The sequence below is a fragment of the Salmonella sp. SAL00653 genome, from assembly GCF_046552515.1.
GTDB lineage: Bacteria > Pseudomonadota > Gammaproteobacteria > Enterobacterales > Enterobacteriaceae > Salmonella > Salmonella enterica.
This window is the reverse complement of sequence record NZ_JBGDTY010000022.1, coordinates 1-57,671: the sequence shown is the minus strand read 5'-3', so window position 1 is coordinate 57,671 and position 57,671 is coordinate 1. Positions and strand designations below refer to the sequence as shown.

The 57,671-nt window shown below is 53.5% G+C and carries 47 protein-coding genes and 5 pseudogenes (1 of these 52 running past the window's edge); 36 read left to right on the top strand and 16 right to left on the bottom strand.

Translation table 11 applies throughout. From position 1 onward, the window contains the following. The 11 genes from atpB to glmS form a co-directional block, all read left to right on the top strand. Positions 1-781, top strand: the 3' portion of a protein-coding gene (gene atpB, locus ACLJRU_RS21345) for a F0F1 ATP synthase subunit A (RefSeq protein ID WP_000135632.1). It extends 35 nt beyond the left edge of the window; 781 of the gene's 816 nt are visible here — the last part of the coding sequence; its start codon lies beyond the left edge, outside the window; the stop codon is at positions 779-781. Between the two features lie 46 nt (positions 782-827). After that, entirely contained in the window at positions 828-1,067 is a 240-nt protein-coding gene (gene atpE / locus ACLJRU_RS21340) for a F0F1 ATP synthase subunit C (protein WP_000429386.1), read from the top strand. Positions 1,068-1,126: 59 nt separating this feature from the next. Next, positions 1,127-1,597 carry a F0F1 ATP synthase subunit B gene (gene atpF, locus ACLJRU_RS21335; protein WP_001052212.1) on the top strand — a complete coding sequence of 157 codons (471 nt, stop codon included), beginning with the start codon at positions 1,127-1,129 and terminating at the stop codon, positions 1,595-1,597. Positions 1,598-1,611: 14 nt separating this feature from the next. Further along, positions 1,612-2,145, top strand: coding sequence for a F0F1 ATP synthase subunit delta (gene atpH, locus ACLJRU_RS21330; RefSeq protein WP_001288957.1), 534 nt, complete (start codon positions 1,612-1,614; stop codon positions 2,143-2,145). A gap of 12 nt (positions 2,146-2,157) precedes the next feature. Then, positions 2,158-3,699 carry a F0F1 ATP synthase subunit alpha gene (gene atpA, locus ACLJRU_RS21325; protein ID WP_001176753.1) on the top strand — a complete coding sequence of 514 codons (1,542 nt, stop codon included), beginning with the start codon at positions 2,158-2,160 and terminating at the stop codon, positions 3,697-3,699. Between the two features lie 50 nt (positions 3,700-3,749). After that, positions 3,750-4,613 (top strand): F0F1 ATP synthase subunit gamma, encoded by an 864-nt coding sequence (atpG, locus tag ACLJRU_RS21320; protein WP_000896506.1) that lies wholly within the window; start codon positions 3,750-3,752, stop codon positions 4,611-4,613. 26 nt (positions 4,614-4,639) lie between these two features. Further along, entirely contained in the window at positions 4,640-6,022 is a 1,383-nt protein-coding gene (atpD, locus tag ACLJRU_RS21315; RefSeq protein ID WP_000190499.1) for a F0F1 ATP synthase subunit beta, read from the top strand. 20 nt (positions 6,023-6,042) lie between these two features. After that, positions 6,043-6,462: a F0F1 ATP synthase subunit epsilon gene (locus tag ACLJRU_RS21310; RefSeq protein ID WP_001251971.1), complete on the top strand. Its 420-nt coding sequence runs from the start codon at positions 6,043-6,045 to the stop codon at positions 6,460-6,462. Positions 6,463-6,691: 229 nt separating this feature from the next. Beyond that, entirely contained in the window at positions 6,692-7,390 is a 699-nt protein-coding gene (locus ACLJRU_RS21305) for a Bax inhibitor-1 family protein (RefSeq protein WP_038394063.1), read from the top strand. A gap of 319 nt (positions 7,391-7,709) precedes the next feature. Then, positions 7,710-9,080 carry a bifunctional UDP-N-acetylglucosamine diphosphorylase/glucosamine-1-phosphate N-acetyltransferase GlmU gene (gene glmU, locus ACLJRU_RS21300; protein WP_000934851.1) on the top strand — a complete coding sequence of 457 codons (1,371 nt, stop codon included), beginning with the start codon at positions 7,710-7,712 and terminating at the stop codon, positions 9,078-9,080. 188 nt (positions 9,081-9,268) lie between these two features. Further along, positions 9,269-11,098 carry a glutamine--fructose-6-phosphate transaminase (isomerizing) gene (glmS, locus tag ACLJRU_RS21295; RefSeq protein WP_000334063.1) on the top strand — a complete coding sequence of 610 codons (1,830 nt, stop codon included), beginning with the start codon at positions 9,269-9,271 and terminating at the stop codon, positions 11,096-11,098. Positions 11,099-11,248: 150 nt separating this feature from the next. On the opposite strand, the pseudogene ACLJRU_RS21290 reads toward glmS, so the two are convergent. Then, positions 11,249-13,006: pseudogene (locus ACLJRU_RS21290) on the bottom strand (SgrR family transcriptional regulator). A 94-nt stretch (positions 13,007-13,100) separates the two neighbouring features. On the opposite strand from ACLJRU_RS21290, the gene ACLJRU_RS21285 reads away from it, so the two are divergent. The 7 genes and pseudogenes from ACLJRU_RS21285 to phoU all read left to right on the top strand — a co-directional run bounded on the left by ACLJRU_RS21285 (position 13,101) and on the right by phoU (position 20,111). After that, entirely contained in the window at positions 13,101-13,919 is an 819-nt protein-coding gene (locus tag ACLJRU_RS21285) for a shikimate 5-dehydrogenase (protein WP_000166712.1), read from the top strand. Between the two features lie 48 nt (positions 13,920-13,967). After that, positions 13,968-15,319: pseudogene (locus ACLJRU_RS21280) on the top strand (fructose-specific PTS transporter subunit EIIC). 166 nt (positions 15,320-15,485) lie between these two features. Beyond that, positions 15,486-16,526, top strand: a complete 1,041-nt coding sequence (pstS, locus tag ACLJRU_RS21275) for a phosphate ABC transporter substrate-binding protein PstS (RefSeq protein ID WP_000867127.1) — start codon at positions 15,486-15,488, stop codon at positions 16,524-16,526. Positions 16,527-16,661: 135 nt separating this feature from the next. Next, positions 16,662-17,621 (top strand): phosphate ABC transporter permease PstC, encoded by a 960-nt coding sequence (pstC, locus tag ACLJRU_RS21270; RefSeq protein ID WP_000741630.1) that lies wholly within the window; start codon positions 16,662-16,664, stop codon positions 17,619-17,621. Then, positions 17,621-18,511, top strand: a complete 891-nt coding sequence (gene pstA, locus ACLJRU_RS21265) for a phosphate ABC transporter permease PstA (RefSeq protein WP_000212192.1) — start codon at positions 17,621-17,623, stop codon at positions 18,509-18,511. The genes pstC and pstA overlap by 1 nt, the downstream gene beginning before the upstream one ends. An 86-nt stretch (positions 18,512-18,597) precedes the next feature. Next, positions 18,598-19,371 carry a phosphate ABC transporter ATP-binding protein PstB gene (gene pstB / locus ACLJRU_RS21260; RefSeq protein ID WP_001541170.1) on the top strand — a complete coding sequence of 258 codons (774 nt, stop codon included), beginning with the start codon at positions 18,598-18,600 and terminating at the stop codon, positions 19,369-19,371. Positions 19,372-19,385: 14 nt separating this feature from the next. Then, positions 19,386-20,111, top strand: a complete 726-nt coding sequence (phoU, locus tag ACLJRU_RS21255; protein WP_000377800.1) for a phosphate signaling complex protein PhoU — start codon at positions 19,386-19,388, stop codon at positions 20,109-20,111. A gap of 94 nt (positions 20,112-20,205) precedes the next feature. Here phoU and yieH read toward each other — a convergent pair whose 3' ends face one another. Further along, entirely contained in the window at positions 20,206-20,871 is a 666-nt protein-coding gene (gene yieH / locus ACLJRU_RS21250; protein WP_000078078.1) for a 6-phosphogluconate phosphatase, read from the bottom strand. Positions 20,872-21,039: 168 nt separating this feature from the next. Between yieH and adeP the strand changes: the two genes are divergently transcribed. Then, on the top strand, positions 21,040-22,377 hold the full coding sequence (adeP, locus tag ACLJRU_RS21245; protein WP_001747550.1) for an adenine permease AdeP: 1,338 nt from the start codon (positions 21,040-21,042) through the stop codon (positions 22,375-22,377). A gap of 150 nt (positions 22,378-22,527) precedes the next feature. Beyond that, positions 22,528-22,848: a hypothetical protein gene (locus ACLJRU_RS21240; protein WP_001541169.1), complete on the top strand. Its 321-nt coding sequence runs from the start codon at positions 22,528-22,530 to the stop codon at positions 22,846-22,848. A 6-nt stretch (positions 22,849-22,854) separates the two neighbouring features. Here the strand turns inward: ACLJRU_RS21240 and ACLJRU_RS21235 are convergent, their stop codons facing one another. From ACLJRU_RS21235 to rpmH, 9 genes and pseudogenes are all read right to left on the bottom strand, one after another. Further along, positions 22,855-23,439, bottom strand: a complete 585-nt coding sequence (locus ACLJRU_RS21235) for an NADPH-dependent FMN reductase (RefSeq protein WP_001541168.1) — start codon at positions 23,437-23,439, stop codon at positions 22,855-22,857. Beyond that, a complete protein-coding gene (locus tag ACLJRU_RS21230; protein ID WP_023235401.1) occupies positions 23,439-24,194 on the bottom strand; it encodes a 4'-phosphopantetheinyl transferase family protein in 756 nt (251 codons plus the stop codon). The genes ACLJRU_RS21235 and ACLJRU_RS21230 overlap by 1 nt, the downstream gene beginning before the upstream one ends. A 157-nt stretch (positions 24,195-24,351) precedes the next feature. Next, positions 24,352-25,283 (bottom strand): annotated as a pseudogene (yidZ, locus tag ACLJRU_RS21225) (HTH-type transcriptional regulator YidZ). Then, a complete protein-coding gene (locus tag ACLJRU_RS21220) occupies positions 25,252-26,439 on the bottom strand; it encodes an MFS transporter (RefSeq protein WP_000819627.1) in 1,188 nt (395 codons plus the stop codon). Before ACLJRU_RS21220 ends, yidZ begins: the two are co-directional and overlap by 32 nt. Positions 26,440-26,621: 182 nt before the next feature. Then, positions 26,622-27,986 (bottom strand): tRNA uridine-5-carboxymethylaminomethyl(34) synthesis GTPase MnmE, encoded by a 1,365-nt coding sequence (gene mnmE, locus ACLJRU_RS21215; protein ID WP_000019081.1) that lies wholly within the window; start codon positions 27,984-27,986, stop codon positions 26,622-26,624. A 141-nt stretch (positions 27,987-28,127) separates the two neighbouring features. Beyond that, positions 28,128-29,774 (bottom strand): membrane protein insertase YidC, encoded by a 1,647-nt coding sequence (gene yidC, locus ACLJRU_RS21210; protein WP_001541166.1) that lies wholly within the window; start codon positions 29,772-29,774, stop codon positions 28,128-28,130. 2 nt (positions 29,775-29,776) lie between these two features. After that, positions 29,777-30,034, bottom strand: a complete 258-nt coding sequence (gene yidD / locus ACLJRU_RS21205) for a membrane protein insertion efficiency factor YidD (RefSeq protein ID WP_001307474.1) — start codon at positions 30,032-30,034, stop codon at positions 29,777-29,779. Continuing rightward, positions 29,998-30,357 (bottom strand): ribonuclease P protein component, encoded by a 360-nt coding sequence (gene rnpA / locus ACLJRU_RS21200; protein WP_000239725.1) that lies wholly within the window; start codon positions 30,355-30,357, stop codon positions 29,998-30,000. The genes yidD and rnpA overlap by 37 nt, the downstream gene beginning before the upstream one ends. 16 nt (positions 30,358-30,373) lie before the next feature. Further along, complete coding sequence (gene rpmH / locus ACLJRU_RS21195) at positions 30,374-30,514, bottom strand: 50S ribosomal protein L34 (RefSeq protein ID WP_000831330.1); 141 nt, start codon at positions 30,512-30,514, stop codon at positions 30,374-30,376. 660 nt (positions 30,515-31,174) lie between these two features. Between rpmH and dnaA the strand changes: the two genes are divergently transcribed. From dnaA to gyrB, 4 genes are all read left to right on the top strand, one after another. Then, the gene (gene dnaA, locus ACLJRU_RS21190; RefSeq protein WP_187790681.1) at positions 31,175-32,575 is read left to right on the top strand and encodes a chromosomal replication initiator protein DnaA; all 1,401 of its coding nucleotides are present in this window, start codon (positions 31,175-31,177) and stop codon (positions 32,573-32,575) included. Positions 32,576-32,579: 4 nt separating this feature from the next. After that, on the top strand, positions 32,580-33,680 hold the full coding sequence (dnaN, locus tag ACLJRU_RS21185) for a DNA polymerase III subunit beta (protein WP_000673474.1): 1,101 nt from the start codon (positions 32,580-32,582) through the stop codon (positions 33,678-33,680). A gap of 147 nt (positions 33,681-33,827) precedes the next feature. After that, complete coding sequence (recF, locus tag ACLJRU_RS21180) at positions 33,828-34,901, top strand: DNA replication/repair protein RecF (protein ID WP_000060081.1); 1,074 nt, start codon at positions 33,828-33,830, stop codon at positions 34,899-34,901. Positions 34,902-34,929: 28 nt separating this feature from the next. After that, positions 34,930-37,344 (top strand): DNA topoisomerase (ATP-hydrolyzing) subunit B, encoded by a 2,415-nt coding sequence (gyrB, locus tag ACLJRU_RS21175; RefSeq protein WP_001541165.1) that lies wholly within the window; start codon positions 34,930-34,932, stop codon positions 37,342-37,344. Here gyrB and ACLJRU_RS21170 read toward each other — a convergent pair. From ACLJRU_RS21170 to ACLJRU_RS21160, 3 genes are all read right to left on the bottom strand, one after another. Then, positions 37,341-38,261 (bottom strand): LysR family transcriptional regulator, encoded by a 921-nt coding sequence (locus tag ACLJRU_RS21170; RefSeq protein ID WP_023235400.1) that lies wholly within the window; start codon positions 38,259-38,261, stop codon positions 37,341-37,343. The two genes, gyrB and ACLJRU_RS21170, sit on opposite strands and share 4 nt — an antisense overlap. 114 nt (positions 38,262-38,375) lie before the next feature. Beyond that, positions 38,376-39,569, bottom strand: a complete 1,194-nt coding sequence (locus tag ACLJRU_RS21165) for a mandelate racemase/muconate lactonizing enzyme family protein (RefSeq protein ID WP_000975828.1) — start codon at positions 39,567-39,569, stop codon at positions 38,376-38,378. A 13-nt stretch (positions 39,570-39,582) separates the two neighbouring features. Continuing rightward, a complete protein-coding gene (locus ACLJRU_RS21160; RefSeq protein WP_001541162.1) occupies positions 39,583-40,845 on the bottom strand; it encodes an MFS transporter in 1,263 nt (420 codons plus the stop codon). Between the two features lie 288 nt (positions 40,846-41,133). Between ACLJRU_RS21160 and yidA the strand changes: the two genes are divergently transcribed. The 6 genes from yidA (at position 41,134) to ACLJRU_RS21130 (ending at position 46,972) form a co-directional block, all read left to right on the top strand. Beyond that, positions 41,134-41,979: a sugar-phosphatase gene (gene yidA, locus ACLJRU_RS21155; protein WP_000985570.1), complete on the top strand. Its 846-nt coding sequence runs from the start codon at positions 41,134-41,136 to the stop codon at positions 41,977-41,979. 260 nt (positions 41,980-42,239) lie between these two features. After that, positions 42,240-42,929, top strand: coding sequence for a D-galactonate utilization transcriptional regulator DgoR (gene dgoR, locus ACLJRU_RS21150; protein WP_000174317.1), 690 nt, complete (start codon positions 42,240-42,242; stop codon positions 42,927-42,929). Beyond that, complete coding sequence (locus ACLJRU_RS21145; RefSeq protein WP_000127127.1) at positions 42,926-43,804, top strand: 2-dehydro-3-deoxygalactonokinase; 879 nt, start codon at positions 42,926-42,928, stop codon at positions 43,802-43,804. Before dgoR ends, ACLJRU_RS21145 begins: the two co-directional genes overlap by 4 nt. Continuing rightward, positions 43,788-44,405, top strand: coding sequence for a 2-dehydro-3-deoxy-6-phosphogalactonate aldolase (locus ACLJRU_RS21140; RefSeq protein ID WP_001198742.1), 618 nt, complete (start codon positions 43,788-43,790; stop codon positions 44,403-44,405). Before ACLJRU_RS21145 ends, ACLJRU_RS21140 begins: the two co-directional genes overlap by 17 nt. Beyond that, the gene (gene dgoD, locus ACLJRU_RS21135; protein ID WP_000704735.1) at positions 44,402-45,550 is read left to right on the top strand and encodes a galactonate dehydratase; all 1,149 of its coding nucleotides are present in this window, start codon (positions 44,402-44,404) and stop codon (positions 45,548-45,550) included. Before ACLJRU_RS21140 ends, dgoD begins: the two co-directional genes overlap by 4 nt. A gap of 84 nt (positions 45,551-45,634) precedes the next feature. Then, on the top strand, positions 45,635-46,972 hold the full coding sequence (locus ACLJRU_RS21130; RefSeq protein WP_000253524.1) for an MFS transporter: 1,338 nt from the start codon (positions 45,635-45,637) through the stop codon (positions 46,970-46,972). Positions 46,973-46,997: 25 nt separating this feature from the next. Here ACLJRU_RS21130 and torS read toward each other — a convergent pair whose 3' ends face one another. Next, positions 46,998-49,733 carry a TMAO reductase system sensor histidine kinase/response regulator TorS gene (torS, locus tag ACLJRU_RS21125; RefSeq protein ID WP_001541160.1) on the bottom strand — a complete coding sequence of 912 codons (2,736 nt, stop codon included), beginning with the start codon at positions 49,731-49,733 and terminating at the stop codon, positions 46,998-47,000. Positions 49,734-49,812: 79 nt separating this feature from the next. Here torS and torT point away from each other — a divergent pair. Next, positions 49,813-50,853 (top strand): annotated as a pseudogene (gene torT, locus ACLJRU_RS21120) (TMAO reductase system periplasmic protein TorT). Here torT and torR read toward each other — a convergent pair. Then, complete coding sequence (gene torR / locus ACLJRU_RS21115; RefSeq protein WP_011264421.1) at positions 50,826-51,518, bottom strand: two-component system response regulator TorR; 693 nt, start codon at positions 51,516-51,518, stop codon at positions 50,826-50,828. The pseudogene torT and the gene torR overlap by 28 nt on opposite strands. Before the next feature lie 129 nt (positions 51,519-51,647). Here torR and torC point away from each other — a divergent pair, with 129 nt between their 5' ends. The 5 genes and pseudogenes from torC to ACLJRU_RS21090 all read left to right on the top strand — a co-directional run. Further along, positions 51,648-52,832: a pentaheme c-type cytochrome TorC gene (torC, locus tag ACLJRU_RS21110; RefSeq protein ID WP_023235398.1), complete on the top strand. Its 1,185-nt coding sequence runs from the start codon at positions 51,648-51,650 to the stop codon at positions 52,830-52,832. Further along, positions 52,822-55,374, top strand: coding sequence for a trimethylamine-N-oxide reductase TorA (gene torA, locus ACLJRU_RS21105; RefSeq protein ID WP_023235397.1), 2,553 nt, complete (start codon positions 52,822-52,824; stop codon positions 55,372-55,374). The genes torC and torA overlap by 11 nt, the downstream gene beginning before the upstream one ends. Then, entirely contained in the window at positions 55,367-55,999 is a 633-nt protein-coding gene (gene torD / locus ACLJRU_RS21100) for a molecular chaperone TorD (RefSeq protein ID WP_023235396.1), read from the top strand. The genes torA and torD overlap by 8 nt, the downstream gene beginning before the upstream one ends. 189 nt (positions 56,000-56,188) lie before the next feature. Beyond that, the gene (locus ACLJRU_RS21095) at positions 56,189-57,589 is read left to right on the top strand and encodes a cytochrome-c peroxidase (protein WP_023235395.1); all 1,401 of its coding nucleotides are present in this window, start codon (positions 56,189-56,191) and stop codon (positions 57,587-57,589) included. A gap of 5 nt (positions 57,590-57,594) precedes the next feature. Further along, positions 57,595-57,671 (top strand): annotated as a pseudogene (locus ACLJRU_RS21090) (heme ABC transporter ATP-binding protein CcmA); the annotation flags it as partial.

Genomic DNA, 57,671 nt, shown 5'->3' with positions numbered 1-57,671 from the left:
AGGACACCATCTGAATAACCTTCAGCTGGACCTGCGTACTTTCTCGCTGGTGGATCCGCAGAACCCCCCAGCCACCTTCTGGACGCTCAATATTGACTCCATGTTCTTCTCGGTGGTGCTGGGTCTGTTGTTTCTGGTGATGTTCCGTAGCGTTGCTAAAAAAGCGACCAGCGGCGTGCCAGGCAAGTTTCAGACCGCGATTGAGCTGATAGTCGGCTTTGTGCATGGCAGCGTCAAAGACATGTACCATGGCAAAAGCAAGCTGATTGCGCCGCTGGCCCTGACGATTTTCGTCTGGGTATTCCTTATGAACCTGATGGACTTACTGCCTATCGACCTGCTGCCGTATATCGCTGAGCATTGGCTGGGTCTGCCGGCAACGCGCGTGGTGCCGTCTGCTGACGTGAACATCACCCTGTCGATGGCGCTGGGCGTATTCATCCTTATTCTGTTCTACAGCATCAAAATGAAAGGCATCGGCGGCTTCGCAAAAGAGTTGACGCTGCAGCCGTTCAATCACTGGGCGTTCATTCCTGTCAACTTAATCCTTGAAGGGGTAAGTCTGCTGTCCAAACCGGTTTCTCTCGGTCTGCGACTGTTCGGCAACATGTATGCCGGTGAGCTGATTTTCATTCTGATTGCTGGTCTGTTGCCGTGGTGGTCACAGTGGATTCTGAATGTGCCGTGGGCCATTTTCCACATCCTGATTATTACGCTGCAAGCCTTCATTTTCATGGTTCTGACGATTGTCTATCTGTCGATGGCGTCCGAAGAGCATTAATTTACCAACACGACTACGTTTTAACTGAAACAAACTGGAGACTGTCATGGAAAACCTGAATATGGATCTGCTGTACATGGCTGCCGCTGTGATGATGGGTCTGGCGGCAATCGGTGCTGCGATCGGTATCGGCATCCTCGGGGGTAAATTCCTGGAAGGCGCGGCGCGTCAACCTGATCTGATTCCTCTGCTGCGTACTCAGTTCTTTATCGTTATGGGTCTGGTGGATGCTATCCCGATGATCGCTGTAGGTCTGGGTCTGTACGTGATGTTCGCTGTCGCGTAGTAAGCGTTGCTTGAATTAAGAGCAATATCAGAAGGTTAACTAGATAGAGGCATTGTGCTGTGAATCTTAACGCAACAATCCTCGGCCAGGCCATCGCGTTTATTCTCTTTGTCTGGTTTTGCATGAAGTACGTATGGCCGCCGTTAATGGCAGCTATCGAGAAACGTCAGAAAGAAATTGCTGACGGTCTCGCTTCTGCTGAACGAGCACATAAGGATCTTGACCTTGCAAAGGCCAGCGCGACCGACCAGCTGAAAAAAGCGAAAGCGGAAGCTCAGGTAATCATCGAGCAGGCAAACAAACGCCGCGCTCAGATCCTGGACGAAGCCAAAACTGAAGCAGAGCAGGAACGTACTAAAATCGTGGCGCAGGCGCAGGCGGAAATTGAAGCCGAGCGTAAACGCGCCCGTGAAGAGCTGCGTAAGCAAGTTGCTATCCTGGCTGTTGCTGGCGCCGAGAAGATCATCGAACGTTCCGTGGATGAAGCTGCTAACAGCGACATCGTGGATAAACTTGTCGCTGAACTGTAAGGAGGGAGGGGCTGATGTCTGAATTTGTTACGGTAGCTCGCCCCTACGCCAAAGCAGCTTTTGACTTTGCCGTTGAACACCAAAGTGTAGAGCGCTGGCAGGATATGCTGGCGTTTGCCGCCGAGGTAACCAAGAACGAACAAATGGCAGAGCTTCTCTCTGGCGCGCTGGCGCCGGAAACGCTCGCTGAGTCGTTTATCGCAGTCTGCGGTGAGCAGTTAGACGAAAACGGTCAGAACCTGATTCGGGTGATGGCTGAAAATAATCGTCTGAACGCGCTCCCGGATGTTCTGGAGCAGTTTATTCATCTGCGTGCCGCCAGTGAAGCTACCTCCGAGGTAGAAGTTACGTCGGCAACCGCATTGAGTGAAGAGCAGCTTTCGAAAATCAGCGCCGCGATGGAAAAACGTCTGTCACGCAAAGTGAAGCTGAATTGCAAAATCGATAAGTCTGTAATGGCAGGCGTTATCATCCGGGCGGGTGATATGGTCATTGATGGCAGCGTACGCGGCCGTCTTGAGCGCCTTGCAGACGTCTTGCAGTCTTAAGGGGACTGGAGCATGCAACTGAATTCCACCGAAATCAGCGAACTGATCAAGCAGCGCATTGCTCAGTTCAATGTGGTGAGCGAAGCTCACAACGAAGGTACTATTGTTTCTGTCAGTGACGGTGTTATCCGCATTCACGGCCTGGCCGATTGTATGCAGGGTGAAATGATCTCCCTGCCGGGTAACCGTTACGCTATCGCACTGAACCTGGAGCGCGACTCCGTGGGTGCGGTAGTCATGGGTCCATACGCTGACCTTGCCGAAGGCATGAAGGTTAAATGTACGGGGCGTATCCTGGAAGTTCCGGTTGGCCGCGGCCTGCTGGGACGTGTGGTAAACACCCTGGGTGCGCCAATCGACGGTAAAGGTCCGGTTGATAATGACGGCTTCTCTGCCGTTGAAGCGATTGCGCCGGGCGTTATCGATCGTCAGTCTGTCGATCAGCCGGTGCAGACCGGTTATAAAGCCGTTGACTCCATGATCCCAATCGGTCGTGGTCAGCGTGAACTGATCATCGGTGACCGTCAGACCGGTAAAACCGCGCTGGCTATCGACGCCATCATCAACCAGCGCGACTCCGGCATCAAATGTATCTATGTCGCTATCGGCCAGAAAGCGTCCACCATCTCTAACGTGGTGCGTAAACTGGAAGAGCACGGCGCGCTGGCTAACACCATTGTTGTGGTGGCGACCGCGTCCGAATCCGCTGCGCTGCAATATCTGGCGCCGTATGCCGGTTGCGCAATGGGCGAATACTTCCGTGACCGCGGCGAAGATGCGCTGATCATTTACGATGACCTGTCTAAACAGGCTGTTGCTTACCGTCAGATCTCCCTGCTGCTCCGTCGTCCGCCAGGACGTGAAGCATTCCCGGGCGACGTATTCTACCTCCACTCTCGTCTGCTGGAGCGTGCTGCGCGTGTTAACGCCGACTACGTCGAAGCCTTCACTAAAGGTGAAGTGAAAGGGAGAACCGGTTCACTGACTGCGCTGCCGATTATCGAAACGCAGGCAGGTGACGTTTCCGCGTTCGTTCCGACCAACGTAATTTCCATTACCGATGGTCAGATCTTCCTGGAATCTAACCTGTTTAACGCCGGTATCCGTCCTGCGGTTAACCCGGGTATCTCGGTATCCCGTGTAGGTGGCGCAGCCCAGACCAAGATCATGAAAAAACTGTCCGGTGGTATTCGTACCGCGCTGGCGCAGTATCGTGAACTGGCGGCGTTCTCTCAGTTTGCATCCGACCTTGACGATGCCACCCGTAAACAGCTTGACCACGGTCAGAAAGTGACCGAACTGCTGAAACAGAAACAGTATGCGCCGATGTCCGTCGCGCAGCAGTCTCTGGTTCTGTTCGCAGCAGAACGTGGTTATCTGGCGGATGTCGAACTGGCGAAAATCGGTAGCTTCGAAGCCGCACTGCTGGCTTACGTCGACCGTGATCACGCTCCGCTGATGCAAGAGATCAACCAGTCCGGTGGCTATAACGACGAAATCGAAGGCAAGCTGAAAGGCATCCTCGATTCCTTCAAAGCAACCCAGTCCTGGTAACGTCTGGCGGCTTGCCTTAGGGCAGGCCGTAAGGCATTGAGGAGAAGCTCATGGCCGGCGCAAAAGAGATACGTAGTAAGATCGCAAGCGTCCAGAACACGCAAAAGATCACTAAAGCGATGGAGATGGTCGCCGCTTCCAAAATGCGTAAATCGCAGGATCGCATGGCGGCCAGCCGTCCTTATGCAGAGACCATGCGCAAAGTGATTGGTCACCTTGCGAACGGTAATCTGGAATATAAGCACCCCTACCTGGAAGAGCGCGACGTTAAACGCGTGGGCTACCTGGTAGTGTCGACCGACCGTGGTTTGTGCGGTGGCTTGAACATTAACCTGTTCAAAAAGCTGCTGGCGGATATGAAGGCATGGTCCGATAAAGGCGTTCAGTGCGAACTCGCAATGATCGGCTCTAAGGGCGTGTCATTCTTTAATTCCGTAGGCGGCAACGTTGTCGCTCAGGTGACAGGTATGGGGGATAACCCTTCTCTGTCCGAACTGATCGGTCCGGTTAAAGTGATGTTGCAGGCCTACGACGAAGGCCGTCTGGACAAGCTTTACATTGTCAGCAACAAATTTATTAACACCATGTCTCAGGTGCCGACGATCACTCAACTGCTGCCGCTGCCGGCGTCAGAAGATGATGATCTGAAGCGTAAAGCCTGGGATTACCTGTATGAACCAGACCCGAAAGCGCTGCTGGATACTCTCTTGCGTCGTTATGTGGAGTCTCAGGTTTATCAGGGCGTGGTAGAAAACCTGGCCAGCGAGCAGGCCGCACGAATGGTGGCGATGAAAGCCGCAACCGATAATGGCGGCAGCCTGATTAAAGAGCTGCAGTTGGTATACAACAAAGCTCGTCAGGCCAGCATTACTCAGGAACTCACCGAGATCGTCTCGGGGGCCGCCGCGGTTTAACCAGGTTATTTCGTAGAGGATTTAAGATGGCTACTGGAAAGATTGTCCAGGTAATCGGCGCCGTGGTCGACGTCGAGTTCCCTCAGGATGCCGTACCACGCGTGTACGATGCCCTTGAGGTGCAGAATGGTAATGAGAAGCTGGTGCTGGAAGTTCAGCAGCAGCTTGGCGGCGGTATCGTGCGTACCATCGCGATGGGGTCTTCTGACGGTCTGCGTCGCGGTCTGGATGTAAAAGATCTCGAACACCCGATCGAAGTCCCGGTAGGTAAAGCCACGCTGGGTCGTATCATGAACGTCCTGGGCGAACCGGTCGACATGAAAGGCGAGATCGGCGAAGAAGAGCGTTGGGCGATTCACCGCGCAGCACCTTCCTACGAAGAGTTGTCAAACTCTCAGGAACTGCTGGAAACCGGTATCAAAGTTATCGACCTGATGTGTCCGTTCGCGAAGGGCGGTAAAGTCGGTCTGTTCGGTGGTGCGGGTGTAGGTAAAACCGTAAACATGATGGAGCTTATTCGTAACATCGCGATCGAGCACTCCGGTTACTCAGTGTTTGCGGGCGTAGGGGAACGTACTCGTGAGGGTAACGACTTCTACCACGAAATGACCGACTCCAACGTTATCGATAAAGTATCCCTGGTGTATGGCCAGATGAACGAGCCGCCGGGAAACCGTCTGCGCGTTGCACTGACCGGCCTGACCATGGCGGAGAAATTCCGTGACGAAGGTCGTGATGTACTGCTGTTCGTCGATAACATCTATCGTTACACCCTGGCCGGTACGGAAGTATCCGCACTGCTGGGCCGTATGCCTTCCGCAGTAGGTTACCAGCCGACTCTGGCGGAAGAGATGGGCGTTCTGCAGGAACGTATCACCTCCACCAAAACCGGTTCTATCACCTCCGTACAGGCGGTATACGTACCGGCGGATGACTTGACTGACCCGTCTCCAGCCACCACCTTTGCGCACTTAGATGCAACCGTGGTACTGAGCCGTCAGATCGCATCCCTGGGTATCTACCCGGCCGTTGACCCGCTGGACTCCACCAGCCGTCAGCTGGATCCGCTGGTTGTTGGTCAGGAACACTACGACACCGCGCGTGGCGTTCAGTCCATCCTGCAGCGTTATCAGGAACTGAAAGACATCATCGCCATCCTCGGTATGGATGAACTGTCTGAAGAAGATAAACTGGTGGTAGCACGCGCGCGTAAAATTCAGCGCTTCCTGTCCCAGCCGTTCTTCGTGGCGGAAGTATTTACCGGTTCTCCGGGCAAATACGTTTCCCTGAAAGACACCATCCGTGGCTTTAAAGGCATCATGGAAGGCGAATACGATCACCTGCCGGAGCAGGCGTTCTACATGGTCGGTTCCATCGACGAAGCCGTGGAAAAAGCCAAAAAACTTTAACGCCTTAATCGGAGGGTGATATGGCAATGACTTACCACCTGGATGTCGTCAGCGCGGAGCAACAAATGTTCTCCGGTCTGGTCGAGAAAATCCAGGTTACGGGTAGCGAAGGCGAACTGGGGATTTACCCGGGGCACGCGCCGCTGCTCACCGCCATTAAGCCTGGTATGATTCGCATCGTTAAGCAGCACGGTCACGAAGAGTTTATCTATCTGTCCGGCGGCATTCTGGAAGTGCAGCCTGGCAGTGTGACCGTTCTGGCGGATACCGCGATTCGCGGTCAGGATCTCGACGAAGCGCGAGCCTTGGAAGCGAAGCGTAAAGCCGAAGAGCACATTAAGAGCTCGCACGGTGACGTGGATTACGCTCAGGCGTCTGCGGAACTGGCCAAAGCGATCGCTAAACTGCGCGTTATCGAGTTGACCAAAAAAGCGATGTAACACCGGCTTGAAAGCATAAAACCAGTCTGATTGCGGACTGGTTTTTTTTTATCCTCTCAATTTTTATTCGATAAACTAGCAACGACAAAAACAAGCGGCTGAAGGCGACGCGTTTTCAGCGACAGCGCTGTTTTCATTAAATCCTTCTTTCTGTCATTGGCATCTGCACATTGTGCGAAGAAGGGAGGAATGGATGCGTTTTTATTGCATAAAATGAGGGATTATTACTATGTCATTTCAGCCATCCTTTGCGGGTCCACAACCCGACTCAAGGATTGATCGTACTACCTTTATTCGTCGTGCTTATCTTCATCTCGCCGTCGCCATCGTCGGTTTTATCGTATTGAGCGCGGCGTGGAGTTTTATAGGGGTCGGGGAGTATGCGCTTGATGTGCTGCTGGCTGGTGGAAGATATAGCTGGTTGGTTGTTCTCGGCGCTTTTATGCTGGTGGGAATGCTGGCGACCCGTCTGGCGGATAATGCGGGGAATAATCAAACGCAACTTATCGGGCTGGGGATTTATGTGTTGGCAGAATCCCTGATTTTTGCCACCCTGTTAACGGTGGCGGCGTATATTAACCCGTCGAGCATTGGCGCGGCGGCAATAACGACTCTGTTGCTGGTCGGCGGCCTGACGTTTACCGCTTTTTCTATAAAAAAAGACTTTTCTTTTCTGCGCTCGTTTCTGACTATGGCTGGGTTCATTGCTTTTGGCGCGATTATTGCCAGCGTCATCTGCGGCTTCTCGCTGGGCGTCTGGTTTTCTGCGCTGATGGTACTGCTGTGCGCCGGGTTTATACTTTACGATACTTCTAACATTATTCACCATTACCCTACCGATCGCCCTGCTGGCGCGGCATTACATCTGTTTGCTTCTATCGCGACCATGTTCTGGTATATTTTGCGGATTTTTATGTCGCGTAATTAAGTAAAAAATACGCGCAACGGAAAACCAGCGGCCTCTGTCGCTGGTTTTTGCTTTTCTGACTCCCCTGCGCTTTATTACGTTATCTTCTTTATTTATGGAGTAAAAAAACAGCAAAAACATCGGACTACGTTGCCAATACGCGGGTGTTTTTACTTTTCAGGAGACAAGAGGCGCGGTAATGAACGAAAATGATTCATTAGCAGGCGGGGTTTTTATCCCGGTGAGCGTTTTATCCTTCTTCCATTTTACGATGAAAAAAATGTAGTATTTTCAACGTGAAACAGTATAAATTCGTTCTCAAATTACAGTCAGGACGCGTATGTTAAATAGTGCTATGAGCGTAGTGATCCTTGCCGCAGGTAAAGGCACGCGCATGTATTCCGATATTCCTAAAGTGCTGCACACGCTGGCGGGTAAACCCATGGTGCAGCATGTCATTGATGCAGCTACTAAATTAGGGGCCGCACAGGTTCATCTGGTCTATGGCCACGGTGGCGAGTTGTTAAAACAGACCCTGAAAGATGACAAGCTAAACTGGGTGCTTCAGGCGGAACAGTTGGGAACAGGTCACGCAATGCAGCAGGCCGCGCCCTTCTTTAGCGACGATGAAGATATTTTAATGCTTTACGGCGACGTGCCGCTGATTTCGGTTGAAACCTTACAGCGCCTGCGCGATGCCAAACCGCAGGGTGGTATTGGGTTATTAACCGTGAAGCTGGACGATCCGAGCGGCTATGGCCGTATTACGCGTGAAAACGGTAAAGTGACCGGCATCGTTGAACATAAAGACGCCACTGATGAACAGCGTCAGATCCAGGAAATTAACACCGGTATTCTGATCGCCAACGGCGCGGACCTGAAACGCTGGTTGTCTAAGCTGACTAACAATAATGCGCAGGGGGAATATTACATCACAGATATCATCGCGCTGGCTTATCAGGAAGGACGGGAAATCGCCGCGGTGCATCCGGCTCGCATCAGCGAAACGGACGGCGTGAATAACCGTCTACAGCTTTCTCGTCTGGAGCGTATTTACCAGGCCGAACAGGCGGAGAAACTGCTGTTATCCGGCGTTATGTTGCGCGATCCGGCACGTTTTGATCTTCGCGGCACCCTTCATTGTGGAATGGATGTGGAAATTGACGCTAACGTTATCATCGAAGGTTATGTAACGCTCGGTCACCGCGTGAAGATCGGCGCGGGCTGCATTATTAAAAACAGCGTTATTGGCGATGACTGCGAAATTAGCCCATACAGCGTGGTGGAAGATGCGCATCTGGAAGCGGCCTGCACCATCGGCCCGTTTGCTCGCCTGCGTCCCGGCGCGGAGCTGTTAGCGGGCGCTCACGTCGGCAATTTCGTTGAAATGAAAAAAGCGCGTCTCGGTAAAGGTTCTAAAGCCGGCCATCTGACCTACCTGGGCGATGCGGAAATTGGCGACAACGTGAATATCGGCGCGGGGACCATCACCTGTAACTATGATGGTGCGAACAAATTCAAAACGGTTATTGGCGACGATGTGTTTGTCGGCTCCGATACCCAACTGGTGGCGCCGGTTACTGTTGGTAAAGGGGCCACCATCGCCGCAGGGACTACCGTCACCCGTAATGTAGCCGACAATGAACTGGTATTAAGCCGCGTGCCGCAGGTGCATAAGCAAGGCTGGCAGCGTCCGGTGAAGAAAAAGTGATTTTGTAAGCCGGATAAGCGTCAGCGCCATCCGGCAGACCGGAGATGAGAGGATAAAATAATCCTCCGCTCCATGAGCAGTACTTATAAAAATAACCCCACTCTCTACAAGGCTCGGGGCGCCCGCAACGACGGGCATACAGGTCAGCGACAACGCATGGCGTAATGCCATAATCAGGAAATAAAACTATGTGTGGAATTGTTGGCGCTATCGCGCAGCGTGATGTAGCTGAAATCCTTCTCGAAGGTTTACGTCGTCTGGAATACCGCGGATATGACTCTGCCGGTCTGGCCGTGGTTGATGCAGAAGGTCATATGACCCGCCTGCGTCGCCTCGGTAAAGTCCAAATGCTGGCTCAGGCAGCGGAAGAACATCCTCTGCATGGCGGCACCGGTATTGCTCACACTCGTTGGGCGACGCACGGTGAACCTTCAGAAGCTAACGCGCATCCGCATGTTTCTGAACACATTGTGGTGGTGCATAACGGCATCATCGAAAACCATGAACCGCTGCGTGAAGCGTTAAAAGCGCGTGGCTATACCTTCGTTTCTGAAACCGACACCGAAGTGATTGCACACCTGGTAAACTGGGAACTGAAACAGGGCGGTACTCTGCGTGAGGCTGTTCTGCGTGCTATCCCGCAACTGCGTGGCGCATATGGTACGGTAATTATGGATACCCGTCACCCGGATACCCTACTGGCGGCACGTTCTGGTAGCCCGCTGGTGATTGGCCTGGGTATGGGCGAAAACTTTATCGCTTCTGACCAGCTGGCGCTGTTGCCAGTGACTCGTCGCTTTATCTTCCTTGAAGAGGGCGATATCGCTGAAATCACTCGCCGTTCGGTAAATATCTTCGATAACACCGGCGCGGAAGTAAAACGTCAGGATATCGAATCCAATCTGCAATATGACGCGGGCGATAAAGGTATTTACCGCCACTACATGCAGAAAGAGATCTACGAACAGCCGAACGCGATCAAAAACACCCTTACCGGGCGCATCAGCCACGGTCAGGTGGATTTAAGCGAGCTGGGACCGAACGCCGATGAACTGCTGTCGAAGGTTGAGCATATTCAGATCCTCGCCTGCGGTACGTCTTACAACTCCGGTATGGTTTCCCGTTACTGGTTTGAATCGCTGGCAGGTATTCCGTGCGACGTTGAAATCGCCTCTGAATTCCGCTATCGCAAATCTGCCGTGCGTCGTAACAGCCTGATGATTACCCTGTCACAGTCTGGCGAAACCGCAGATACCCTGGCTGGCCTGCGTCTGTCGAAAGAGCTGGGATATTTGGGCTCTCTGGCCATTTGTAACGTGCCGGGATCTTCGCTGGTGCGTGAATCCGATCTGGCGCTGATGACCAACGCGGGTACGGAAATTGGCGTAGCATCTACCAAAGCCTTCACCACCCAGTTAACCGTGCTGTTGATGCTGGTGGCGAAACTGGCGCGTCTGAAAGGTCTGGATACGTCCATTGAGCATGATATCGTGCATGGCCTACAGGCGCTGCCGAGCCGTATTGAGCAGATGCTGTCGCAGGACAAACGTATCGAAGCCCTGGCGGAAGATTTCTCTGACAAACACCATGCGCTGTTCCTGGGGCGTGGCGATCAATATCCGATTGCGCTCGAAGGCGCGCTGAAGCTGAAAGAGATCTCTTACATTCACGCGGAAGCCTATGCTGCAGGCGAGCTGAAACACGGGCCGTTGGCGCTGATTGACGCCGATATGCCGGTGATTGTGGTGGCGCCGAACAACGAACTGCTGGAGAAACTGAAATCCAACATCGAAGAAGTTCGCGCACGTGGCGGTCAGTTGTACGTCTTCGCCGATCAGGATGCGGGTTTCGTCAGCAACGACAACATGCACATCATCGAGATGCCGCATGTGGAAGAGGTCATTGCGCCTATCTTCTACACCGTTCCGCTGCAACTGCTGGCGTATCACGTGGCGCTGATTAAAGGCACCGACGTTGACCAGCCGCGTAACCTGGCGAAATCGGTTACCGTAGAGTAAGTACAAATGTAGTACCAGGCAGAAGGCCGTCGATAGACGGCCTTTTTTTGTGCGCCGTGACAGGCGCTGTTCTTTCTCTATGGTGGCTGAAGAGCGACTAAGAGGTGCTACGCCTGCCTGCGCTACGGGTACCCGGTCACATTCTCTTCTTTAAGGCCCTGGCTCAATCCAGGTGGATCGGAAATCAAACCATCCCAGGTTATTCAGGTGGATCCCCCTGGCCCGGTCGGGGCCTTTGAGTCGCATCCAGTGGTGAAAAAGCGGCTGTAGCCAGCCTGAACGGGTGGTTTCCCTGACCAGTTGTTCCGCGCTGATGGTTTCGGTATGCCACTGGGTTTCCCATTGGGCCAGCAGCGCATCATCCCCACCGCTGATGGCGTGGCGCAGTAAAGGGGAGCCCAGTAGCCATGTACCGACGTTCCACTCTTCGGGAATGGGGAAATTGACCGTCCCCAGCCAGAGATCCACATTGGTTTTGCCATTCGCCCAGTCATCATAATTCAGCTCAACGCCCTCAAGTAAAATGCCCTGCTGGCGCATGATCTCTTGCATAATATCCAGGAGCATTGGAAATTCAGGGTGCTGATCGTGATAGGCCAGACGCAGTTTTGCGTAGGGCGACGACGAGATAAAAGGTGAACAGGCCGGGCCCGCCTCAATAGTATGAAACCAGGAGGACAGCAGGCTGCCGCCCGGTACCCAGAAGGGGCGAATTGCCTCACTCAGATGCTGGAGTAAGGCGTAAGGGCTGAGAGTTTCCCGCAGCCAGCGGCGATGTTCGGCGGTATGCCAGTGCGGAGAGCGACTGTCGCATAATAAAAAATATCCTCCACGCTCAAGAAACATCTCGCGCAGGTTGTCAGAAGGTTTGCCCGCTACCTGGCTAAGCCGTCCGGAAACGTAATCCTCATCGCTCAGGCTGGAACTGAGCCAAGCTGCCGTGTCGTTATCCGACAGCGATTCCGCCAGGTTGTCTGTCTCCGTTAAATTCGGCCAGATAAAGACCTCCACTTCATCCAGCAGCCCGCGCAGACCGAAATAGTGGTCAAAGGCCTTCATTTGCAGATGAAAGCCATTGTTTTCCACCACCTCATAAGGGCCAGTCCCCACAGGATGTGCCGGGAAATCAGCGCGTTGTGTATGGTCAGGCGGTAGGATCATGGCATCAATATGGCTGAGCAGCAGCGGCAGTCGGTTATCCGGGTGCGCCAGCGTAATTTCAAGGCTCAGCGGCCCGGTGGCCTGAATGGTCTGCAAGTGCGAGAACAACGGCAGCTTAGCGCTGCGGGTCAGTGAAGCGATAACCGCGTCGATCGTCAGCTCCTGACCATCATGCCAGAGGACGGCGGGGCGCAGATAAAAACGCCAGCGCAGTGGATCAATCTGCCGCCAGTGGTGGGCAAGATCGGCTTCGACTTCACCTTTTTCCTCATTTATGCGCGTCAGGCCGCTAAAAATCTGCCTGACCAGATGCTGCTCAGAGCGACGCAACGGTATGCCGGGGCACAGCGACGGCATTGTCCGGTAATAGGGGATGCACAGCCGCTGATAGTCTGCCCGCACGCTATAGCCCAGCTTTGAACGCAACAGTTGCGCCACCTGGTGCTTATTTTTACCCAGCAGCTGAATGGCCTGATCAACATGACCAGACTCCAGCAACTGCTCCGCCTTTTCGCTTAACAGCTATTCTGGTTTATAGCGCAGGTGAAGCCGGGCGCGATGCCCACGTCCGGCCTGTGATTGCCAGATGAGCCACTTTGCCTCCTGCATCTGAAGCAACAGATTACGCATATGCCGCCGGGTGCAGAACAACATATCCGCCAGCTCCTGTAGCGTCACGCTAACAGGCTTGTCGCCATAGTGCTGGAGTAGCTTTAAGTATTTTTGTTCAGTGTGCCGGGTTGTCATAAAAGGTGAAATTTCCCGAACGGGAATGAGCAATTTTTAATATCCCCTTTTTAGCCGATGATTTTCTCTATCGCAACTTCTATGAGGATTCATCATGACAAAGCGCATTAATAAAGACACTCAGGTCTGCATGTCCCTGGCGGCACGCCCAAGTAACTTCGGTACACGCTTTCACAACTATCTGTACGAAGCGCTGGATCTCAATTATCTCTACAAAGCTTTTTCGCCGACCGATCTTACGCAGGCCATTAGCGGCGTGCGCGGGTTGGGGATCCGTGGGTGCGCGATCTCTATGCCGTTTAAAGAAGCCTGCATTCCGCTGGTGGATGAACTGGATGCTTCCGCTCAGGCCATTCACTCAGTTAATACCATTGTGAATACCAATGGCCATCTGAAGGCGTACAACACCGATTACATTGCAATAGCTCGCTTGCTGGCGAATTACAAGGTCTCTCCCGACCTGGTGTTTGCTTTGCGTGGCAGCGGTGGTATGGCAAAGGCGGTGGCCTGCGCGCTGAAGGATGCGGGGTTTACCCGTGGTTATATTGTCGCGATTGATGAAGCGTCAGGTAAACAACTGGCCGAACTCTATGGCTATGAATGGCGCCCGGATACCGACGGTATTGAAGCTGATTTGTTAATTAACGCCACGCCTATCGGAATGGCTGGCGGTAATGATGCCGACAAACTTTCTTATTCCGAACAGGAAGTGGATAAGGCGAGCGTTATCTTTGATGTGGTGGCGCTACCGCCCGTCACGCCGCTAATCCGCTACGCCCGTGAACGCGGTAAAACCGTGATTACCGGTTCCGAAGTGTTTGATATTCAGGCCGTGGAGCAATTTGTCCTTTATACCGGGATTCGCCCGGATGACGCGCTGTTCCAGAAAGCAGCGGCCTGGTCACGCCTGTAACATTTTTTCCCGCTTTTTCTTTAAATTAAAAGAACAGGGTACCCTACTATGACTAAAAAAATTGTTGCTGTGACGGCCTGTCCGACGGGCGTCGCCCATACCTTTATGGCGGCAGAAGCGTTGGAAATTGAAGCCCGCAAGCGTGGTGACTGGATCAAGGTTGAAACCCGCGGTTCCGTCGGGGCGAAGAACACGCTGACCGCGGAAGAGATAGCGCAGGCGGATGTGGTGATTATCGCGGCGGATATTGAGCTGGATCTGTCAGGCTTTGTTGGCAAAAGACTCTATCGCACCAGTACCGGCGCGGCGCTAAAAAAGAGTGCGCAGGAAATGGATAATGCTTTCAATAGCGCCGAGGTCTATCAGGGGAGTGCCGGGCGCTCTTCTTCAGCTGGTAAAACAGAGCTACCCGGCGTTTATAAGCATTTAATGACCGGCGTATCCCATATGCTTCCTTTGGTGGTGGCGGGAGGATTGTGTATCGCGCCTTCGGTATCCAGGCCTTCAACGAGCCGGGCACGCTGGCGGCTGCGCTATTTCAAATTGGTGGTAAGGCGGCCTTTGTGCTGATGGTGCCGGTACTGGCTGGGTTTATTGCCTTCTCAATTGCCGATCGTCCGGGTCTGGCCCCGGGGCTTATTGGCGGGATGTTGGCCAGCCTGTGCGGTGCTGGTTTCCTGGGAGGGATTGTGGCCGGTTACAGCGTACGGTTTCTGGCGCAAAATATTAAGCTGCCAGCGTCAATGGAAGCGCTTAAGCCTGTGCTGGTTCTGCCGCTACTGTCTACGCTGATTACCGGCCTAATCATGATTTACGTGGTGGGTGGCCCCGTTTCTGCGGTGATGGAAGGGCTGACGACGTTCCTGGGGAATATGACCTCTACGAATGCTATCTTGCTGGGAATGTTGCTGGGCGCAATGCAAGGTTTTGACCTTGGCGGGCCGGTGAATAAAGCTGCGTATACCTTCGGCGTCGGTTTACTGGCTTCTCATTCTTATACGCCAATGGCGGCTATTATGGCGGCAGGGATGGTACCGGCATTAGGAATGGGCGTCGCAACCTGGGCGGCAAGAGCGAAATTCAATGCCGCTGAGCATGAAGCGGGTAATGCATCTTTTATCCTGGGGCTGTGCTTTATCTCTGAAGGGGCGATTCCCTTCGCCGCGCGTGACCCGATGCGCGTCATCCCTTCTACGATGGTCGGTGGCGCAATCGCCGGGGGACTATCCATGTATTTCGGTTGTACACTGATGGCGCCACACGGCGGCCTCTTTGTCCTGGCGATCCCACATGCGGTAGAACATGTGATGCAGTACCTGCTCTCGATTGCCCTGGGCACTATTGCCTGCGGCCTGATGTACGCGCTGTTGAAACCGTCTGCGGTTGCGCAAACAGTCTAATTCATCTCCCCCTGCAGGCTGGTCTGGTGTCTCCCCGGGCCAGCTTTTTTTATTTCCATTGTCATCAAACCGTCATAATAAAGACATATAACTGTCATCAATTTGTCCTATTTTGCTCATCGTAGCAACTCAAACAACGATTTACCGAAACCGTGCAGGAGACATTATGAAAGTTATGCGTACCACTGTCGCAACTGTTGTCGCCGCGACCTTATCGATGAGCGCGTTCTCTGCCTTTGCAGCAGCAAGCCTGACAGGTGCCGGTGCAACGTTTCCTGCGCCGGTGTATGCCAAATGGGCGGATACCTACCAGAAAGAAACCGGTAACAAAGTCAATTACCAGGGGATAGGCTCTTCCGGCGGCGTGAAACAAATCACCGCGAATACCGTTGATTTTGGCGCTTCCGATGCGCCGCTGTCTGACGAAAAACTGAATCAGGAAGGCCTGTTCCAGTTTCCGACGGTGATCGGCGGCGTGGTGCTGGCGGTGAATATTCCAGGCCTCAAATCCGGTGAACTGGTGCTGGATGGTAAAACGCTGGGTGACATCTACCTCGGTAAAATCAAGAAGTGGGATGATGAAGCCATCACCAAACTGAACCCAGGCGTGAAGCTGCCTTCTCAGAACATCGCTGTGGTGCGTCGCGCTGACGGTTCCGGTACCTCCTTCGTGTTCACCAGTTACCTGGCGAAAGTCAACGACGAGTGGAAATCGAAAGTGGGCGCGGGTTCTACCGTGAACTGGCCAACCGGTCTGGGCGGTAAAGGTAACGACGGCATCGCGGCATTTGTACAGCGTCTGCCAGGCGCTATCGGCTACGTTGAATACGCTTACGCTAAGCAGAACAACCTGGCCTACACCAAACTGGTTTCTGCCGACGGCAAGCCGGTAAGCCCGACGGAAGATAGCTTCTCTAATGCGGCGAAAGGCGCAGACTGGAGCAAAACCTTCGCGCAGGATCTGACCAACCAGAAAGGTGACGATGTGTGGCCAATCACCTCCACCACCTTTATCTTGGTCCACAAAGCGCAGAAGAAACCTGAGCAGGGTGCTGAAGTGCTGAAGTTCTTCGACTGGGCCTACAAAAATGGCGCTAAACAGGCGAATGATCTGGACTACGCCAGCCTGCCGGATAACGTTGTTGAGCAGGTTCGTACCGCCTGGAAGACCAGTATAAAAGACAGCAACGGTAAGGCGCTGTATTAATTAACGAATTGGCGGATGGCGCTACGCTTATCCGGCCTACAACGTGGGCCTGCGGTCGAAACCGTAGGGCGGATAAGCGTAGCGCCATCCGGCAGGGGCAACGTCGTAAAACGCGTTTAATGGAAAGAGTAATTTATGGCTGCAACCAAGCCTGCTTTTAACCCGCCGGGTAAAAAAGGCGACATGATTTTCAGCGCGCTAGTAAAACTGGCTGCGCTGATTGTGCTATTGATGTTGGGCGGTATTATCGTCTCATTGATCATCTCCTCCTGGCCAAGTATTCAGAAATTTGGCTTCTCATTTCTTTGGACTAAGGAATGGGACGCGCCAAACGATATCTACGGCGCGCTGGTGCCCATTTATGGCACGCTGGTGACCTCCTTTATCGCACTGCTGATCGCCGTTCCGGTCAGTTTCGGCATTGCCCTGTTTTTAACCGAGCTGGCGCCAGGCTGGCTAAAGCGTCCGCTCGGCATCGCTATTGAACTGCTGGCGGCGATCCCCAGTATCGTGTACGGCATGTGGGGGCTGTTTATCTTCGCGCCGCTGTTTGCGACGTACTTCCAGGAGCCGGTCGGCAATATTCTTTCCAACATTCCGTTTGTCGGCGCGCTGTTCTCCGGCCCGGCGTTTGGTATCGGCATTCTGGCGGCGGGCGTCATCCTCGCCATCATGATCATCCCCTACATTGCGGCGGTTATGCGCGACGTCTTCGAGCAAACGCCGGTAATGATGAAAGAGTCCGCTTACGGTATCGGCTGCACTACTTGGGAAGTTATCTGGCGCATCGTGCTACCGTTCACCAAAAATGGCGTGATCGGCGGCATTATGCTGGGGCTGGGCCGTGCTCTGGGTGAAACGATGGCGGTCACTTTTATCATCGGTAATACCTACCAGCTCGACAGCGCGTCGCTGTATATGCCGGGCAACAGCATCACTTCCGCGCTGGCGAACGAATTCGCTGAGGCGGAATCGGGTCTGCACGTGGCAGCGTTGATGGAGCTGGGGCTGATTTTGTTTGTGATCACCTTTATCGTCCTGGCGGCGTCTAAGTTCATGATTATGCGTCTGGCGAAGAACGAGGGAGCACGTTAATGGCTACGCTTGATATGCAGAACACCGCGCAGCTCGCGGAATCCCGTCGCAAGATGCAGGCGCGTCGCCGCATGAAGAACCGTATCGCACTAACGCTCTCAATGGCGACGATGGCATTTGGCCTGTTCTGGCTGATCTGGATTTTGATGTCCACCATCACGCGCGGTATTGATGGTATGTCGCTGGCGCTGTTTACCGAAATTACGCCGCCGCCGAATACGGCGGGCGGCGGGCTGGCGAACGCCCTGGCGGGGAGTGGATTGTTGATTCTCTGGGCTACCGTATTGGGTACGCCGCTGGGGATTATGGCCGGGATCTATCTGGCGGAGTATGGCCGTAAATCCTGGCTGGCGGAAATCATTCGCTTTATTAACGACATTCTGCTTTCCGCGCCGTCAATTGTTGTGGGGCTGTTTGTTTACACCATCGTGGTGGCGCAGATGCAGCACTTCTCCGGTTGGGCAGGGGTGATTGCGCTGGCGCTGTTGCAGGTACCGATCGTTATCCGTACCACTGAAAACATGCTCAAGCTGGTGCCGGATAGCCTGCGTGAAGCCGCTTATGCGCTGGGTACGCCGAAGTGGAAGATGATCTCCGCGATTACGCTGAAAGCCTCTATCTCCGGCATTATGACCGGTATTCTGCTGGCAATTGCCCGTATCGCCGGCGAAACGGCGCCATTGTTGTTTACCGCGCTCTCGAACCAGTTCTGGAGCACCGACATGATGCAGCCGATCGCCAACCTGCCGGTGACCATCTTTAAATTCGCGATGAGCCCGTTTGCCGAATGGCAACAATTAGCCTGGGCGGGCGTGCTGATTATTACCCTGTGCGTACTGCTGCTGAATATTCTGGCGCGTGTTGTTTTCGCGAAGAAAAAACACGGTTAAAGACATTGTAGGCCTGATAAGCGTAGCGCCATCAGGCATTATTTTACGGCGTGGCGGATGCGGCGCTGGATGAGGAAAAGAGTGAAATGAGTATGGTTGAAACTGCCCCGAGTAAGATTCAGGTTCGTGATTTGAACTTCTACTACGGCAAATTCCATGCCCTGAAGAACATTAATCTGGATATCGCGAAGAATCAGGTAACGGCATTTATCGGGCCATCCGGCAGCGGTAAATCAACGCTACTGCGTACCTTCAATAAAATGTATTCGCTTTATCCGGAGCAGCGCGCGGAAGGTGAAATTCTGCTGGATGGCGACAATATTCTCACCAACACCCAGGATATCGCGCTGCTGCGCGCAAAAGTGGGGATGGTATTCCAGAAGCCGACGCCGTTCCCGATGTCCATCTATGACAATATCGCCTTTGGCGTGCGTCTGTTTGAGAAGCTGTTTCGCGCCGATATGGACGAGCGCGTGCAGTGGGCGTTGACCAAAGCCGCATTATGGAACGAAACCAAAGATAAATTGCACCAGAGCGGGTACTCTCTCTCCGGTGGTCAGCAGCAGCGTCTGTGCATTGCGCGCGGTATCGCCATTCGCCCGGAAGTGCTGCTGCTGGATGAGCCATGTTCAGCTCTGGACCCGATCTCTACCGGGCGTATTGAAGAGCTGATCACCGAGCTGAAACAGGATTACACCGTGGTGATCGTGACCCACAACATGCAGCAGGCGGCACGTTGCTCCGATCATACGGCGTTTATGTACCTGGGCGAGTTGATTGAGTTCAGCAACACGGACGATCTGTTCACCAAGCCCGCGAAGAAACAAACAGAAGACTATATCACCGGTCGTTACGGTTAATTCAGGAGTGCGTAATGGACAGTCTGAACCTTAATAAACATATTTCCGGCCAGTTCAACGCCGAACTGGAAAGCATCCGCACTCAGGTAATGACCATGGGCGGCATGGTGGAGCAGCAGCTTTCTGACGCTATCACCGCCATGCACAACCAGGACAGCGAGCTGGCGAAGCGCGTGGTAGAAGGCGATCATCAGGTTAATATGATGGAAGTCGCCATCGATGAAGCCTGCGTGCGTATTATCGCCAAGCGCCAGCCGACGGCGAGCGATCTGCGTCTGGTGATGGCGATTATCAAAACCATCGCCGAACTGGAGCGCATTGGCGACGTGGCGGATAAAATCTGCCGTACCGCGCTGGAGAAATTCTCCCAGCAGCACCAGCCGCTGCTGGTCAGCCTGGAGTCACTGGGCCGCCACACCGTGCAGATGCTGCACGACGTGCTGGATGCGTTCGCGCGGATGGATCTCGATGAAGCGGTGCGTATCTATCGTGAAGATAAGAAAGTTGACCAGGAATATGAAGGCATCGTGCGTCAGCTGATGACCTACATGATGGAAGACTCGCGCACCATTCCCAGCGTGCTGACCGCGTTATTCTGCGCGCGCTCTATCGAGCGTATCGGCGACCGCTGCCAGAATATCTGCGAATACATCTTCTACTTCGTGAAGGGGCAAGATTTCCGTCACGTGGGCGGCGATGAGCTGGATAAGCTGCTGGCGGGGAAAGATCCGAAAGAGTAAATCTCATTCTTTTGCCCGGTGGCGCTGCGCTTACCGGGCCTACAGGTACAGATGCTGTAGGCCGGATAAGCGTTAGCGCCATCCGGCATTTCAGTTAACGCGTAATCTCCCACCCGCGCGCTTTCCACAATCCCGGCAACTGCGCCAAATCGGTAAAAGTCGTCACGTTAGGGTGATCGATCGGCTTGTTATGCGGATCGGCGCAGAAATAAAACACTTCCATTCCCGCCGCAATTCCTGACTGCGCGCCTGCGCTGGAATCATCCACCAGAATACACTTCTCAACATTGACCTTCATGGCGTTCGCCGCATGGAGCATCAGTGCCGGATCGGGCTTCCAGCGTTGAATATCGTAACCGCTAAACAGCAAATCAGGAAAATGATGCAACATGCCCAGTTTACCCAGCGAATGCTGCATCTTACTGACCGGCCCGTTGGATACCACGCACATGGGCGTCTTAATGCTGTCCAGCAGCGTATTTGCGCCCGCGATCGCTTCCAGTTCGGTATCGAACAGGCGCGCAACCTCGGCGCGATACACGGGTTCCAGCTCCGCCTTTGCCAGTGCAACGCCATGCTCTTTACTGATGGTATCGATAATTTCGTAGAGCTTTACGCCTTTAAAGCGTCGGAATACTTCCGCGAGCTCAAGCGTAATGCCGAACTGCCGGAACATAGTGACATAGGCGCGCGAGCAAATCACTTCACTGTCGACCAGCGTGCCGTCACAGTCAAAAAACACTGCTTCGATTTGGGACATGTCATTTCCATTTTAACAAGTTTAACGTTTACGTAATGCTGAATGAGGGGACGCAATCGTTGCCGTACTAACAAATTGAGTGAAAAAAATTACCACACAACTGCGCCAGGTGTTGCATTTTGGTATAGGATAACGGCGAATTTTCCCTCCTTTCTCCGGAAATTGATAATGAGTCAACAACACACCACCCAGGCTTCTGGTCAGGGTATGCTGGAACGCGTGTTTAAACTGCGCGAACATGGCACGACGGCACGAACCGAAGTGATCGCCGGTTTTACCACTTTCCTGACGATGGTTTATATCGTTTTTGTTAACCCGCAAATTCTGGGCGTAGCTGGCATGGACACCAGCGCCGTCTTTGTGACCACCTGTCTGATTGCGGCCTTTGGCAGTATTCTGATGGGCCTGTTCGCTAACCTGCCGGTGGCGCTGGCGCCCGCGATGGGGCTGAATGCATTCTTTGCCTTCGTGGTTGTGCAGGCAATGGGACTGCCGTGGCAGGTAGGCATGGGCGCCATTTTCTGGGGCGCTGTTGGTCTTTTATTGCTGACTATCTTCCGCGTGCGTTACTGGATGATCGCCAACATTCCGGTCAGCCTGCGCGTGGGCATCACCAGCGGCATCGGCCTGTTTATCGGCATGATGGGGTTGAAAAACGCCGGCGTGATTGTCGCTAACCCGGAAACGCTGGTCAGCATCGGCAACCTGACCTCGCACAGCGTGCTGCTGGGGGTTCTCGGATTCTTTATTATTGCGATTCTCGCTTCGCGCAACATTCATGCGGCGGTGCTGGTGTCCATCATCGTCACGACGTTGCTTGGCTGGATGATGGGTGATGTACACTACAACGGCATTGTCTCCGCGCCACCAAGCGTCACCAGCGTGGTAGGGCATGTCGATTTGGCAGGCTCGTTCAATCTTGGCCTGGCGGGGGTTATTTTCTCCTTCATGCTGGTAAACCTGTTTGACTCCTCCGGTACGCTGATTGGCGTGACTGATAAAGCCGGCCTGGCGGATGAGAAAGGCAAATTCCCGCGCATGAAGCAGGCGCTGTTTGTTGATAGTATCTCTTCTGTCACTGGCGCATTTGTCGGAACGTCTTCTGTGACCGCTTATATTGAGTCCTCTTCCGGCGTTTCGGTGGGCGGTCGCACCGGTTTGACGGCGGTGGTGGTCGGTATTTTGTTCCTGCTGGTTATCTTCCTGTCGCCGCTGGCGGGCATGGTGCCGCCTTACGCGGCGGCGGGCGCGCTGATTTACGTCGGCGTGCTGATGACCTCCAGCCTGGCGCGGGTAAACTGGCAGGATTTAACCGAATCGGTCCCGGCATTTATTACGGCGGTAATGATGCCGTTTAGCTTCTCGATCACCGAAGGTATCGCGCTGGGCTTTATCTCTTACTGCGTGATGAAAATCGGTACCGGTCGCCTGCGCGACCTTAGCCCGTGCGTAGTGATTGTCGCGCTGTTATTCGTGCTGAAGATTGTGTTTATTGACGGCCACTAAGAACAACGAAATGGGCGGTAAAACCGCCCATTAATGTATAGAAACATGGACAAAATATTTATTCATCTCCCCAAACATTTAATTCGTTATGAAACAGGCTAGGCTATCGATTCCCTGGCTCAGCGTTTCAGCCTGCCTAATGAATCTTGCATGCAAGATTGGCCAATCGAGGTTGCGGATAATCGACGGTTGGATGAGTTTTTATCGGCTTATAGCGAATGCAACGATGATGAATGCTTTGTGTTAATGGTAATACTTCTTGAATGTATTGATAACTTTGGTGAGCAGTACCATAAGCATCCTTCCTGGCCAGTAATCTATGACTTACTGGATAAACATATCACCAGACATATCTATACAGTGTGGTATTGGTCATGTACGGACTGTGAGGATGAAGAGTTGGAAGATGCTTTTTACATCACATCGGATATGCGTGCTTTACTAAAAAAGCACGCATATTTACTACGGTGATAATCCTCAGTGTTTCATCCGCTGAATAAACTCGCCAAATGCGGTCAGCTGACCGGTCAAATGATCTAACGTTCCCTGATCCACCACTTCTCCAGTCTGCGGGTCGACTTTATTCTGAATCACGCCGCCCATAAATTCCGGTTTATTCATCACCATCGCATCAAGGAACACCAGAATCTGGCGCAGATGATACTGGCAGCGCGCGCCGCCAATCGCCCCCATTGAGCTAGTCTGGATAAGAACGGGCTTACCCGCCAGCGGCTGCTCAGGCAGACGGGATAGCCAGTCGATGGCATTTTTCAGGCCGCCGGGAACGGAATAGTTATATTCCGGCGTCACAATGACGACGCCGTCGGCGTTGCGAATCTGCTCCGCCAGCGCCTCTACGCTGGCTGGAAATCCCTCTTCCTGCTGGATATCGGCGTCATACAGCGGAATATCCCCGATCGAAGGCAGCGGCGATACTGTCATTCCTGCCGGCGCGACTTTAGGAAGCGTACGCGCCACCATTCCGTTAAAGGAACCTTTGCGTAAACTTCCCAGCAATGTAACCACATTCAGCGTTTCAGACATACGTGCCCCTTTTTTCATTATAAACGATTAAGCGTATACGATTTGGCGGCGGGGAGTTGGGCGAATCGCATCAGACGACCGGTTGGCTCATTGGCGCGCGTCTGGATATCGGGCAGGCTTTTCCAGCCCAGTTTGCCATCGAACTCCCACACTTTTAATTTTTCTATCGCTGGCGTAACGGTTACGGACCATACCAGCACATCTTCCGCATCGCATACGGCTTCAAGCTGTGTGACATGCGTGCACTTCAGGCGTCCGGCAACGGGTAAAAGTTGCAGCTCCCGCGGATCGTCATTCATGACATCGCCGGTGAGTTTTAACACGCTCTGGCGCAATGTGATGAGTTGCGCTCGCGCTTCGTTGGGATCGTTTTGATTGGCTACCCATAAGTTTTCATTACGGGAGAAAGGGTGGCGTTCGAGCGAATGCGGATGGTGAAAGCCGCGGGAGGTGCGCTGTAATTCCATATCCAGCCCGCACTCTCCTTCGGTGGTCAACGCCACGCCAACCATATTTCCGGCGTAGGAGATAGAAAAGCCTGGCAGATTTTTGTCACGAAACGCGGGTTTACCTTTCGCCTGAATAATGATTTCCGGCAGCTCGCTAATTCCGTACAGCATAAACATCAGTTCGGCAAGAAGGCCTCTGGAGGCGAGAAAACGCGTTCGTCGGTGAGCAGGCAGGTTTCTGGCTTCAATATGGCAAGACGAAGAGAGACGAATTGAAACCAACTGTCCCTCCGTAAGTATCCCTCTGGCAAAGTGAGTCGCCATTTTTCGCTCCGTGATTAATGGGCCGTGATAATGACGAGAGTAACATTAACGTAAATTATGGACAGGTTTTACGCGCTAAAAATTCAATTTCAGAAGGTTCTTTAATCAGACGGTGACATTTCTGGTAAGAGGAAGGTTAATTTATCAACGCAGGTGGTCAGATAAGGCGACGGCAGAGCGTGTTGATAGCCTGTCGTAGCCACACAATCTTGGGATTATGACTATTACGTTTGTGCCATAATAGGGTAAACGGCACCATCAGCTTTTCCCGCTGTTGCGCATCAAAAGGCAGGGGGCGCGCCACTAACGGTAGCTGGTGGAGCTGATTGTAGTGCTGGCAATAGCGCGGCGCGGTTGCTATCAGGGTGTGATCCGGCTGGGCGGCCATAAAGAGCGACTGCTCGAACCCCGGCAGGCTCAAGGCAATATGGCGTTTGCGTCCCATTTCTTGCAGGACATCATCCAGCGCCCAGGTATCGCTTTGCTCCCAGCAAATACTGATATGCGGGTAGCGCAGAAAAGTGTCCAGATTCCACGCTTCGCGCAGCGCCGGATGATCTTCCCGCAGCCAGACCCACGGCAAATCGCTAAACAACACCTCAAAATCAATCGCGAGCGGGGATGGCTTTCGCGTCCGGTAAATCCGATATCGACTTCCCCGCGCGTAATCGCCTCCAGCGAGTCATAATCCCAGTTGCGAACCTTAATGGTAGCCTGCGGATAGCGCTGATAAATCTGCTGCGACAGTGAATTAAACATAATCATCATCAGCGGCGACTCTGCTGCCAACTCAAATTTTAAACCGCGCGGCGTTTGATGATGCGGCTTATCAAGCAGTTGATTCCCCATCTGCATCCAGTCCGCCAGACTTTGCTCCATACTGACCATCAGCGGCGTCGGCGCCAGGCCCAGCGGCGTATTGACGAACAGCGGATCGTCAAACCATGCCCGGAGTTTCGCCAGCGATTTGCTGACCGCCGAGGGCGTTACGTTCATCCGTTTTGCAGCTTTAGTGACGCTGCGCTCCTGCATGAGTAACTGTAGGCATAACAGCAAATTAAGGTCGAGATTGGTAAGGGATTTCTTCATGCTCGGCTACGGACCTGTTGGGCGCGACGGAGAAGATCAGCAGAATACTCACTATGCTACAACCAATCAGAATCCCGATCAGCATATTCATCGCGCTGATACCGAGTATTGCCGCCAGCCAAATCCACAGTGATGAACCGCAAACCTGCGCGATACCCAGCGTGGAACTGGCCACTCCGGCGCGCAGCGAAAATGGCCCCAGCGCCTGGCTCATCGCGACGCCAAAACCAACCGAGAATCCGGCGCAGATAAGCGTCAGGCCAAAGAGCGTGACGGTATTGGTATGAGCAAGGCTTAACGTCACGCCAGCCGTCAAAAACAGCCCCTGTGAGACGAGCATTAAGGTTCGCGGCTTAAATAACCCAAGCGCAAAAGGGGTAGAAAAAGAGACGACCATGCTGACGCCTGCGGTGAGCGCCATGGTAATGGCATAGTCGCCACGGCTAAATCCCATCACCTCCATCAGCAGCACTGGAGAGGCATTGACAAAGGTCAGGATCACCGACACGCTAAGGGTGGTGATCGCCAGTCGACTAACGAAAAAACGGTTAATCAGCGACTCGGCGGCGGGCGACGATCGTGATAAATCGCGTGGAGCCAGCCTTACCGGGCGCGTCTCGCGCAGGATAAACAGTGATAACAGGCCCACAATAATGCCCATCGCGGACATCGTATAGAACAGACTTTGCCAGGGGAAACGAAGCATAATCAAATGCCCCACCACCGGGGCGAGTACCGGCACAATACAGGTAATCCCATTCAATAATGACAGCACTTTCGCCCGGCGATGCTCGTCGAGCGTGTCGCGCAGAATGGCGAACGCCACCACATAGCAGCCGCCTGCACCTATTCCCTGAAGAAAACGCCCACTCAGAAATAGCGAGCCTTCCGACGCCCGTGAACAAAGCAGTGAGGCCATCATAAAGACGATCGCGCCGACGATCGCGACCGGTTTGCGGCCTGACTGATCGGCTATCTTCCCGGCAAACAGCATGGCCGTTGCCATTCCGGCCAGGTAAACGGAGAAGGCGATATGCAACTGCGACTCACTGGCGTTCAGATCGACGGCTATACGCGGTAAACCGACCAGATACATATCAATACCGGCAGGATAGAGTAAAACCAGGGCAAAACTACACAGTAGAAAACGTTTCATATCGGCCTCACGAAAAGTGTGGCGCTAAGAATACGGGGCGACGTTGCGCGAGACGAGTTGCCATTTGGACAACAGTGATTTCCTAATGGGAAATTATTGCTGCCGGATGGCGGCATAAACGCCTTATCCGGCTTACGGGTTTTGTAGGCCCGGTAAGCATCGTGCCACCGGGCAACACAACGTTATTTACCAATACAGAAGCTGGAGAAAATCCGTCCCAGCAGGTCGTCGGAGGTAAACTCGCCGGTAATCTCGCTTAAACTTTGCTGCGCCAGGCGCAACTCTTCCGCCAGCAGTTCCCCTGCCCATGCGCCTAATAGCTGCGCTTTGCCCTGCTCAAGGTGTTCAGCGGCTTCCGCCAGCGCCTGTAGGTGACGGCGACGGGCTAGGAAGCCGCCTTCCATATTGGTATCAAACCCCATGCTTTGCTTGAGGTGGTTACGCAACACGTCGACGCCTTCGCCGGTACGCGCCGAGAGGCGAACCAGTGAGTGACCATTTACTTCACTAATACCCAGCGTTTCGCCGGTGATATCCGCCTTGTTACGTACCACGGTAATCGGTAGATTTTTGGGCAGACGGGCGATAAAGTCCGGCCAGATGTCGGCAGGGTCAACGGCGTCCGTTGTGGTGCCATCCACCATAAACAGCACGCGGTCGGCCTGTTCAATCTCCTGCCAGGCGCGTTCGATGCCGATACGCTCAACTTCGTCGCTGGCGTCGCGCAGTCCGGCGGTATCGATGATATGCAGCGGCATCCCGTCGATGTGAATATGCTCGCGCAACACGTCGCGCGTGGTGCCGGCGATATCGGTAACAATGGCCGCTTCACGGCCTGCCAGCGCATTCAGCAGGCTGGATTTCCCGGCATTCGGGCGTCCGGCAATCACTACCTTCATCCCTTCGCGCAGCAGGCTGCCCTGGCGCGCTTCGGTTCGCACGGCGTCAAGATCGGCGATGACGCCATTGAGCTGCGCTTCAATTTTGCCGTCAGAGAGAAAGTCGATCTCCTCATCCGGAAAATCGATAGCCGCTTCGACGTAGATTCGCAGGTGAGTAAGTGCTTCCACAAGGTGGTTAACGCGGGCGGAAAATGCCCCCTGTAACGAGTTTAGCGCCGAACGCGCCGCCTGTTCGGAACTGGCATCGATCAGGTCGGCAATGGCTTCCGCCTGGGCTAAATCGAGCTTATCGTTGAGGAACGCTCGCTCGGAGAACTCGCCCGGTCGGGCAATGCGCACGCCTGGAAGCGTCAGGATACGTTTTAACAGCAGGTCCAGGATCACCGGACCGCCGTGCCCTTGTAGCTCCAGCACATCTTCACCGGTGAAGGAGTTCGGGCCGGGGAACCACAGCGCAATACCCTGATCCAGCGCGCTGCCGTCAACATCTTTAAACGGCAGGTAGTCGGCATAGCGCGGCTTCGGCAGCTTGCCCAGCACCTCTTGCGCAACGTCGCGCGCCTTCAGACCGGAAATACGCAGGATACCCACGCCACCGCGTCCCGGTGGGGTTGCCTGGGCGACGATAGTGTCGTTATGGCTCATGGTTAGTCTCAACTTTGTTGCAATAAAAAAAGGCGGTCATATGACCGCCTTTTGATTGTAGGCCTGATAAGCGTTAGCGCCATCAGGCTGACCGGCGCGCCTTGCCGGATGGCGGCTTCGCCTTATCCGGCCTACACCGAATCAGGATTTTTTCTTCTCGCGGCTATGCAGGCCACGCTTCTCCAGACCACGGTAAATCAGCTGCTGCTGAATGATGGTGACCAGGTTGCTGACGATATAGTACAGCACCAGACCTGACGGGAACCACAGGAAGAACACCGTAAAGATGACCGGCATAAAGGTCATGATCTTCTGCTGCATCGGGTCGGTCACGGTGGTCGGCGACATCTTCTGAATGAAGAACATCGTTACGCCCATCAGGATCGGCAGAATGTAGTACGGGTCCTGTGCGGACAGGTCATGAATCCACAGCGCGAACGGCGCATGACGCAGTTCAATGGAACCCATCAGCATGTAGTACAACGCCAGGAAGATAGGCATCTGGATGATCAGCGGGAAGCAGCCGCCCAGCGGGTTAACTTTCTCCGCTTTGTACAGGGCCATCATCTCCTGGCTTTGGCGCTGTTTATCATCGCCAAGACGTTCGCGCATCGCCTGAATTTTCGGCTGCAGCATACGCATCTTCGCCATTGACGTGTACTGCGCTTTGGTCAGTGGGTACATGATACCGCGAACGATAAAGGTAATGATGATAATGGAGAAGCCCCAGTTGCCCACAAAGCTGTGGATCCACTTCAGCAACTTGAACAGCGGCTGAGAGATGAACCACAACCAACCGTAGTCCACGGTCAAATCCAGGTGCGGTGCAACAGCCGCCATTTTATCCTGAATTTCCGGGCCGACCCACAGGGTGCTGGTCATCGCGCTAGTCTGGCCTGGCTGTACCAGTACCGGCTGCGCTTTATAGCCGATAGCGACAATGCCGTTACCCAGATTAGCGGTGTAGAAATTGTTGGTGCCGTCGTTACGCGGAATCCATGCGGTAGCGAAATACTGCTGCAACATTGCCACCCAACCGCCTTTGGAGCTGACGTTGAGGTTTTCGTTATCGGCAATGGTGTCGAATTTGTATTTCTCATACTTCTCATCCGGCGTGGAGTACGCTGCGCCGCGGAACGTATGCAACGCAAAGTTGCTGCTGCCGGTGTCGCGATGAGGAGGCAGGTTGACGGATTGTTTTAACTGACCAAAGGTGGAGACTTCCAGCGGTTTTTCGCCGGTGTTCTGCACGCTATAGTTCACGTTAACCGCATAATCGCCACGCTTAAAGACAAACGTTTTGGTAAACGTGTTGCCTGCGGCGTCAGTATAAGTCATCGGAACCTGCAGTTCGTTCTGACCGTCGGCCAGTACAAACGCATCTTTCTCGACGTTGTACAGCGGACGCGGGCCGTTCGCCGGGTTATCCGGGCCGTCGCGGCCTGTCAGGCCGCTTTGCGCCTGATAGATAAACTGCGGGGTGGTTTCCAGCAGCTGGAACGGTTCGTTGGAACCCAGTTCTTTCGGGTAAGCCGGGAGCAAGGCCTGCTCGACATCACCACCATGGGTGTTGATAGTCAAATCAAGCACATCGGTTTTCACCGTAATCATTTTCCCCTGGCCACTGGCTGGTACGCCCTGGTCGGCGGCGCTACCCGCTGCGGTGGTCGTTGTCTGCGTGGTCTGTTGAGTCTGAGGTTGCGGATTTTTATCCTGCTCCCAGGCTTGCCAGATCATGAAAGACACGAACAGCAAAGCGATGACTAAAAGATTGCGTTGCGAATCCATCGTTAGTGTTCTCTGGTATCAAATGGTCCGGGCGGGACGGGATCGTCACCACCAGGGTGTAAAGGGTGGCATTTTAATACGCGTTTCACCGTCAACCAACTGCCTTTTATCACTCCAAACCTGCGCAATGCCTCAATTCCGTAGCTTGAGCACGTTGGCGTGAAACGACAATGCGGCCCAAGCAGCGGACTGATCAGGCGTTGATAGACCCGAATAAGGGCTATCAGGACCCGCGAGCCAGGCGACAGTGGCGGCGCCATAATTTTTCCAACGCTTCCGAGAGAGCACGGTTATCGAGGTCGGCAACCCCTTTTTTCGCCACCACTACGAAATCCATTGCAGGAAGTTCATGCTGGCGCAGACGGAAGCTTTCACGCGTCAGACGTTTAATCCGGTTGCGTTCATGCGCACGTCGAACATTTTTCTTGGCGACGGTAAGACCGATACGGGGATGCCCCAGCGAATTCAGGCGGCCGAGGATGGTGATTTGCGGCGTGCCAGCCCGTTGAGGTTGCTGGAAGACGAATGTGAAATGAGCGGGAGTTAACAAACGTAACTCCCTGGGAAATGCGAGCTTAACCACTCAGGGGTTAGCTTTATTACTTGGAAACGGTCAGACGAGCGCGGCCTTTAGCACGACGACGTGCCAGAACCTGACGACCATTTTTAGTAGCCATACGGGCACGGAAGCCGTGAGAACGGTTGCGCTTCAGTACAGACGGTTGAAAAGTGCGTTTCATGGCGATTTCTACCTAAACTTGAATAAATTCACTGACTTTTGCGTATACCCGAACAAACTTTGAACGACTTACGCCACAGTGTGGGTGATTAAAGAGGCCGGATTGTAATAATTGTACACTCCGGAGTCAATTCTCTTTCCTTATTTTCCCGCGATTTTCCACGCCTTTTTGTGCGGAAAATAAGCAGCGTTGACGCCATATGACGGGCATTGCGCGACGGGTGGAGAATTATACGGACTGCCAGGTAAAGCGCAAGGATCGCCCTGGATCTTTATGCGATCTTTTAGGCGTCTGCTCACCTTTACCTATTAATTTTTTCAATATGCGCGCGAAAGCGTACAGGAGTTCCCCTGGATCGATTACACTTATCCTTTCCTGGAAAGTCCTGTGGATAAATCGGGAAGAATCTGTGAGAAACAGAAGATCTCTTGCTCAGTTTAGGCTATGATCCGCGGTCCTGATCGTTTCAAACGATCCTGGTCAGGCATGAACACGAAATCTTTCAGACTGCGTGAAGTCGCGATCGTTTGAAAGATCCGTGAAAACCGCAGACAGCGGTTCGTGCGTCACCCTTCATGCAGGGTCTTATCGACGTGCGCCAACAATCATTAATGTATCAGCCTTTGTCATTTATCGACTTTTGTTCGAGTGGAGTCCGCCGTGTCACTTTCGCTTTGGCAGCAGTGTCTTGCCCGATTGCAGGATGAGTTACCAGCCACAGAATTCAGTATGTGGATACGCCCGTTGCAGGCGGAACTGAGCGATAACACGCTGGCTTTGTATGCGCCAAACCGTTTTGTGCTCGATTGGGTAAGAGATAAGTACCTCAACAATATCAATGGATTACTCAACACATTCTGCGGCGCGGATGCCCCACAACTGCGTTTTGAAGTGGGAACAAAGCCCGTTACGCAAACGCTAAAAACGCCTGTGCATAACGTTGTCGCGCCTACGCAGACAACGACGGCGCAGCCGCAGCGCGTAGCGCCTGCGGCCCGTTCGGGCTGGGATAACGTACCAGCGTCGGCGGAGCCGACCTACCGCTCCAACGTCAATGTTAAACATACATTTGATAACTTCGTCGAAGGTAAATCCAACCAACTGGCGCGCGCGGCGGCACGTCAGGTGGCGGATAATCCTGGCGGCGCCTATAACCCGTTATTCCTCTATGGCGGCACCGGTCTGGGTAAAACTCACCTGCTGCACGCGGTGGGTAACGGCATTATGGCGCGCAAACCCAACGCGAAAGTCGTGTATATGCACTCCGAGCGCTTTGTGCAGGATATGGTAAAAGCCCTGCAAAATAACGCCATCGAAGAGTTTAAACGCTACTACCGCTCCGTTGACGCATTGCTGATCGACGATATTCAATTCTTCGCCAATAAAGAACGATCCCAGGAAGAGTTTTTCCACACCTTTAACGCTCTGCTGGAAGGCAATCAGCAGATCATTTTGACGTCGGATCGCTATCCGAAAGAGATCAACGGCGTTGAGGATCGTCTCAAGTCCCGCTTTGGTTGGGGGCTAACAGTGGCGATCGAACCACCAGAGCTGGAAACCCGCGTGGCGATCCTGATGAAAAAAGCGGACGAAAATGATATTCGTCTGCCAGGCGAAGTAGCGTTCTTTATCGCCAAGCGTCTACGCTCTAACGTACGTGAACTGGAAGGCGCGCTGAACCGGGTGATCGCCAATGCCAACTTTACCGGCCGGGCGATTACTATCGACTTTGTGCGCGAAGCGCTGCGCGATTTACTGGCGTTGCAGGAAAAACTGGTCACCATCGACAATATTCAGAAGACGGTGGCCGAGTATTACAAAATCAAAATTGCGGATCTGCTTTCTAAGCGTCGATCTCGCTCGGTAGCACGTCCGCGCCAGATGGCTATGGCGCTGGCAAAAGAGCTCACCAACTACAGTCTGCCGGAAATCGGCGATGCGTTTGGCGGGCGCGACCACACTACCGTACTTCATGCCTGTCGTAAAATTGAGCAACTGCGTGAAGAAAGCCACGATATCAAAGAAGATTTTTCGAATTTAATCAGAACATTGTCGTCGTGATCCTATGAAATTTACCGTTGAACGTGAACATTTATTAAAACCGCTTCAGCAGGTCAGCGGCCCGCTGGGCGGTCGTCCTACGCTGCCGATTCTCGGTAACCTGCTCCTCCAGGTAGCGGACGGTACGCTTTCTCTGACCGGCACCGATCTTGAAATGGAGATGGTCGCGCGCGTTACGCTTTCTCAGCCGCATGAGCCAGGCGCCACTACCGTGCCGGCGCGGAAATTCTTTGATATCTGCCGCGGCCTGCCGGAGGGCGCGGAGATTGCCGTTCAGTTGGAAGGCGATCGGATGCTGGTGCGTTCTGGCCGTAGCCGCTTCTCGCTGTCTACGCTGCCTGCCGCCGATTTCCCGAATCTTGACGACTGGCAAAGCGAAGTTGAATTTACGCTGCCGCAGGCCACGATGAAGCGCCTGATTGAAGCGACCCAGTTTTCGATGGCCCATCAGGATGTGCGCTACTACTTAAACGGTATGCTGTTTGAAACGGAAGGCAGCGAACTGCGCACTGTTGCGACCGACGGCCACCGTCTGGCGGTGTGCTCAATGCCGCTGGAGGCGTCTTTACCTAGCCACTCGGTGATTGTGCCGCGTAAAGGCGTGATTGAACTGATGCGTATGCTCGACGGTGGCGAAAACCCGCTGCGCGTGCAGATCGGCAGTAATAATATCCGCGCGCACGTCGGCGACTTTATCTTTACCTCGAAGCTGGTGGATGGTCGTTTCCCGGATTACCGTCGCGTATTGCCGAAGAATCCGGATAAACATCTGGAAGCGGGCTGCGATATCCTCAAGCAGGCGTTTGCCCGCGCAGCAATCCTCTCGAATGAGAAATTCCGCGGCGTGCGTCTGTACGTCAGTGAGAATCAGCTCAAAATCACCGCCAATAACCCGGAACAGGAAGAAGCGGAAGAGATTCTGGACGTGAGCTACGGCGGGACGGAGATGGAAATCGGCTTTAACGTCAGTTACGTGCTGGACGTGCTCAATGCGCTGAAGTGCGAAACCGTGCGCATTATGCTGACGGATTCCGTATCCAGCGTACAGATTGAGGATGCGGCGTCACAGAGTGCTGCCTACGTTGTTATGCCAATGAGGCTGTAGAATCTGAAAAGGGGCTGGTTTACTTGCCATTTCGCCTCCCGGCAGTGCTCTAAATGCTCACGTACTTCGTGTACGCTCCGCTTTCTGCGCGCTGGCGGTAGACGAACTGGCTGCGACACACACGCCCCTAGACGAATGTACTAATATATGTCACTGACGCGCCTTTTAATCAAAGACTTCCGCAACATAGAAAATGCGGATCTCGCTTTATCCCCCGGCTTTAACTTCCTGGTTGGCGCCAACGGCAGCGGCAAAACCAGCGTGCTGGAAGCTATCTATACGCTTGGCCACGGTCGGGCGTTTCGCAGTTTGCAGCCTGGCCGCGTGATTCGTCATGAGCAGGAAGCGTTTGTTCTTCACGGGCGCCTGCAGGGCGAAGAGCGTGAGACGTCGATTGGCTTAACCAAAGATAAGCAGGGCGACAGCAAAGTCCGTATCGATGGTACCGACGGTCACAAGATCGCGGAGCTGGCGCATTTAATGCCGATGCAGTTGATTACGCCGGAGGGGTTTACTTTACTCAACGGCGGCCCCAAATACAGAAGAGCGTTCCTTGACTGGGGATGCTTTCACAACGAAGCCGGATTCTTCACCGCCTGGAGCAACCTGAAACGATTGCTGAAACAGCGTAATGCTGCGCTGCGCCAGGTGAGTCGTTATGAGCAATTGCGCCCGTGGGATAAAGAGCTGATTCCGCTGGCGGAACAAATTAGTACTTGGCGGGCGGAGTACAGTAGCGCTATCGCACAGGACATGGCGGATACCTGTCAGCAGTTTTTACCTGAATTTTCCCTGACGTTCTCTTTCCAGCGCGGCTGGGAGAAAGAGACAGACTATGCGGACGTGCTGGAGCGAAGCTTTGAGCGTGACCGTATGTTGACCTACACCGCGCACGGGCCGCATAAAGCGGACTTTCGCATTCGCGCTGACGGCGCACCGGTGGAAGATACCCTGTCGCGCGGTCAGCTAAAGTTGTTGATGTGCGCCTTACGTCTGGCGCAGGGCGAGTTCCTCACCCGCGAAAGCGGGCGGCGCTGCCTGTACCTGATAGATGATTTTGCCTCTGAACTTGACGATGCGCGTCGCGGACTGCTGGCCAGCCGCTTAAAAGCCACGCAATCGCAGGTCTTTGTCAGCGCAATTAGCGCTGAACACGTTATAGACATGTCGGATGAAAATTCGAAGATGTTTACCGTGGAAAAGGGTAAAATAACGGATTAACCCAAGATTAAATGAGCGAGAAACGTTGATGTCGAATTCTTATGACTCCTCCAGTATCAAAGTCCTGAAAGGGCTGGATGCGGTGCGTAAGCGCCCGGGTATGTATATCGGCGACACGGATGACGGCACCGGTCTGCACCACATGGTATTCGAGGTGGTAGATAACGCTATCGACGAAGCGCTCGCGGGTCACTGTAAAGATATCGTCGTGACTATTCACGCCGATAACTCCGTGTCCGTAATGGATGATGGCCGTGGCATTCCGACCGGGATTCACCCGGAAGAAGGCGTCTCGGCGGCGGAAGTGATCATGACCGTTCTGCACGCGGGCGGTAAATTTGACGATAACTCCTATAAAGTCTCCGGTGGTCTGCACGGGGTGGGCGTCTCGGTAGTCAACGCTCTGTCGCAAAAACTGGAACTGGTTATCCAGCGAGATGGCAAAATTCACCGTCAGATCTACGAGCACGGCGTGCCGCAGGCACCCCTGGCCGTCACTGGCGATACCGATAAAACCGGCACGATGGTACGTTTCTGGCCGAGCCACGAAACCTTTACCAACGTCACTGAATTTGAATATGAGATCCTGGCGAAACGCCTGCGTGAACTGTCATTCCTGAACTCAGGCGTCTCCATCCGCCTGCGCGACAAGCGCGATGGCAAAGAAGATCATTTCCACTACGAAGGCGGCATCAAGGCGTTTGTTGAATATCTCAACAAGAATAAAACGCCGATCCACCCGAATATCTTCTACTTCTCCACCGAAAAAGACGGTATCGGCGTGGAAGTAGCGCTGCAGTGGAACGACGGTTTCCAGGAAAACATCTACTGCTTTACCAACAACATTCCGCAGCGCGACGGCGGTACCCACCTGGCAGGCTTCCGTGCGGCGATGACCCGTACGCTGAACGCCTATATGGACAAAGAAGGTTACAGCAAAAAAGCTAAAGTCAGCGCTACCGGCGATGATGCCCGTGAAGGTCTGATTGCGGTGGTTTCCGTAAAAGTACCGGACCCGAAATTCTCCTCACAGACCAAAGATAAGCTGGTCTCTTCCGAGGTGAAATCGGCGGTAGAACAGCAGATGAACGAACTGCTGAGCGAATACCTGCTGGAAAACCCATCTGACGCGAAAATCGTCGTCGGCAAAATTATCGACGCCGCGCGTGCGCGTGAAGCGGCGCGTCGCGCCCGTGAAATGACCCGTCGTAAAGGCGCGCTCGATTTAGCCGGTCTGCCGGGCAAACTGGCGGATTGTCAGGAACGCGACCCGGCGCTTTCCGAACTGTACCTGGTGGAAGGGGACTCCGCGGGCGGCTCTGCGAAGCAGGGGCGTAACCGCAAGAACCAGGCGATTCTGCCGCTGAAGGGTAAAATCCTCAACGTCGAGAAAGCGCGCTTCGACAAGATGCTCTCCTCTCAGGAAGTGGCGACGCTGATTACCGCGCTGGGCTGCGGTATCGGTCGCGACGAGTACAACCCGGACAAGCTGCGCTATCACAGCATCATCATCATGACCGATGCGGACGTCGACGGCTCGCACATCCGTACGCTGCTGTTGACCTTCTTCTATCGTCAGATGCCGGAAATCGTTGAACGCGGCCACGTCTACATTGCCCAGCCGCCGCTGTACAAAGTCAAGAAAGGCAAGCAGGAACAGTACATCAAAGACGATGAAGCGATGGATCAGTACCAGATTTCCATCGCGCTTGACGGTGCGACTCTGCACGCGAACGCTCATGCGCCGGCGCTATCCGGCGAAGCGTTAGAAAAACTGGTCTCTGAATATAACGCCACGCAGAAAATGATTGGTCGTATGGAGCGTCGCTTCCCGAAAGCGCTGCTCAAAGAGCTGGTGTATCAGCCAACTCTGACCGAAGCCGATCTTTCTGATGAGCAGACTGTAACGCGCTGGGTGAATGCGCTGATTACCGAGCTGAACGAGAAAGAGCAGCACGGCAGTCAGTGGAAGTTCGATGTTCATACTAATACGGAACAGAATCTGTTCGAGCCGATCGTTCGCGTGCGTACGCATGGAGTGGATACCGATTATCCGTTGGATCACGAGTTTGTGACCGGCGCGGAATATCGTCGTATCTGCACGCTGGGCGAGAAGCTGCGCGGTCTGATTGAAGAGGACGCGTTCATCGAACGCGGCGAGCGTCGCCAGCCGGTAACCAGCTTCGAGCAGGCGCTGGAGTGGCTGGTGAAAGAATCACGTCGCGGTCTGGCTATCCAGCGTTATAAAGGTCTGGGTGAAATGAACCCGGATCAGCTGTGGGAAACCACCATGGATCCGGAAAGCCGCCGTATGCTGCGCGTGACCGTCAAAGATGCAATTGCTGCCGACCAGCTGTTCACTACGCTGATGGGTGATGCCGTTGAGCCGCGTCGTGCCTTTATCGAAGAGAACGCCCTGAAAGCGGCGAATATCGATATTTAACCTGCCTTAATCCCCGGCCTACCGCGCTGGTTGGCCGGGGCATCATGATGTTCTCCGACATAGCTGAATAAAAAATCTTTAAAGCGCTGAGTGGCGGGCGTTTGTGCGCGCCACGCATGGTAATACACGTTCATATTGCGCCGCAGCGGAGGCGTGAGCGAACAGGTCGCTAATTGGTAGCTTTTGGCGTAATGGCGGGAAAAGGTTCCGGCGATCACCACGCCTTCACACTGCGCCGCCAGCGACATGGCGGTCGCCATATGTTCCACCGTCATTTTGGGCTTAATGCGCACGCCAGCGGTCGCGGAGATCATCGGAATGGATTCGTTGCCAACGGCGATCAGCTCTTCGCTCTGAATCTCTTCCCAGCGCACCGTTTTTTTATGCAGCCGATAGTCCGGATGGCAGTACAGGGCGATTTCCGTTGTGAACAGCGTTTGTTTGTCGATTTCCGGCTCCAGCGGCCGCTCCGGGCCGATACCAAAATCGGCTTCTCCCAACATAATGCTTTTTTGTAATTGCGACATGGGCTTATCAATAAGCTGTACGTGGGTATGCGGATGCTGCCGCTTAAAGGCATGGATAATTTGCGGCAAAAAGGCACAGGCTATTAATGGCGCGCCGACCACCCGCACCAGGGATTTTTTGATCTCTTTCAGGTCGCGGGCATAATTTTCGGCCCGTTGAAACTCTTCAACAACCCGCATGGCGGCGGGTAAAAACTTTTCGCCGTCGGGCGATAGCTTCACCACGCGCGAAGTGCGGTCGAAAAGGGAAACCTCCATCTGGCTTTCCATTTCGTTGATTAAACCGCTAACAGCTCCCTGCGTGATGCACAGATATTTGCTGGCGGCGGTAAAACTACGCAAATCCGCGACGGCCAGAAACGCGCGAAATTGTCGGATAGTTAAATTCATTTGCCACCTGTGTTACCCCTTTACTGAGAGGATTTTATCTCAGGCTGGATAAGGTCGCGTTGATACGACTCGCAAATACAGGGTGTCTGCCTGCGGCGCAGGCAGACTGTTGGCTTATTTTACGGTAATGGTCGGCGACTTTTTCATGGTTTCTTCGGTCAGCTCCTGGCCGATGCCGGGAAGCTCCGGAACGTCGTACATGCCGTTTTTCGGCAGGTAGTTGTACTTACAGGTTTGCGTATTCGGCTCCAGCAGCGCATACCGGTGCAGTTCGTGGATGACGAAGTTCGGGATCGCGGTTTCCATATGCAGCGCCACTGCTGTGGAAATCGGCCCGCCGCAAACGTGGATTTGCACCGTTTTGTCATAAACATGCGCCATATCGCAGATTTTCTTCACTTCGGTGATGCCGCCGCAGGTGCAAATATCTGGCTGGATCACGCTCAGGCTGCCGTTTTCCAGGAAAGGACGGTATCCCCAGCGCCAGTATATACGTTCGCCAGCCGCCAGCGGAATATTGACCTTATCGGCAACCTGCTTCATCTGCGCGGGGTTCAACGGCATGACCGGCTCTTCGTAGTAGAAGATGCCCAGTTCTTCGATCATGCGGCCAAACTGAATCGCCGAGGTGGTATCCGTAAAGGCATGCATTTCGGCGATGATATCCACGTCCGGGCCGACTGCATCGCGAATGGCGGCCATACGGTCGTAGCCCAGACGCAGGATTTTATCGGTGAGAGGCCCGTTGAGGTTTTGCTGGTTCCAGTTGCCGTGGCGATCCATTGCGACGGTATCCACTTTTATCGCGTCATAGCCTTCGCTGACGGCGGTCAGCGCCGCCTGTGCATACTGCTCCGGCTCGGTCAGCATATCTTTATCGCTGCCGTCCCCCCAACCAAACTGTAACTGACTGGCGTAGGTTCTAATTTTCTCGCGGCTTTTGCCGCCAAGCATTTTATACAGCGGCACGCCCCACGCTTTGCCTTTGATATCCCACAGCGCGATATCGATGCCGCTCATCGCCGCGGAAAAAATGCCGCCGCCGCCCTGCCCCCAGAAGGTTTTTTTGAGCATTTTTTCCCAGATAGCTTCGTTATTCATCGGGTCCATGCCGATGATAATGGCGGCTAAATCTTTTGCCATGCCGATGCCTGCGGAGGCGCCGACGCCGTAGGCCAACCCGACTTCGCCAAAACCGGAAATGCCCTCGTCGGTATTAATTTTTACCACCACCGGACGCCATTTGCTGGTGGCGGACGCAAAATCATTAGCAACATCAATAATATCAATGCTGGTAATTTTCATCATTTACTCCTTGTGATTAATATTTTTTAATCGTTAAAACGAATGCAGATACCACGGCGATAGCGCTGATGAAAACCAGACATAATAAGCCGCCGGTATAAGTTCCTGTAATAGAGATAAATAAACCGATAAATACTGGTGATAATGATGACAGGCCGTTCGCGACGCCGTTCATTACGCCGCTGGCGGCGGAAATAGATTTCCCGGACACCATCCCTTGTAATAATGTCCACGCAACAGGCGTACCCATCGTGCAAAAAGCGACGGCGAAGGAGAGTAGTACCGCTGACATATATTTGTGTTCGGTTATTGTGCCGAAATAGATACTGATACCGGCGAAAAACATTAACACCATTAATATGGGGGCGCTGCGTCCTATTTTATCGACGAAGACGCCCGCGGCGGCTTTGGAAAATATCGACAAGACAAACGGCAGCGACGCCAGCCAGCCCATTTCTGCCCAGCTAAATCCTCTGGCTGATTTAAGATAGGTTGGCAGCCTGGTAATCATCCCCCAGTACAGGCATTGCAGACACAGGTACCATAGCACCAGCAACCAGTAGCAATAGTTGGTAATCACCGGTTTTACCCGCAACATAAAACTTTCGCTGCTGCCTGCGCTTTCCGTTTCCTGCCCGGCTTTGATATAAGCCAGTTCCTGCTCGCTGATACCTTTAAGTTGTTCTGGTTTATCAGCAACATATCGCCATAGCAGCCAGAGTGGAATTAACCCGAGAGCGGCGCATAAAAAGAAGTTGGAACGCCAGCCGTGGGTGCCTATCCACCAGGTGAAAAAAGGCATCGCAATGGCGGGCGCGACCGACTGGCCGACGATCCACGCTGCGTTTGCCCGGCCACGTTCCTGCTTCGGAAACCAGTTTTTAATAAATACGCTTTGCAGCGGATAATAAAAACCCTCTCCGATACCCAGTAATATGCGGCAAATAATAATTAATGCAAACGATGTCGCAACTCCGCCAATAATTAAGGCGATGGTCCAGATTAGGATACAAAGCATCATCGCTTTTCTCGGGCCAAGGTAGTCGCCAAGTGGTGATAATACAACATTAGCGATACCATAAGCGGCAAGAAAAACAGTCATCATCATGCCAATTTGCAATGGCATGCCTTCAATACCCATATAGGCTAAGAAGGGTTCGTTTGCGGCTAATACCGAAACATTAACGCGGTCGAGATAGGCAATGAATATTCCAATAAATAAACAGGCAACGATTAAAAATCTTTTCCTGCCAGGCGGGGCGGTAAGGGCCATCGACATTTGGCGATCTCCTTTAATTAAATTAACATCATTTTTGTTTATTTTTACAATAGGGTGATTTATGACCAGGGTAACAATATCGATGAGATTAGAAAAACGGTATTTTCTGTTTGATTAATGAGGTTATCTAATAAATGTGAGTATTCACTGCACAAAACTCGCCTTCTGTACTGAGCAAAAGAGGAAGGTTTGTCTTATTCTTTAGCCCCGTTTATCCCTGACTCTTTTGCTGTTTTTTGAGCGGAATCGCGTTAGCATGAGTCAGGACTCATTTAATGCGGGGATTTCATGGCTATCAAACTTATTGCTATCGACATGGATGGCACCCTTCTGCTGCCCGATCACACCATTTCTCCGGCGGTTAAAAACGCGATTGCCGCTGCGCGTGAAAAAGGGGTAAATGTGGTGCTGACCACAGGCCGTCCGTATGCGGGTGTGCACAGTTACCTGAAAGAACTTCACATGGAACAGCCCGGCGATTATTGCATCACCTATAACGGGGCGCTGGTGCAGAAAGCAGGGGACGGCAGTACGGTTGCGCAAACGGCGCTCAGCTATGATGACTACCGTTACCTGGAAAAACTGTCCCGTGAGGTGGGTTCTCACTTCCACGCATTAGACCGAAATACGCTTTATACCGCTAACCGCGATATCAGCTACTACACGGTGCATGAGTCGTATGTGGCGACCATTCCGCTGGTATTTTGTGAAGCGGAGAAGATGGACCCGAACACCCAGTTCCTGAAAGTTATGATGATCGATGAGCCTGCCGTTCTCGACCGGGCGATTGCGCGTATACCGGCAGAGGTGAAGGAAAAGTACACCGTGCTGAAAAGTGCGCCGTACTTCCTTGAAATCCTCGATAAACGGGTTAATAAAGGCACTGGCGTAAAATCACTGGCCGAGGCGCTGGGTATTAAGCCAGAGGAGGTGATGGCGATTGGCGATCAGGAAAACGACATTGCGATGATCGAATACGCCGGCATGGGCGTGGCAATGGACAACGCCATTCCGTCGGTCAAAGAGGTGGCTAACTTTGTGACTAAATCGAACCTTGAAGATGGTGTTGCCTGGGCGATTGAAAAATTTGTGCTGAACCCCGATCACTCATCCGGCCATTTCCCCGCCCGATAAGGCATAGTTGCCATCGGGCAAATACGCGCTTAACGACCCGCACTTGCTGCGGGTTTTTTTATGTCTTTCGTTTACGTCTTATAACGTTCCCATAACCAATTGTCGTTTTTGTGATCTAAATTGTAGTACAACATAATTGTGTTGTACTACATTAATGACATGATAACGACGGTTGATATCACGCTAGTACTACAAAATTGCGGCGTAATTCAGCTATCGCGGTAAAGTAAGAGAGTTCACATCGAGCACAAGGACTCTCTATGACTCTCAATAAAACCGATCGCATCGTTATCACGCTGGGCAAACAGATTGTCAGCGGTAAATACGTACCCGGTTCGGCGCTGCCAGCGGAAGCGGATCTGTGCGAGGAGTTTGAAACGTCGCGCAACATCATTCGTGAAGTGTTTCGTTCGCTTATGGCGAAGCGGCTAATTGAAATGAAGCGCTATCGCGGCGCGTTTATCGCACCGCGTAACCAGTGGAATTATCTCGATACCGACGTGCTGCAATGGGTACTGGAAAACGACTACGACCCGAGGCTTATCAGCGCGATGAGCGAAATACGAAACCTGGTGGAGCCAGCAATAGCACGCTGGGCGGCGGAACGGGCAACATCAAGCGATCTGGCTGAAATTGAGTCGGCGCTAAACGACATGATTGCCAACAACCAGGACCGGGAAGCGTTTAACGAGGCGGATATTCGCTATCACGAGGCAGTGTTGCAGTCGGTGCATAACCCGGTGTTGCAACAGTTAAATGTAGCGATCAGCTCGCTACAGCGAGCGGTATTTGAACGGACCTGGATGGGCGATGCGGCCAACATGCCGAAAACGCTCCAGGAACATAAGGCGCTATTCGATGCGATACGGCATCAGGATGGCGATGCGGCAGAGCAGGCGGCATTAACCATGATCGCCAGCTCGACACGAAGGTTAAAGGAAATCACATGACAGCTCGCTACATCGCAATTGACTGGGGATCGACCAATCTGCGCGCCTGGCTTTACCAGGGCGACAAATGCCTGGAGAGCAGGCAATCAGAAGCAGGCGTTACACGCCTGAACGGTAAATCTCCTGACGCGGTGTTAGCAGAAGTCACAACACACTGGCGCGACAGCGCCACCCCCGTGGTAATGGCGGGCATGATCGGCAGTAACGTAGGCTGGCAAAATGCGCCTTATCTGCCGGTTCCCGCCCTGTTCTCCGCTATTGGCGAACAGTTAACCGCCGTTGGCGACAACATCTGGATCATCCCCGGATTGTGTGTCTCACGCGAGGATAACCACAACGTGATGCGCGGCGAAGAGACGCAACTGCTTGGCGCCCGCGAACTTTCTCCTTCTTCTGTCTATGTCATGCCCGGCACGCATTGCAAATGGGTACAGACTGATACGCAACAAATTCATGATTTTCGTACTGTGATGACAGGCGAACTCCATCACTTGTTGCTGCGTCACTCGCTGATCGGGGCTGGTTTGCCGGAACAGGAAGCTTCTGGCGACGCCTATGCCGCGGGGCTGGAGCGCGGTCTTAATTCTCCTGCCGTCCTGCCTTCTCTTTTTGAGGTTCGCGCCTCGCACGTGTTGGGACATCTTGCGCGTGAGCAGGTCAGCGACTTCCTCTCCGGCCTGTTGATTGGTGCGGAAGTCGCCAGCATGAGCGAATCCTTCGCGGCGCAACAGGCTATCACTCTCGTCGCTGGACCCGCGCTGATCTTACGTTACCAACAGGCGTTTCGTGCTATTGGGCGTGATGTTTCAACCGTGGATGGCGATATGGCATTTCAGGCTGGAATAAGGAGCATCGCTCATGCAGTGGCAAACTAATCTCCCTCTCATCGCTATCTTACGCGGTATTACGCCCGATGATGCCCTGGCGCACGTTGGCGCGGTGGTGGATGCGGGATTTGACGCTATAGAAATTCCGCTTAACTCCCCACAGTGGGAAAAAAGCATTTCTTCCGTGGTGAAGGCGTATGGCGGCAGGGCGCTTATTGGCGCTGGTACCGTACTGAAACCGGAACAGGTAGACCAGCTTGCCGGGATGGGCTGCAAGCTGATCGTCACGCCGAATATCCAACCGGAGGTGATCCGCCGGGCGGTGAGCTATGGCATGACCGTGTGTCCGGGCTGCGCCACGGCAACGGAAGCCTTTTCTGCGCTGGATGCAGGCGCACAGGCGTTAAAAATTTTCCCGTCGTCGGCGTTTGGTCCGGGCTACATCAGCGCGCTGAAAGCGGTACTTCCGCCGGATGTTCCGCTATTTGCCGTTGGCGGCGTGACGCCGGAAAACCTGGCGCAATGGATTAAAGCAGGCTGTGTGGGCGCGGGACTGGGTAGCGATCTCTATCGCGCCGGGCAATCCGTTGAACGCACCGCGCAGCAGGCTGCGGCATTTGTTAATGCGTATCGAGAGGCAGTGAAATGAAAATAACTCACATCACCACGTACCGTTTACCTCCACGTTGGATGTTCCTGAAAATCGAAACGGATGAAGGCGTGGTTGGCTGGGGAGAGCCGGTCATTGAAGGTCGGGCACGTACTGTAGAGGCGGCAGTACATGAGTTTGCCGACTACCTGATAGGGAAAGATCCGGCGCGTATCAACGACCTGTGGCAGGTAATGTACCGGGCCGGTTTTTATCGCGGCGGCCCGATTATGATGAGCGCCATCGCCGGTATTGACCAGGCATTGTGGGATATCAAAGGCAAGGTGTTGAATGCGCCGGTCTGGCAGCTCATGGGCGGCCTGGTGCGCGACAAAATCAAGGCCTATAGCTGGGTGGGAGGCGATCGTCCGGCAGACGTCATTGATGGTATTGAAAAATTGCGCGGTATTGGTTTTGACACCTTCAAGCTGAACGGCTGTGAAGAGATGGGCGTGATTGATAACTCCCGTGCGGTGGATGCGGCGGTCAATACCGTGGCACAAATCCGCGAAGCTTTCGGCAGTGAAATTGAGTTTGGGCTCGATTTCCACGGTCGCGTTAGCGCGCCGATGGCGAAGGTGCTGATTAAAGAACTGGAACCCTATCGTCCGCTGTTTATTGAAGAGCCGGTGCTGGCGGAACAGGCGGAATATTATCCGCGCCTGGCAGCGCAAACGCATATTCCGATTGCCGCAGGCGAACGTATGTTCTCGCGTTTTGAATTTAAACGCGTGCTGGACGCGGGCGGGTTGGCGATTCTACAGCCGGATTTATCCCACGCGGGCGGCATTACCGAATGCTATAAAATCGCCGGAATGGCGGAAGCATATGATGTGGCGCTGGCGCCGCATTGCCCGCTGGGTCCAATCGCCCTGGCTGCCTGCCTGCATATCGATTTTGTTTCGCGCAACGCGGTATTCCAGGAGCAGAGCATGGGCATTCACTATAACAAGGGCGCGGAGCTGCTCGACTTTGTGAAAAACAAAGAAGACTTCAGCATGGACGGCGGCTTCTTTAAACCCTTAACCAAACCGGGTCTTGGCGTAGACATTGACGAGGCCAGGGTGATTGAACTTAGCAAAAGCGCGCCGGACTGGCGTAATCCGTTGTGGCGGCACGCTGACGGATCGGTAGCCGAGTGGTGATCGCCACGCTGTAGGCTCAACAAACGTCGCCCTCCGGGCAACCCAATTTAAATATAAAAACACACCCTCTGTAATTTACAGGGCATGGTGAGCGGCCTCGCTATGCCCAGAATCTGGAGACAGATGACGATGGATATTTCAGTTACAGCAGCACAGCCGGGGCGTCGCCGCTATCTGACGCTGGTGATGATCTTTATTACCGTGGTGATTTGCTACGTCGATCGCGCCAACCTTGCCGTGGCTTCCATGCATATTCAAAAAGAATTCGGCATTACCAAAGCGGAAATGGGCTATGTCTTCTCCGCTTTTGCCTGGCTCTATACGTTATGCCAGATCCCTGGCGGCTGGTTTCTCGACCGTATTGGGTCCCGGCTGACCTATTTTATCGCTATCTTCGGCTGGTCAGTCGCAACGCTATTGCAGGGGTTTGCGACGGGACTATTGTCGCTTATCGGCCTGCGCGCTATTACCGGGATTTTCGAGGCACCAGCCTTTCCGGCAAATAACCGGATGGTCACTAGCTGGTTTCCGGAGCATGAGCGCGCATCCGCAGTCGGGTTCTACACCTCCGGACAGTTCGTCGGACTGGCATTCCTTACGCCGCTGCTGATCTGGATTCAGGAAATGCTGAGCTGGCACTGGGTCTTTATCGTCACCGGCGGTATCGGGATTATCTGGTCATTGGTCTGGTTTAAGGTTTATCAACCGCCGCGTTTGACGAAAAGCCTTAGCCAGGCGGAGCTGGAGTATATTCGCGATGGCGGCGGTCTGGTGGATGGCGATGCGCCAGCGAAAAAAGAGGCCCGCCAGCCGTTGACGAAAGCCGACTGGAAACTGGTGTTCCATCGTAAGCTGGTGGGCGTCTACCTCGGTCAGTTCGCCGTAAACTCTACGCTATGGTTCTTTCTGACCTGGTTCCCTAATTATCTGACCCAGGAAAAAGGCATTACCGCGCTAAAAGCGGGCTTTATGACGACCGTACCGTTCCTGGCTGCCTTTTTTGGCGTACTGCTCTCCGGCTGGCTGGCGGATAAACTGGTGAAAAAAGGCTTCTCGCTGGGCGTGGCGCGCAAAACGCCGATTATTTGCGGTTTGCTCATCTCCACGTGCATTATGGGCGCTAACTACACTAACGATCCGTTGTGGATTATGGCATTGATGGCGATAGCTTTCTTCGGCAATGGATTTGCGTCCATTACCTGGTCGTTAATCTCTTCCCTTGCGCCGATGCGGTTGATTGGCCTTACCGGCGGTATGTTTAACTTTATCGGTGGGTTAGGCGGGATTAGCGTACCGTTAGTGATTGGTTATCTGGCGCAAAGCTACGGTTTTGCTCCGGCGCTGGTCTATATCTCCGTTGTGGCCCTGCTGGGCGCGCTGTCTTACATCCTGTTAGTGGGCGATGTGAAACGCGTCGGATAAGTTGGCCGTGGCGAGCCGGAAGTCATTATGGCGAAGGATGACCGGCTATCCATGCGTCGAGCGCCGTCACTCCCTGCGTCACGATAGTTTTAATATCTATATCGCTAAGCGGTTGCAATTCCAGCTCCCGACAGGCTTCGGTTGCCTGCGTCATCCCCAGGCTGGCGCAGCCGCTTTTTAATTTATGCGCCAGCCGCTTAATGTTAACGTCGTCATTCATGGCGCGCGCCGCCTCGCTCTCCTCGACTAAAGGCAGCGCGCTGTCTTTGAATAAGGCGACCCATTGCTGGAGTTTTTCCGGGCCGACAGACGCCATATCGCCGGCAAGCTGATGTTCATTCAACATCGCCCGCGCGTTGTGAGATTTGCCCTGTAAATAGTGCGCTATCATGCGGTAAAGCTCTTCGCGGGGAACGGGCTTTTGAATAATCCCGCAGAAAAGACCGGCGGTACGCTGACGAAGATTATCGTCTATCACATGTGCGCTAAAACCAATGCGTTTCATGGCGGGATACAGGCTCATCAACTGCTGCGCCAGGGTTAAGCCGTCATAATCCGGCAAATCAAAATCCACCAGCGCGACATCAAAGGACTCGCCTTCGGCTAAACAGCGTAGCGCGTCATTCGCGCTTTCAGCTACTGAGACCTTCACCCCTTTGCCCGTGAGCATTTCAGCGGTAATACGCTGCGTCAGCATATTATCTTCAATCAGCAACAAGCGTAGTCCGTTAAGATTTATCGGTTCCCTGAACGCACTTTTACTTGCGGGTTTGGAGTGGCAAACCGGCAGTTGTAAACGAAAACAACTGCCAACATGAAGCGTACTGGTGACGGTTAGCGTCCCGCCCATCGCCTCTGCCAGGCTGGCGCTGATAGCCAGCCCCAGGCCCGTCCCGCCCCGGCGTCCTGTCGCCTGCACAAACGGTTTGAAAATAGCCGTCAGCTTCGCTTCAGGGATACCGCATCCGGTATCTTCAACCTCAATAAACCAGTTCTGATCGTCGCAAAACGTGCGCAGCACTATGCTGCCGCGATCGGTAAATTTCGCCGCATTACTTAAAAGATTAATCACAATTTGACGTATCCGGCGCGGATCGCCTTGTAGCGTTGAGGGGAGTTGCTCGCTAAAGTCGGTGATGAGCGCCACCTGAACGCGGCTGTGCATTAAATGCAGCGCGCTATTCAACAATTGTCGCGGTTCAAACGGTTCCTCGCTAATGGAAACGTTGGTGCCGCCTACTTCAATCGCCGAGTAATCAAGAATATCGTTAAGAATCGCCAGTAGCGATTCGCCTGAATCATTAATGGCCTGTAAATCGTCGCGGTAGTTTGCCATGAGCGGTTTATCGGCCAGCAATTGTACCGTACCGAGAATGCCGTAAAGCGGCGTGCGAATTTCATGGCTCATGGCGGCAAGGAACGTCGATTTCGCCTCGTTGGCCTTTTCCGCTTCGGCGCGCGCCTGCCGGTGTTCCAGCACCAGCGCATGAAGCTCCGCCGTTTGCGAACGCACCTGTTCCGCCAAATCCTCACGATGGCGGTTCAATTTGCGCACGTTGGCGCGAAACGCTTCCATCAGACGGCTGATGGTATCCAGTTCGCTGACGCCAGCCGCCTCCGGAAACGGCGAGTCAATATCGCCCTCCAGTAGCCGCTGTAAGGCCTGCGTTTGTTGCGCCAGCGGGCGGGATACGGAGCGGTAAACCACTCGCCAAAGAATAAAACTTAATGAGCACAGCGCTAGGATGCCTAAGATCACTAACCCTATTTGCCCACGCTGACTGGCGTGTGTAAGACGCGCTAACCCAGCCTCGTTTCGTTTTTCGATGGCGTTCACCAACTGCGACACTTCCGTACTGAAGCGGGTAAACTGAAAGAGGTTATTGGCCATGAGCGTTTGAAGCTGGTCGCGGATGGCGTTTTCCTTACGAAACAGGGTAACCAGTGTGGTGTACTGGTTTATTTTCTCCAGCGCGTCGGCGATTTGGGCGCGAACGGTAGGATCTTCTATACGCTGCTGGCGGCGGGATAAAATTTTAACCAACTGATTAAGTTTTTCATCGGTGTCCTCGGCATCGCTCAGCCCTTGCGCGTCTTTTAAGGTCACAATGAGCTGCTTAAACCGCAGGGCATTGACCCGCAGCTCATTCATCTGATTCACATACTCAAGGTCGATATCAATCAGTCGGTCAAGCGCGCGTTCAGCCTGGTCCCCTTTACCGCTTTCGATAAGATCGTAAATACCGGCCTGGGTGGCGCCCGCAGATGTCGCTGCATTATTGGCCTGACCGTGAGCCTGGGCGGCAATGCTTTCCGCCGCCTCCGCAATCTGGCGGCTTAACTGCTGTTGCTGTGCGCGCAGCGTGAGAATTTCACCGACCAGCGTTCCCTGTTGCCCAAGCGTTTGCGCAATCTCTTTTTCTTGCCGGGCGATGGCCGAGGTATTAAACCCCTGCTCGCTTAATGCCTGCAAAAGATGGTTAATTTTAAGGCTTTGCGCTTTCAGCATCTTCCCCTGCGCCAGCCAAACGCCCTCACTGTCGGCATTGGTCAGATTTTGCGCGGAGAAGAGCTCGTAAGCGCTGGCTTCGCTTAACTGCCTGGCCATATTCATAGTGGGGAGCAGCGCTTGCGTATTGGTTTGCTCCACCTGACTAATGACGCGCAGGCTTATCCAGCCGATCACGGTGCTGAGCAGGGTGAGTGCCGCCATCAGGGCGAAGGCCAGCCATAATCTGCGGGTCAGTGAAGGCGTTGACATTTATGCGCCGCGGGTGAAATGGGTTGAGTTGCCGCCGGAAAAACCATTAGGATAAAACCTTATTGCTGGTGGGGCTATCATGCGCGCGCTTATTTCGTTCTTTTTTTTGATAATCATCGTCTCGAATGTAGAAACGGCGTCAGCCGAAACCGGACTGCTACACTGGACGCGCGCCGATCGGGCGATTCCCTGGCGGCAAACGTCAGTCAATGCGAGTAAACCCTGGAAACTGTGCGCATTATACCCCAGCCTGAAAGATTCTTACTGGTTGTCCGTCAACTACGGGATGCAAAAAGCGGCCAAATTGTATGGCGTTGATTTAAAAGTGCTGGAAGCGAATGGCTATCGGCAACTGGCGACGCAACAACAGCAAATGACGCAGTGCCGGGAGTGGGGCGCCGACGCTATTCTGCTTGGCAGCAGTACCATTCGTTTCCCGGAACTGGAACGGTATGCCGGTAATGTGCCGGTTATTGAAGTGGCGAACGTGATACGCGACGCCAGCGTGGCAACTCACGTCGGTCTGCCGTGGTTTCAGATGGGTTATCTGCCGGGACGTTTCCTGGTGCAGTGGAGCAAAGGAAAAACGCTTAACGTTTTACTCTTCCCGGGGCCGGAGGAAGCTGGCGGCAGTCAGGAGATGGTGGCGGGTTTTCGTCAGGCAATTAAAGGCAGCGCCATCAACATTGTGGATATCGCCTGGGGCGATAACGACATTGAAGTGCAGCGAAACTTACTCCAGGAAATGCTGGAGCGTCATCCGGACGCCAATGTGGTCGCCGGGTCGGCGATAGCGGCGGAGGCGGCGATGGGCGAAGGGTGAAATTTGACGACTCCGCTCACGATCGTCTCATTTTATCTGACGCATCAGGTTTATCGCGGTTTAAAACGCGGCCATATCCTGATGGCGCTCAGCGATCAGATGGCCTGGCAGGGAGAATTAGCGATAACGCAGTCGATTAAGGTCTTACAGGGGCAACCGGTGCCTGAAAATATCAGCCCGCCGGTGCTTATTTTGACGCATAACAACGCCGACAGCGCGCGCGTTCGTCGTTCGCTATCGCCTCCGGGATTTCGGCCCGTCTATTTGTATCAATACACCTCCGAGGCTAAAAAGTAGCCTTCGCCATGCTGTGTGACCAGCAGCTCCGGCGTAATTTTATGGCGTAAGCGGCGAACCAGGACATCAATCGTGCGGAGATCCGGAGTCTCTACGCGGCGGGCGGAAAGCATTCGCAGCAGACGTTCGCGATGCAGCACTTTGCCTGGGTTGGTCACAAAGGCCAGCAGCAGCTCGTACTCCGCGCGCGTAAGCTTAATGGCTTCACCGTTGTGCTCCAGCGTGTGATTCATCACGTTCAGGCAGTAGCCGGAAAACATATAGCAGTTTTCACTGGCATTTTGCGGCGTGGGGCGGGCCAGATCGATACGCCACAAAAGATTTTTTACCCGCACTACCAGCTCGCGCAGTTCCAGCGGCTTGGTGACGTAGTCGTCCGCGCCCATCTCCAGCCCGACGATGCGGTCGATTTGGTCGCAACGCCCCGTCACCAGAATAATGCCCACCGTGGAACGTTCGCGTAGCGCCCTGGTCAGCATCAACCCGTTTTCATCGGGGAGGTTGATATCCAGCAGGATCAGCGAAACGTGCTCATGCTCCATGATGTCACGCAGGCCCGCGCCGCTGTCGGTCACCGAAACGCTATACCCCTCCTGCTCAAAATAGGCCTGTAATCTGGCCTGAGTAACAGGTTCATCCTCAACAATAACAATGTGATGTGACATCCTGCGCGCGGTCTCTTTCTGTTCATATCTGTTCATATATTGCCGTATCCCGTTCATCCTGACCAGTGACGCTGTTCATATTTGCGGAATAAGATCTGCGCATTAAACCATATAATTACAGGGGCTATTATGCGAAAACTCTGGAGAGCGCTACTCAGGCCAAGCGCCCGTTGGTCGATACTGGCGCTGGTCATTGTCGGGATTGTGATCGGCGTTGCGCTGATCGTGTTACCTCACGTCGGTATCAAACTGACCAGTACGACAGAGTTTTGCGTCAGCTGCCATAGTATGCAGCCGGTGTATCAGGAATATAAACAGTCCGTACATTTCCAGAATGCTTCCGGCGTACGCGCGGAATGCCACGATTGCCATATCCCCCCTGATATTCCAGGCATGGTGAAACGTAAGCTGGAAGCCAGCAACGATCTTTACCAGACATTTATCGCCCACTCGATTGATACCCCGGAAAAATTTGAAGCCAAACGCGCCGAGCTTGCCGAGCGTGAATGGGCGCGCATGAAAGAGAATAACTCCGCGACCTGTCGTTCCTGCCATAACTACGATGCGATGGATCACGCGAAACAGAACCCGGAAGCGGCGCGGCAAATGAAAATCGCCGCGAAAGAAAATCAGTCCTGCATCGACTGCCATAAAGGGATTGCCCACCAGCTACCGGATATGAGCAGCGGTTTCCGCAAACAGTTTGATGAACTGCGCGCCAGCGCCAGTACGCATAATGACGGCGATACGCTCTATTCGCTGGATATCAAGCCGATTTACGCCGCTAAAGGCGATAAAGAACCGGCAGGTTCGCTGTTGCCTGCTTCTGAAGTGAAAGTCCTTAAACGGGACGGTGACTGGCTGCAAGTGCAAATCGAAGGCTGGACGGAGACGGACGGTCGCCAGCGCGTGCTGACGCAGTTGCCAGGTAAACGTATTTTTGTCGCCTCGATTTGCGGCGATGTGCAACAGCATGTGAAAACACTGGAAGAGACCACCGTCGCGGCGACCAATACTCAGTGGAGCAAATTACAGGCAACTGCGTGGATGCAAAAAGGCGACATGGTAAATGACATTAAACCGATTTGGGCCTATGCCGACTCCCTCTATAACGGCACCTGTAATCAGTGTCACGGCGCGCCGGACAAAGCGCACTTTGACGCTAACGGCTGGATCGGCACGCTCAACGGCATGATCGGTTTCACCAGTCTGGATAAGCGTGAAGAACGTACCTTGTTGAAATATCTCCAGATGAATGCGTCTGATACCACCAACACGCCGCACAGCGATAAGGGAGAACACAATGAAAAATAAGGACACGCTACACGTCTCTCGTCGACGTTTTCTGGCGCAGCTTGGCGGCTTGACGGTGGCAGGAATGCTGGGGCCGTCACTACTGACGCCCCGTAGCGCCCGCGCAGCGGATGCCGTTGCGCCAGGCGCCGCGACGAAAGAGGGTATCCTTACCGGCTCTCACTGGGGGGCGATTCGCGCCACGGTGGTTGACGGTCGATTTGTGGCGGCAAAACCGTTTGAACAGGATAAATACCCGTCCAAAATGATCGCCGGTCTGCCCGATCACGTCCACAACGCGGCGCGTATCCGTTATCCGATGGTGCGTGTCGACTGGATGCGCAAAGGTCATCAAAGCGACACCTCGCAGCGCGGCGATAATCGTTTTGTGCGCGTCTCCTGGGATGAAGCGCTGGATCTGTTCTATCAGGAACTGGAGCGGGTGCAAAAAACCTACGGGCCGAGCGCGTTACTGACGGCGAGCGGCTGGCAATCTACCGGCATGTTCCATAACGCCTCCGGGATGCTGGCGCGCGCGATTGCGCTACATGGCAATAGCGTTAGCACGGGAGGGGACTATTCGACCGGCGCGGCGCAGGTGATTCTGCCGCGCGTGGTGGGTTCAATGGAAGTGTACGAGCAGCAAACGTCATGGCCTCTGGTTTTACAGAACAGTAAAACGATTGTGCTATGGGGTTCTGATATGGTGAAAAACCAGCAGGCAAACTGGTGGTGCCCGGATCACGATGTCTATCAGTACTATGAACAATTAAAAGAGAAAGTTGCCAGCGGCGCTATCTCGGTCATCAGCATCGACCCGGTCGTCACCTCCACGCACGATTATCTGGGGCGCGATAAGGTCAAACATATCGCTATTAACCCGCAGACGGATGTCCCGTTACAACTGGCGCTGGCGCATACCCTGTACAGCGAGAAACTGTACGATAAAAATTTCCTCGATAACTATTGCGTCGGTTTTGACCAGTTCCTCCCCTATTTGCTGGGCGAAAAAGATGGACAGCCCAAAGATGCCGCCTGGGCGGAAAAACTGTGCGGTATTGACGCCGACACCATCCGCGCGTTGGCGCGGCAGATGGCGGGCGACAGAACGCAAATCATCGCTGGCTGGTGCGTACAACGTATGCAGCATGGCGAACAGTGGTCATGGATGGTCGTCGTGCTGGCGGCAATGCTGGGACAGATTGGTTTACCGGGCGGCGGCTTTGGTTTTGGCTGGCACTATAACGGCGCCGGGACGCCTGGTCGTAAAGGGATCATTTTAAGCGGCTTTTCCGGTTCGACGACCGTTCCGCCAGTGCACGACAGCACGGATTACAAAGGCTACAGCAGCACCATTCCTATTGCGCGTTTTATGGATGCCATTCTTGAACCGGGCAAGATCATTAACTGGAACGGGAAATCGGTTAAATTACCGCCGCTGAAGATGTGCGTGTTCGCCGGGACCAACCCGTTCCACCGACACCAACAAATTAACCGCATAATTGAAGGCTGGCGCAAGCTGGAAACGGTCATCGCTATTGATAACCAGTGGACGTCGACCTGCCGCTTTGCGGATATCGTTTTGCCGGCTACCACCCAATTTGAGCGTAACGACCTCGATCAGTTCGGCAACCACTCTAACCGCGGCATTATCGCCATGAAACAGGTGGTGTCGCCGCAGTTTGAAGCGCGTAACGACTTTGATATTTTCCGCGATCTCTGCCGACGCTTTAACCGTGAAGCGGCATTCACGGAAGGTCTTGATGAAATGGGCTGGCTGAAACGCATCTGGCAGGAAGGGAGCCAGCAGGGAAAAGGTCGCGGTATCCACTTACCGACTTTCGAGGTGTTCTGGAATCAACAGGAGTACATCGAGTTTGATCATCCGCAGATGTTTGTGCGCCATCAGGCTTTCCGTGAAGATCCGGACCTGGAGCCGTTGGGCACGCCAAGCGGTTTGATCGAGATTTACTCCAAAACGATCGCCGACATGCAATACGACGATTGTCAGGGCCATCCCATGTGGTTCGAAAAAATCGAACGCTCGCATGGCGGGCCGGGATCGCAGCGCTGGCCGCTGCACTTACAGTCCGTCCACCCTGATTTCCGTCTGCATTCCCAACTGTGCGAGTCGGAAACGCTGCGTCAGCAATATGCCGTTGGCGGCAAGGAGCCGGTCTTTATTAACCCACAGGATGCCAGCGCGCGCGGGATCCGCAACGGTGACATCGTGCGGGTATTCAATGCACGCGGGCAGGTACTGGCGGGAGCGGTAGTTTCCGATCGCTATGCGCCGGGCGTGGCGCGAATTCATGAAGGCGCCTGGTACGATCCTGATAAAGGCGGCGATCTCAACGCGTTATGTAAGTACGGCAACCCTAACGTATTAACGCTGGATATCGGTACATCACAGCTCGCGCAGGCGACCAGCGCGCATACGACGCTGGTGGAAATTGAAAAATATACCGGCCCTATGGATAACGTCACGGCGTTTAACGGTCCGGTCGAGATGGTCGCGCAGTGTGAATATGTACCCGCATCGCAGGGGAGTCCGCATGATTAAGCAGCCAGCGCTTGCTCAGGAACAGTACGCCTGCGTATATACATGGCTGGCGTTACTCTTTTTCCGGGAAGTGGATGATGAAGGGTTAATACAATTACAGTCCGCGGAGATCGCGGACTGGCTGGCGCTGTTAAAGCGTCAGCCTGCGCTGGCGGCGTCGGTGGCGTTACTCGAACAAAAAATTGCCGCGCTTAGCCTGCGCCAGGATGCGCAGTTGGAGCTGGCCGCAGATTTTTGCGGATTGTTCCTGATGACGGATAAAAAATCGGCGTTGCCCTACGCCTCGCAATACCCGCAGCAGGAACCCGGCATGATTAAACATTTATTGCTTGAAGCCGGGATGGAAGTCAACGACGATTTTAAAGAGCCGGCCGACCACCTGGCGATTTATCTGGAATTACTCAGCCATTTACATTTTTCATTGGGTGAATCGTTCCAACAACGGAGAATGAATAAATTACGCCAGAAAACATTGTCGTCATTACTGGAATGGCTTCCGGAATTTACAAATAATTGCCTTAAGCATGATCCTTATGGTTTTTATGCTGCGTTAAGTCAATTATTGTTGGCTATCGTTCGTTTTGATGACGGAAAAGAGGATTTATCCATTGTTGCGGCTGAATAAACCCTGTGACGGGCATCGCAAAATAAATCTTACGATAGTCGGGGGTTATCATATCTATAGGTTTAGCCAATTGTAATTATTGATACCAATCAATATCCATGATGGGTTTGTATTTAGTATTGACGGGCCTCATGAGTAAAAAAATAAAATTTAATTAATCATGCCGCAATACCCCATAAGGATAGTGATATGAAAAAAATTACCCTCTATGCGACAACGGTTATCACCGTTGGGCTGTTATGTTATTTAGGTTTGTCCGGGTATGTATGGTATTACGACAAACAGCGCAGTAAAAAAAGCGATGTGCAGGCCTCGGTTGTGGGTGAAAATAATAAAATACTGGGTTATTTCAGGGAGAAAGGATGTGATTATTGTCATACGCCTTCCGCTGAATTACCTTTTTATTCCTCTTTTCCGGTGGCAAAGCAGCTAATGGATTACGATATCCAGCTTGGCTACAAATCGTTTAACCTGGAGGCGGTACGGGCCGCCCTGATTGCGGATACGCCGGTGCCGCAAAGCGAACTGAATAAAATTGAATGGGTTATGCAACATCAGACTATGCCGCCAACCCGCTATGTCGCGCTGCACTGGGCGGGGGGCGTCAGCGATAAAGAGCGTACTGACATCCTGAACTGGATAGCCGATCAGCGTGAGCGCAACTATGCCAGCGCCGATACCGACCCGGCGCACCGGAATGAACCCGTTCAGCCTATTCCGCGCAATATTCCCGTCGATGCGAAAAAAGTCGACTTAGGTTTCCGTCTTTATCATGATGAACGTTTATCCGGCGACAGCACAATATCCTGTGCGCATTGTCACGCGTTAAATGCGGGCGGTGTCGATGGCAGAAAAACCTCAATTGGCGTTGGCGGTGCGGTAGGACCAATAAATGCGCCGACGGTATTCAACTCCGTATTTAATATCGAACAATTTTGGGATGGTCGTGCTGCAACCCTGCAGGAGCAAGCAGGCGGACCACCGTTAAATCCTATTGAAATGGCCTCTAAATCCTGGGATGAAATTATTAGCAAGCTTGATAAAGATCCTGTCCTGAAAAAAGATTTCCAGGCGGTTTATCCGCAAGGATTTACCGGGGAAAATATTACTGATGCGATCGCCGAATTCGAAAAAACGTTGATAACGCCGGATTCCGCCTTTGATAAATGGCTACGTGGAGATGAAAATGCGCTGATCGCGCAACAGAAACACGGTTATCAATTATTTAAAGAGAATAAATGTGTAACCTGTCACGGCGGTATCATTTTAGGCGGGCGCTCTTTTGAGCCATTGGGATTAAAGCGAGACTTTAATTTTGGCGAAATTACCGCAGCGGATATTGGTCGTATGAACGTCACCAAAGAGGTTCGCGATAAATTACGGCAAAAAGTCCCAGGCTTACGCAACGTCGCGTTAACAGCGCCTTATTTCCATCGGGGCGACGTACCGACGCTGGATGGCGCGGTAAAACTGATGCTGCGTTATCAGGTTGGCACCGATCTGCCGCAAAACGATATTGACGATATCGTCGCCTTCCTGGAAAGCCTGACCGGTGTTTATACGCCATATCAACCTGAATATGCGCAATGACAATGATGCTTGAAGCCAGAGATCTGTACTGCGAGCGGGACGAGAGGACGCTGTTTCGCGGGCTGTCGTTCACCGTGGACGC

Coding starts and splice junctions, on each gene's coding strand:
- torR (WP_011264421.1), bottom strand. CDS start 51,518: ATGTCACATCACATTGTTATTGTTGAGGATGAACCTGTTACTCAGGCC.
- ACLJRU_RS21230 (WP_023235401.1), bottom strand. CDS start 24,194: ATGGCGACTCACTTTGCCAGAGGGATACTTACGGAGGGACAGTTGGTT.
- torD (WP_023235396.1), top strand. CDS start 55,367: ATGATTAAGCAGCCAGCGCTTGCTCAGGAACAGTACGCCTGCGTATAT.
- dnaN (WP_000673474.1), top strand. CDS start 32,580: ATGAAATTTACCGTTGAACGTGAACATTTATTAAAACCGCTTCAGCAG.
- ACLJRU_RS21170 (WP_023235400.1), bottom strand. CDS start 38,261: ATGAATTTAACTATCCGACAATTTCGCGCGTTTCTGGCCGTCGCGGAT.
- ACLJRU_RS21140 (WP_001198742.1), top strand. CDS start 43,788: ATGCAGTGGCAAACTAATCTCCCTCTCATCGCTATCTTACGCGGTATT.
- glmU (WP_000934851.1), top strand. CDS start 7,710: ATGTTAAATAGTGCTATGAGCGTAGTGATCCTTGCCGCAGGTAAAGGC.
- dgoD (WP_000704735.1), top strand. CDS start 44,402: ATGAAAATAACTCACATCACCACGTACCGTTTACCTCCACGTTGGATG.
- mnmE (WP_000019081.1), bottom strand. CDS start 27,986: ATGAGCCATAACGACACTATCGTCGCCCAGGCAACCCCACCGGGACGC.
- yieH (WP_000078078.1), bottom strand. CDS start 20,871: ATGTCCCAAATCGAAGCAGTGTTTTTTGACTGTGACGGCACGCTGGTC.
- atpH (WP_001288957.1), top strand. CDS start 1,612: ATGTCTGAATTTGTTACGGTAGCTCGCCCCTACGCCAAAGCAGCTTTT.
- rpmH (WP_000831330.1), bottom strand. CDS start 30,514: ATGAAACGCACTTTTCAACCGTCTGTACTGAAGCGCAACCGTTCTCAC.
- recF (WP_000060081.1), top strand. CDS start 33,828: ATGTCACTGACGCGCCTTTTAATCAAAGACTTCCGCAACATAGAAAAT.
- yidA (WP_000985570.1), top strand. CDS start 41,134: ATGGCTATCAAACTTATTGCTATCGACATGGATGGCACCCTTCTGCTG.
- phoU (WP_000377800.1), top strand. CDS start 19,386: ATGGACAGTCTGAACCTTAATAAACATATTTCCGGCCAGTTCAACGCC.
- adeP (WP_001747550.1), top strand. CDS start 21,040: ATGAGTCAACAACACACCACCCAGGCTTCTGGTCAGGGTATGCTGGAA.
- pstS (WP_000867127.1), top strand. CDS start 15,486: ATGAAAGTTATGCGTACCACTGTCGCAACTGTTGTCGCCGCGACCTTA.
- ACLJRU_RS21220 (WP_000819627.1), bottom strand. CDS start 26,439: ATGAAACGTTTTCTACTGTGTAGTTTTGCCCTGGTTTTACTCTATCCT.
- ACLJRU_RS21145 (WP_000127127.1), top strand. CDS start 42,926: ATGACAGCTCGCTACATCGCAATTGACTGGGGATCGACCAATCTGCGC.
- gyrB (WP_001541165.1), top strand. CDS start 34,930: ATGTCGAATTCTTATGACTCCTCCAGTATCAAAGTCCTGAAAGGGCTG.
- glmS (WP_000334063.1), top strand. CDS start 9,269: ATGTGTGGAATTGTTGGCGCTATCGCGCAGCGTGATGTAGCTGAAATC.
- ACLJRU_RS21160 (WP_001541162.1), bottom strand. CDS start 40,845: ATGTCGATGGCCCTTACCGCCCCGCCTGGCAGGAAAAGATTTTTAATC.
- atpD (WP_000190499.1), top strand. CDS start 4,640: ATGGCTACTGGAAAGATTGTCCAGGTAATCGGCGCCGTGGTCGACGTC.
- dgoR (WP_000174317.1), top strand. CDS start 42,240: ATGACTCTCAATAAAACCGATCGCATCGTTATCACGCTGGGCAAACAG.
- torA (WP_023235397.1), top strand. CDS start 52,822: ATGAAAAATAAGGACACGCTACACGTCTCTCGTCGACGTTTTCTGGCG.
- ACLJRU_RS21235 (WP_001541168.1), bottom strand. CDS start 23,439: ATGAAAAAAGGGGCACGTATGTCTGAAACGCTGAATGTGGTTACATTG.
- torC (WP_023235398.1), top strand. CDS start 51,648: ATGCGAAAACTCTGGAGAGCGCTACTCAGGCCAAGCGCCCGTTGGTCG.
- atpE (WP_000429386.1), top strand. CDS start 828: ATGGAAAACCTGAATATGGATCTGCTGTACATGGCTGCCGCTGTGATG.
- ACLJRU_RS21240 (WP_001541169.1), top strand. CDS start 22,528: ATGCAAGATTGGCCAATCGAGGTTGCGGATAATCGACGGTTGGATGAG.
- ACLJRU_RS21130 (WP_000253524.1), top strand. CDS start 45,635: ATGGTGAGCGGCCTCGCTATGCCCAGAATCTGGAGACAGATGACGATG.
- pstC (WP_000741630.1), top strand. CDS start 16,662: ATGGCTGCAACCAAGCCTGCTTTTAACCCGCCGGGTAAAAAAGGCGAC.
- yidD (WP_001307474.1), bottom strand. CDS start 30,034: ATGGCGCCGCCACTGTCGCCTGGCTCGCGGGTCCTGATAGCCCTTATT.
- ACLJRU_RS21165 (WP_000975828.1), bottom strand. CDS start 39,569: ATGATGAAAATTACCAGCATTGATATTATTGATGTTGCTAATGATTTT.
- pstA (WP_000212192.1), top strand. CDS start 17,621: ATGGCTACGCTTGATATGCAGAACACCGCGCAGCTCGCGGAATCCCGT.
- pstB (WP_001541170.1), top strand. CDS start 18,598: ATGAGTATGGTTGAAACTGCCCCGAGTAAGATTCAGGTTCGTGATTTG.
- ACLJRU_RS21095 (WP_023235395.1), top strand. CDS start 56,189: ATGAAAAAAATTACCCTCTATGCGACAACGGTTATCACCGTTGGGCTG.
- yidC (WP_001541166.1), bottom strand. CDS start 29,774: ATGGATTCGCAACGCAATCTTTTAGTCATCGCTTTGCTGTTCGTGTCT.
- atpA (WP_001176753.1), top strand. CDS start 2,158: ATGCAACTGAATTCCACCGAAATCAGCGAACTGATCAAGCAGCGCATT.
- atpG (WP_000896506.1), top strand. CDS start 3,750: ATGGCCGGCGCAAAAGAGATACGTAGTAAGATCGCAAGCGTCCAGAAC.
- ACLJRU_RS21310 (WP_001251971.1), top strand. CDS start 6,043: ATGGCAATGACTTACCACCTGGATGTCGTCAGCGCGGAGCAACAAATG.
- ACLJRU_RS21285 (WP_000166712.1), top strand. CDS start 13,101: ATGACAAAGCGCATTAATAAAGACACTCAGGTCTGCATGTCCCTGGCG.
- ACLJRU_RS21305 (WP_038394063.1), top strand. CDS start 6,692: ATGTCATTTCAGCCATCCTTTGCGGGTCCACAACCCGACTCAAGGATT.
- torS (WP_001541160.1), bottom strand. CDS start 49,733: ATGTCAACGCCTTCACTGACCCGCAGATTATGGCTGGCCTTCGCCCTG.